Source organism: Treponema denticola (genome assembly GCF_024181405.1).
Lineage (GTDB): Bacteria > Spirochaetota > Spirochaetia > Treponematales > Treponemataceae > Treponema_B > Treponema_B denticola_D.
This window is the reverse complement of the sequence record NZ_CP051302.1, coordinates 1382466-1440136: the sequence shown is the minus strand read 5'-3', so window position 1 is coordinate 1440136 and position 57671 is coordinate 1382466. Positions and strand designations below refer to the sequence as shown.

Annotated in this window: 44 protein-coding genes and 1 tRNA gene (2 of these 45 cut by a window edge); 24 read left to right on the top strand and 21 right to left on the bottom strand. The window is 38.6% G+C overall.

Annotation, left to right across the window (positions count from 1 at the left end; genetic code table 11):
- Positions 1-212, bottom strand: partial view of a TP0584 family protein gene (locus tag HGJ18_RS06895; RefSeq protein ID WP_253695284.1) — the beginning only. 1192 nt of this gene lie to the left of the window's left edge; only the first 212 of its 1404 coding nucleotides appear in the window; the start codon lies at positions 210-212; its stop codon lies off the left edge, out of view.
- 108 nt (positions 213-320) lie between these two features.
- Between HGJ18_RS06895 and HGJ18_RS06890 the strand changes: the two genes are divergently transcribed.
- From HGJ18_RS06890 to HGJ18_RS06835, 12 genes are all read left to right on the top strand, one after another.
- Positions 321-614: a hypothetical protein gene (locus tag HGJ18_RS06890; protein WP_002668328.1), complete on the top strand. Its 294-nt coding sequence runs from the start codon at positions 321-323 to the stop codon at positions 612-614.
- 5 nt (positions 615-619) lie between these two features.
- Positions 620-1742, top strand: a protein-coding gene (gene prfB, locus HGJ18_RS06885; protein WP_253695283.1) for a peptide chain release factor 2 whose coding sequence is annotated in 2 segments (ribosomal slippage) — positions 620-685 and positions 687-1742 — 1122 coding nt in all. Because the reading frame shifts where the segments join, the coding sequence is not laid out codon by codon here.
- Complete coding sequence (locus tag HGJ18_RS06880; RefSeq protein ID WP_253695282.1) at positions 1739-2059, top strand: response regulator transcription factor; 321 nt, start codon at positions 1739-1741, stop codon at positions 2057-2059. Before prfB ends, HGJ18_RS06880 begins: the two co-directional genes overlap by 4 nt.
- Positions 2056-3615 (top strand): DUF8525 domain-containing protein, encoded by a 1560-nt coding sequence (locus HGJ18_RS06875; protein ID WP_366792868.1) that lies wholly within the window; start codon positions 2056-2058, stop codon positions 3613-3615. Before HGJ18_RS06880 ends, HGJ18_RS06875 begins: the two co-directional genes overlap by 4 nt.
- Complete coding sequence (gene ftsY / locus HGJ18_RS06870; protein ID WP_253695280.1) at positions 3605-4483, top strand: signal recognition particle-docking protein FtsY; 879 nt, start codon at positions 3605-3607, stop codon at positions 4481-4483. The genes HGJ18_RS06875 and ftsY overlap by 11 nt, the downstream gene beginning before the upstream one ends.
- Positions 4484-5167 (top strand): hypothetical protein, encoded by a 684-nt coding sequence (locus HGJ18_RS06865; protein WP_253695279.1) that lies wholly within the window; start codon positions 4484-4486, stop codon positions 5165-5167. It abuts the gene before it with no gap.
- Between the two features lies 1 nt (position 5168).
- Complete coding sequence (locus tag HGJ18_RS06860; RefSeq protein WP_253695278.1) at positions 5169-6449, top strand: ABC transporter permease; 1281 nt, start codon at positions 5169-5171, stop codon at positions 6447-6449.
- Positions 6442-7122 carry an ABC transporter ATP-binding protein gene (locus HGJ18_RS06855; protein WP_253695277.1) on the top strand — a complete coding sequence of 227 codons (681 nt, stop codon included), beginning with the start codon at positions 6442-6444 and terminating at the stop codon, positions 7120-7122. Before HGJ18_RS06860 ends, HGJ18_RS06855 begins: the two co-directional genes overlap by 8 nt.
- Positions 7119-8465 carry an ABC transporter permease gene (locus tag HGJ18_RS06850; RefSeq protein ID WP_253695276.1) on the top strand — a complete coding sequence of 449 codons (1347 nt, stop codon included), beginning with the start codon at positions 7119-7121 and terminating at the stop codon, positions 8463-8465. The genes HGJ18_RS06855 and HGJ18_RS06850 overlap by 4 nt, the downstream gene beginning before the upstream one ends.
- Positions 8462-8959 (top strand): UvrB/UvrC motif-containing protein, encoded by a 498-nt coding sequence (locus tag HGJ18_RS06845; RefSeq protein WP_253695275.1) that lies wholly within the window; start codon positions 8462-8464, stop codon positions 8957-8959. Before HGJ18_RS06850 ends, HGJ18_RS06845 begins: the two co-directional genes overlap by 4 nt.
- A complete protein-coding gene (locus tag HGJ18_RS06840) occupies positions 8943-10016 on the top strand; it encodes an ATP--guanido phosphotransferase (protein WP_253695274.1) in 1074 nt (357 codons plus the stop codon). Before HGJ18_RS06845 ends, HGJ18_RS06840 begins: the two co-directional genes overlap by 17 nt.
- A gap of 8 nt (positions 10017-10024) precedes the next feature.
- Entirely contained in the window at positions 10025-12523 is a 2499-nt protein-coding gene (locus HGJ18_RS06835) for an ATP-dependent Clp protease ATP-binding subunit (protein ID WP_253695273.1), read from the top strand.
- A gap of 14 nt (positions 12524-12537) precedes the next feature.
- Here the strand turns inward: HGJ18_RS06835 and HGJ18_RS06830 are convergent, their stop codons facing one another.
- Positions 12538-13812 (bottom strand): glucose-1-phosphate adenylyltransferase, encoded by a 1275-nt coding sequence (locus tag HGJ18_RS06830; protein WP_253695272.1) that lies wholly within the window; start codon positions 13810-13812, stop codon positions 12538-12540.
- Between the two features lie 57 nt (positions 13813-13869).
- Positions 13870-15027, bottom strand: coding sequence for a glycosyltransferase family 4 protein (locus tag HGJ18_RS06825; protein WP_253695271.1), 1158 nt, complete (start codon positions 15025-15027; stop codon positions 13870-13872).
- Positions 15028-15148: 121 nt separating this feature from the next.
- Between HGJ18_RS06825 and HGJ18_RS06820 the strand changes: the two genes are divergently transcribed.
- Positions 15149-16147, top strand: a complete 999-nt coding sequence (locus HGJ18_RS06820) for an omptin family outer membrane protease (protein WP_253695270.1) — start codon at positions 15149-15151, stop codon at positions 16145-16147.
- 81 nt (positions 16148-16228) lie between these two features.
- Here HGJ18_RS06820 and HGJ18_RS06815 read toward each other — a convergent pair whose 3' ends face one another.
- Together HGJ18_RS06815 and HGJ18_RS06810 are read right to left on the bottom strand one after the other, a co-directional pair.
- Positions 16229-17014, bottom strand: coding sequence for a septal ring lytic transglycosylase RlpA family protein (locus tag HGJ18_RS06815; protein WP_253695269.1), 786 nt, complete (start codon positions 17012-17014; stop codon positions 16229-16231).
- Between the two features lie 99 nt (positions 17015-17113).
- Positions 17114-17197 (bottom strand) — tRNA-Leu (locus tag HGJ18_RS06810).
- Between the two features lie 39 nt (positions 17198-17236).
- On the opposite strand from HGJ18_RS06810, the gene HGJ18_RS06805 reads away from it, so the two are divergent.
- Complete coding sequence (locus tag HGJ18_RS06805) at positions 17237-18160, top strand: TatD family hydrolase (protein WP_253695268.1); 924 nt, start codon at positions 17237-17239, stop codon at positions 18158-18160.
- Positions 18161-18254: 94 nt separating this feature from the next.
- On the opposite strand, the gene HGJ18_RS06800 is transcribed toward HGJ18_RS06805, so the two are convergent.
- The gene (locus HGJ18_RS06800; RefSeq protein ID WP_253695267.1) at positions 18255-22361 is read right to left on the bottom strand and encodes a FlgD immunoglobulin-like domain containing protein; all 4107 of its coding nucleotides are present in this window, start codon (positions 22359-22361) and stop codon (positions 18255-18257) included.
- Between the two features lie 382 nt (positions 22362-22743).
- Between HGJ18_RS06800 and HGJ18_RS06795 the strand changes: the two genes are divergently transcribed.
- A complete protein-coding gene (locus tag HGJ18_RS06795; protein WP_253695266.1) occupies positions 22744-23754 on the top strand; it encodes a hypothetical protein in 1011 nt (336 codons plus the stop codon).
- A 537-nt stretch (positions 23755-24291) separates the two neighbouring features.
- Positions 24292-24729 (top strand): hypothetical protein, encoded by a 438-nt coding sequence (locus HGJ18_RS06790; RefSeq protein WP_002675458.1) that lies wholly within the window; start codon positions 24292-24294, stop codon positions 24727-24729.
- A gap of 478 nt (positions 24730-25207) precedes the next feature.
- Here HGJ18_RS06790 and HGJ18_RS06785 read toward each other — a convergent pair whose 3' ends face one another.
- The 6 genes from HGJ18_RS06785 to HGJ18_RS06760 form a co-directional block, all read right to left on the bottom strand.
- Positions 25208-26716 (bottom strand): capsule assembly Wzi family protein, encoded by a 1509-nt coding sequence (locus HGJ18_RS06785; protein ID WP_253695265.1) that lies wholly within the window; start codon positions 26714-26716, stop codon positions 25208-25210.
- Between the two features lie 95 nt (positions 26717-26811).
- Positions 26812-27327 (bottom strand): hypothetical protein, encoded by a 516-nt coding sequence (locus HGJ18_RS06780; RefSeq protein ID WP_253695264.1) that lies wholly within the window; start codon positions 27325-27327, stop codon positions 26812-26814.
- A gap of 150 nt (positions 27328-27477) precedes the next feature.
- Positions 27478-28263, bottom strand: a complete 786-nt coding sequence (locus HGJ18_RS06775; RefSeq protein ID WP_253695263.1) for an outer membrane lipoprotein-sorting protein — start codon at positions 28261-28263, stop codon at positions 27478-27480.
- 95 nt (positions 28264-28358) lie between these two features.
- Positions 28359-30116 (bottom strand): ABC transporter ATP-binding protein, encoded by a 1758-nt coding sequence (locus HGJ18_RS06770; RefSeq protein WP_253695262.1) that lies wholly within the window; start codon positions 30114-30116, stop codon positions 28359-28361.
- A gap of 16 nt (positions 30117-30132) precedes the next feature.
- Positions 30133-31875: an ABC transporter ATP-binding protein gene (locus tag HGJ18_RS06765; RefSeq protein WP_253695261.1), complete on the bottom strand. Its 1743-nt coding sequence runs from the start codon at positions 31873-31875 to the stop codon at positions 30133-30135.
- A gap of 28 nt (positions 31876-31903) precedes the next feature.
- Positions 31904-34273 carry an efflux RND transporter permease subunit gene (locus HGJ18_RS06760; protein ID WP_253695260.1) on the bottom strand — a complete coding sequence of 790 codons (2370 nt, stop codon included), beginning with the start codon at positions 34271-34273 and terminating at the stop codon, positions 31904-31906.
- A gap of 232 nt (positions 34274-34505) precedes the next feature.
- Between HGJ18_RS06760 and HGJ18_RS06755 the strand changes: the two genes are divergently transcribed.
- The 4 genes from HGJ18_RS06755 to HGJ18_RS06740 are packed head-to-tail and all read left to right on the top strand — an operon-like array spanning position 34506 to position 40316.
- Positions 34506-36035 carry a phytoene desaturase family protein gene (locus tag HGJ18_RS06755; protein ID WP_253695259.1) on the top strand — a complete coding sequence of 510 codons (1530 nt, stop codon included), beginning with the start codon at positions 34506-34508 and terminating at the stop codon, positions 36033-36035.
- A gap of 34 nt (positions 36036-36069) precedes the next feature.
- Complete coding sequence (locus HGJ18_RS06750; RefSeq protein ID WP_253695258.1) at positions 36070-36984, top strand: phytoene/squalene synthase family protein; 915 nt, start codon at positions 36070-36072, stop codon at positions 36982-36984.
- Positions 36985-37000: 16 nt separating this feature from the next.
- On the top strand, positions 37001-38467 hold the full coding sequence (locus HGJ18_RS06745; RefSeq protein ID WP_253695257.1) for a DUF92 domain-containing protein: 1467 nt from the start codon (positions 37001-37003) through the stop codon (positions 38465-38467).
- A 55-nt stretch (positions 38468-38522) separates the two neighbouring features.
- Complete coding sequence (locus HGJ18_RS06740) at positions 38523-40316, top strand: M3 family oligoendopeptidase (RefSeq protein WP_253695256.1); 1794 nt, start codon at positions 38523-38525, stop codon at positions 40314-40316.
- 132 nt (positions 40317-40448) lie between these two features.
- On the opposite strand, the gene HGJ18_RS06735 is transcribed toward HGJ18_RS06740, so the two are convergent.
- From HGJ18_RS06735 to HGJ18_RS06710, 6 genes are all read right to left on the bottom strand, one after another.
- Entirely contained in the window at positions 40449-42194 is a 1746-nt protein-coding gene (locus HGJ18_RS06735; RefSeq protein WP_253695255.1) for an ABC transporter ATP-binding protein, read from the bottom strand.
- 28 nt (positions 42195-42222) lie between these two features.
- Positions 42223-42876 (bottom strand): 3'-5' exonuclease, encoded by a 654-nt coding sequence (locus tag HGJ18_RS06730; RefSeq protein WP_002669823.1) that lies wholly within the window; start codon positions 42874-42876, stop codon positions 42223-42225.
- The gene (locus tag HGJ18_RS06725; protein ID WP_253695254.1) at positions 42876-44639 is read right to left on the bottom strand and encodes a phospho-sugar mutase; all 1764 of its coding nucleotides are present in this window, start codon (positions 44637-44639) and stop codon (positions 42876-42878) included. The genes HGJ18_RS06730 and HGJ18_RS06725 overlap by 1 nt, the downstream gene beginning before the upstream one ends.
- A gap of 123 nt (positions 44640-44762) precedes the next feature.
- Positions 44763-45143, bottom strand: a complete 381-nt coding sequence (locus tag HGJ18_RS06720; protein WP_253695253.1) for a hypothetical protein — start codon at positions 45141-45143, stop codon at positions 44763-44765.
- Entirely contained in the window at positions 45136-45696 is a 561-nt protein-coding gene (locus HGJ18_RS06715; protein ID WP_253695252.1) for a Panacea domain-containing protein, read from the bottom strand. Before HGJ18_RS06715 ends, HGJ18_RS06720 begins: the two co-directional genes overlap by 8 nt.
- A gap of 156 nt (positions 45697-45852) precedes the next feature.
- Positions 45853-47565: a YifB family Mg chelatase-like AAA ATPase gene (locus HGJ18_RS06710; RefSeq protein ID WP_253695251.1), complete on the bottom strand. Its 1713-nt coding sequence runs from the start codon at positions 47563-47565 to the stop codon at positions 45853-45855.
- A gap of 257 nt (positions 47566-47822) precedes the next feature.
- Here HGJ18_RS06710 and HGJ18_RS06705 point away from each other — a divergent pair, with 257 nt between their 5' ends.
- Positions 47823-49214 carry an aspartate ammonia-lyase gene (locus HGJ18_RS06705; RefSeq protein ID WP_253695250.1) on the top strand — a complete coding sequence of 464 codons (1392 nt, stop codon included), beginning with the start codon at positions 47823-47825 and terminating at the stop codon, positions 49212-49214.
- 44 nt (positions 49215-49258) lie between these two features.
- On the opposite strand, the gene HGJ18_RS06700 is transcribed toward HGJ18_RS06705, so the two are convergent.
- Positions 49259-50566: an OmpA family protein gene (locus tag HGJ18_RS06700; RefSeq protein WP_253695249.1), complete on the bottom strand. Its 1308-nt coding sequence runs from the start codon at positions 50564-50566 to the stop codon at positions 49259-49261.
- A gap of 152 nt (positions 50567-50718) precedes the next feature.
- Here HGJ18_RS06700 and HGJ18_RS06695 point away from each other — a divergent pair, with 152 nt between their 5' ends.
- The 3 genes from HGJ18_RS06695 to HGJ18_RS06685 all read left to right on the top strand — a co-directional run bounded on the left by HGJ18_RS06695 (position 50719) and on the right by HGJ18_RS06685 (position 54490).
- Positions 50719-51483 carry an Rpn family recombination-promoting nuclease/putative transposase gene (locus HGJ18_RS06695; protein ID WP_002690544.1) on the top strand — a complete coding sequence of 255 codons (765 nt, stop codon included), beginning with the start codon at positions 50719-50721 and terminating at the stop codon, positions 51481-51483.
- Positions 51484-51581: 98 nt separating this feature from the next.
- On the top strand, positions 51582-53711 hold the full coding sequence (locus HGJ18_RS06690; RefSeq protein ID WP_253695248.1) for an ATP-dependent DNA helicase: 2130 nt from the start codon (positions 51582-51584) through the stop codon (positions 53709-53711).
- A gap of 23 nt (positions 53712-53734) precedes the next feature.
- Positions 53735-54490: a lysophospholipid acyltransferase family protein gene (locus HGJ18_RS06685; RefSeq protein WP_253695247.1), complete on the top strand. Its 756-nt coding sequence runs from the start codon at positions 53735-53737 to the stop codon at positions 54488-54490.
- 14 nt (positions 54491-54504) lie between these two features.
- Here the strand turns inward: HGJ18_RS06685 and HGJ18_RS06680 are convergent, their stop codons facing one another.
- Together HGJ18_RS06680 and HGJ18_RS06675 are read right to left on the bottom strand one after the other, a co-directional pair.
- A complete protein-coding gene (locus HGJ18_RS06680; protein WP_253695246.1) occupies positions 54505-57282 on the bottom strand; it encodes a hypothetical protein in 2778 nt (925 codons plus the stop codon).
- Between the two features lie 25 nt (positions 57283-57307).
- A protein-coding gene (locus tag HGJ18_RS06675) for a hypothetical protein (RefSeq protein ID WP_253695245.1) crosses the window boundary here: on the bottom strand, positions 57308-57671 show its 3' portion. It continues 47 nt past the right edge of the window; 364 of the gene's 411 nt are visible here — the last part of the coding sequence; its start codon lies off the right edge, out of view; it ends in the stop codon at positions 57308-57310.

Genomic DNA, 57671 nt, shown 5'->3' with positions numbered 1-57671 from the left:
GGAATTTCAACCTCAGTCATTTTACTGTCATATTTATAAGGATCATCATGGATGACCCGTTTTTTTAAAAGAGTGCTTCTGACTGCGTGAAGGGCACTGCTTTGAATATTGTAGTTTTCCCTCACCTTGGGAAGAATTTGAGAGTTAAACTCATTCCTTTTAGTTTCAAGGATTACCGAAAGTTCCTCAACAAAGTTTTTTCTATTTTCCATACCCCACTTATCGGCATTTTTCCCTTTTTGTATAAGTATATATAAGTAAAGATTTTTACCGGCCTTAGGGGTTTGACAAAGTTCTTCTTTTGTCGTATTCTGTTATACATGTTTGTTTCAGTTGTTATAGATCCGGGTGGAAGGGAATCGGCTTCTCATCTCGCAGAAGTTCTAACGGCCAACGGCTTTGAACGGGTTCAGCATGCCTGTTGGGAATCGGTAACAATAAACGATGAAGGCCTTGTTACATTAAAGCAGGATATAGACCGAGTTACCGACTATTATGATATAGTCCGCCTTTATCAATATCCTATTCAGGATGTGTTCGCCGTAACTACGCTTTATAAAAAAAAGTGGAGGAGGGTGCTTGTACGCCCGCCTGCAAAAAAGTTGGAGAATTAAACCTTATGGAAGACTATAGATCAAATTTAGAAGCCTTAAAAAACGATATCTCTAATATTTGGGGGCGTCTTTGACCCCGAGGCGGTTAAAACAAAAATAGCCGAAAAAGAAGCTATAACCTTAGCTCCCGATTTTTGGAATGACAGTAAAAAAGCCGAAAAAATTATGGGCGAGATAAAGGCCCTTAAAAATAGAATTTATCCTTGGCAGGAGCTAATGGATGAAGTTTCCGATTTGGAAGTTTTGATGGAGCTTTCTGAAGAATCCGGCAATGAAGAACTGTCTGAAGAAATCGGCTCAAATTATAACTCAGTTTACGAAAAATATAAAAAATTAAGTATCTTGAGCTTGCTTTCAGGCGAGGTGGATAAAAACGATGCCTATCTTACAGTCCATGCAGGGGCAGGGGGAACTGAGGCCTGCGATTGGGCCGGTATGCTGGTGCGTATGTATTTGCGCTGGTGCGAGTCCAGAGGCTTTAAAACGGAAACCATAGACGTTGTTGAAGCCGAGGGCGGAATTAAATCTGCAACATTTCAGATTTCAGGCGAGTTTGCCTTCGGTCTTTTAAAAAGCGAAACGGGGATTCATAGGCTTGTGCGTATCAGCCCCTTTGATTCCAACGGCAGGAGGCATACATCTTTTACATCTGTTTTTGCTTTTCCTGTTCTTGACGATACGATAGAAGTCGATATAAGGCCCGAAGACTTGCGTATCGACACATACCGAGCCGGAGGGGCCGGAGGCCAGCACGTAAACAAAACCGACTCGGCCGTACGTATTACCCATATTCCAACCGGAATAGTTGTAGCCTGCCAAACTCAAAGGAGCCAAATCAGTAATAGGGCTACGGCTATGAATGTTCTAAAATCAAGGCTTTATAATTATTATGAAGAACAAAAAGAAAAAGAGAACATGAAGTTTGCAGCCGAAAAAAAAGGTATTTCTTGGGGCAATCAGATAAGGTCCTATGTTTTTCAGCCTTATACAATGGTAAAAGATCACAGGACAAAGTATGAAACGGGAAACATTCAGGCTGTAATGGATGGAGAAATAGACGAATTTATCAACAGCTTTTTAAATACGAAGATTGAAGATATGAGTATTGATGAGGACGATGCTCTATGATATGTATTGTATGCAAATCCGAATTTTTGGCAGCCGATATAAGAGCAATATGTCTTTCTCATGTAAACGAAACAATTAAGATTTTGCCTCAATCTTTGCTTTTGCATACATTAACAAATGAAGATGTCCGCCTCGTTTTTTTTGATTCAAACCTTTTTACGGATACGGCTTCTTTTAGAAAAAAAAGCCCTCATACTCAATTTGTTGTTATTTCTTCTATCGGGGATGAAGGTCTTGCAGAAAAAGCTCTTATCTGCGGCGCCTCGGATTTTTTATTATGCCCATTTACGGAAAAAGGAGTTACAATCTGCTTATGAGGTTCTCCTTCAAATTGAAAAAACTTATTTTTTTATCCGTATTTTTTTTTATAGCTTGTTTTTTATTTTCACAAAAGAATGAAGATGAAAATTCCTATTGGACTATTGCCGTTTCGGAATTTAAAACGGAGGGGCTTCCTTCCTCTTATCAAAGTTATAAAACGATAGTGCCTGAAATGTTTTTAATCTACATGGATACCGGAGCAAAAAGAATAGTCCCCTTTGAAGAAAAAAAAATGAGGGCTGTGATGGAAGCTTCAAATAAAAAGCTGAGGCTTATAAAGGAAAGGGCAAAACTTATAAAAGAAAGGGATGAGCTTTTTTTATCGGTTGAAGACAAAAAAATAAAAGACGAAAAAGAGAAAAAACTTACGGAAGAAATTTTTAAAAAAGAAAAAAGTATTTATGAGGCCGATATAGATATCAAAATTGAAGAAACCCGTTTTTTTAGCTCAAGTCATCCTAAAAATATAAACTTATGGAAGTACGGAGAATCTTTATATACGATGTCTGAAAATGCCGACCTAGGCGAAAACTTAAAAAAAGAAAATATATCGGCTCTTATTTACGGCTCGGTAAAAGATATTTCGGGCTATATGGTTATAACCGCTTATTTGGATATGGGTATTCCCGGAATGAAGATTCACGAATTTTCAGGGGCCGGAAGATATGATGATGTTGAAAAAGTCGTAGAAATGATGGTGCGTCAAATATACACGATTATTCAAAATACAAAAGAGGTAAAGGTATTTTTTGATGTTACTCCTAAAAATGCAAAGGTTTATATTGACGGTGAGTTGATACGGGATTTTTCAAAACCCATAACGCTGCGTGAAGGATTTTATCAAATAGGAGCTTCTGCTCAAGATTATGTTGAAGAAACAAAAAAACTGGAATTAAAAAATAAGGATGCCTATACCTTAAAAATCAATTTAAAAAAAGAAGAATCTATGGCAATCGGTTTTAATCTTAAAAGTGCTTCTCCCAATTTATTTTTTAAATCCCAATACTCTATTCGTATTCCCGGAATTATAACTATACCTAAGATGAAGTCTATTTTTGAATTTGAGGAAAATGGTGTACATACTTTCGGTGTTCTTGAGCCGAAGAATAACACTTTTTCTCCTCAAAATGTTCAGAATATGATTATAAAGTTAAACAAAAAAAATGTAAAAGATTCGATAGAGACTCAACGAAAAATTTTATATTGGTCTTTAGGAGCTTTGTACATAAGCCTGCCTATAACGATGATTTTAAATTCTAAAGTAGATGATCAAGTATACGCTTTTAAAAGCGGTAAACTTCCTTATACACAATCCGAGATTGACCGTATAAACAGACTGGGAATAACTCAAAATGTTTTCCAGGGGATTACGATTGCTTTGGGTATTAATTATTTTGTACAGTTGATAATCTATCTGGTAAAGGCAGATAGAGCCTTACCTCGGAAAATAAAACCTAATTACTCGGACCCTGTTTATCAAGATGTCAAGGTTGATAAACCTATCGGGGATAAACCTATTATTAAAGATGAGGAGAATAAAAATGAAGAATAAAAGTTTTGCTGCCGGATTAAAAAAACTATTCGGTTTATATAAGGGACCGGAAGAATCTTTTTTTGAAGATTTAACCGATACTCTGATAGAAGGAGATATAGGTGCGAAGACGGCCCTTGAAATAGAAGCTTCTTTAAGAGAGTTATGTAAAAAGGACAAGCTTGTTTCTGAAGATGATGTTTTAAACGGTCTTTATAATATTTTATTACCCTATGTAAAGGTAACTTCTTTAATTCCGGAGAAAGACAAGGTTTCTATTTATCTTGTCTTAGGGGTAAACGGAGTCGGCAAAACAACTTCAATAGGAAAGATGGCTCATTATTATAAACAAAAATACGGCACGCCCATCATTTTGGCCGCCGGAGACACCTTTAGAGCCGCTGCAATTGAACAGTTGAAATTTCACGGTGAAAAAAATGATGTGAGGGTTGTCGCTCATCAGCATGGGGGAGACCCGGGGGCGGTCATCTTTGATGCCGGCGATGCAATGGCTTCATCAGGCGGCGGCCTTGTTCTTGCAGATACGGCAGGACGGCTTCACAATAAAGAAAATTTGGTAAGGGAGCTTCAAAAAATCGACAGGATTGCAAAAACAAAGGCTTCTGAAGGCTGCTATAAAAAGATATTGGTATTGGATGCAACTACAGGTCAAAACGGTCTAAGGCAGGCCGAAGTTTTCCATGAAGCTATAGGAGTCGATGCGGTCTTTTTAACAAAGTATGATTCTACGGCGAAGGGCGGCGTTGCCGTTACGGCAGGAAAAGAGCTTAACCTTCCCATGCTTTTTGTCGGAACCGGAGAAAAATATGAAAACATATCTCCTTTTTCGGCTGAAAACTATGTAAAGGAATTTATCGGAAAAATATAAATGAGTTTAAAAAAAATATTATGTTTTGTTTTTATTTTATACTCTCTTTTTATTTTTGCAGACGGATCGGAAAATTCTGATGTTCAATCCCCTCCTGTTAAAGAAACCGAAGATCAAAATTTGCCTGCAAACGAAAATAAAAATTTATCCGAAAACGAAAAAGATCCGGAAGAATCCGATAAGGGATTTTATTCCATTCAAAGCTCCGGGCTTACGGCCTGTTTTGGAGACAGGTGGTTTTTTGAACAACCGGATGATAAGGGCAGGCCTCTTATTTCCGTCTTATATGAAAAAGATAAACTTATAGAAAAAAAAACATATACCTACAAAGACGGTTATCCTGAATCTTGCGAAGTCGTTTTATCGGATAAACTTATCAAAATAAAATATAATCAAAAAAGAATGGAAACCGAAAAAATCGTTTACGATGCGGAAGGCAAAAACGAACTCGAAAAAAATATTTATACTTATAATGAAAATAATTTATTGATAGAATCGTTTTTAAAAAAAGAAGGAACCGAATATATTTCAAAGTATGAATACGGACCTGAAAATAAAACAAAATCCAAAACCGACTTTGTAAACGGAAATAAAATTTCTTACACGGAATATATGACGGATAAAAAGATAGTTCATTTATTCGAATACGGAAAAGAAGTCGGTGTGATAGAGGAAGAAATGTAAAATGAAAAAGAATAATTATAGATGGATTTTTTTTGTTTTAAATAGATTTAATTCCGCAGATACAAAGGGGCGTTCTTCAATCTCGACTCTTTTTTCCATATTGGGAATTGCCTTCGGTGTAATGGTCTTGACCGTGATTCTCTCGATAATGAACGGTCTTCAAATGGGATACATAGATACAATCCTGCAAGTTAGTTCGGGTCATATAAGGTTGTACGGCGAAAAAGAAGATCTAAAAGAAGCCGAAAATTTAAACCTCCATAAGGCTTTTTTTATTTTTCAGGAATCTCAAACATTGATGCAGGGAAATTACAGCAAGCAGCACGGCGTTTTAATACGTTCGGTGGAAGAAGATATAATGCAAAAAGACAAAGGGCTTGCCTCTGCCTTAAAAATAACTTCCGGTTCTTTTAATATCTTGGAAAAAGATTCTGTAATTTTGGGTTACGAGTTGGCCCGCCAGCTCGGTGTAAAGGTTGGCGATAATGTAGATATTATAGCCGTTTCAGGCTCATCCGAAACAAGTCTTTTTCCTGAAAATCAAGACTTAATTGTTACGGGTATTTTTAAAACGGGATATTATGAGGTTGATTCTTCCTTTGCTTTTATGTCTTTGGAAAACGGAGAAAACTTATTCGGAAAAGAATCAAGGCTATATGCTTCCGTCAAGCTACAAAACCAAAACAATGATGCTGCCTATATATCTTCCTTAAATGCTTCATCCATTAATTTAAAAGCGGAATCATGGCGTACTTATAATCATGCTTTTTTCGGAGCTCTCAGAATAGAAAAAAATATGATGATGCTTTTGGTGATTTTAATTTTTTTGGTTGTGTCGGTTAATATTTATAACGGAATGAGGCGTTCAATTTATGAGAGGCGGGAAGAAATTTCCGTTCTCGCTTCTCTTGGGGCTTACTCCAAACATATACAGGCTCTTTTTATTGCAAACGGTTTTACGATAGGTTTGATAGGTGCAAGTGCCGGTCTTTTATTGGGGCTTTTGCTCTCGGTTCAAATAAATTCTATTTTTAATTTAATAGAAAATATAGTAAATTCGGTTTTAAGTTTTGTATCCATATTGTTTCAAAATTCATCCGATGCTGATTTTTCCGTTTTTAGTCCTGTCTATTTTTATATGGAAACCGTTCCGGTTAGAATATTTTTTAATGAAATTTTATTGATTTTTTTGTTCGGCATTTTTTCCTCATCCGCTGCGGCCATGATAGCTGCGAGACGGATACTAAAATTAAAGCCGGCGGAGGTATTACGCTATGAGTAAGGATATAGTTTTAATTTCCGGTTTAACCAAAACATTTTCCTCGGCAAGTGAAAAACTTGTAATATTCGATAAACTGAATTTTTCCATTGAAGAAGGGAAAAAGATTTCGATTACCGGAGAATCCGGTTCGGGTAAAAGTACCTTTTTAAATATGCTGGGCGGTCTTGAATCGGCTGACAGCGGCGAGATTATTGCAGGTTCTTATAAGGTTCATTCGCTTGATGAAAAATCTCTCACGGAATATCGAAGCTCCTTTTTGGGTTTGGTTTTTCAATTTCATTATTTGTTAAAAGATTTTACAGCTCTTGAAAACGTAATGCTTCCTGCCCTTATTGCAGGAAGATCAAAAAAAGAAATAAAGGAAAAGGCTCTCTCTCTTTTGGAGGATGTAAAATTAGCCGAACGCAAAAATCATTTTCCGTCTCAGCTGTCGGGAGGCGAAAGACAGAGGGTTGCTGTTGCCCGCTCCTTGATAAACAGCCCCTCACTCATTCTTGCTGATGAGCCTACGGGAAACTTAGACCCTGCCAATGCCGAGACTGTTCAAAACCTTTTATTTTCTGTAGTAGATAAACATAAAAAAACCTTGGTTCTTGTTACCCATGATCAAAATATCGCATCAATGACGGATATTTCTTATAAACTTTATAAGGGCAATCTGGAAGAAGTATGAAAAATTTAGTCTTTATAAAAATGGCATTTAGATTTTTAGGTATAGGTTCGGGAAAGACGGTTTCCAATGCCCGTAAAAGTTTATTCGGTGCCGTTTTAGGTATAGGCATAAGTATAATTCCCCTTATTGTTGTTTTGGTTGTATCTGACGGTATGATTCAAGGAATAACTTCCCGTACAATCGAGCTTGGAACGGGACATCTGCAAGTTATAAATATGAGGCCCGAATCAAGCTATAAAAATGCCGAAACCGAAAAAAATATCCGCTCTTTAATTCTTGAGTTTGATAATGGAAACTTTGTTGAAAACGCTTGGATTGAGAGGCAGGGAAACGGTTTGGTTATAGGTAAAAACGGAAGAAGCGGCGGAAGCATCCGTGCAGTAGAGCCCGAATGCTTTACTCAAAATATCAGGGCTCTTAATCTTATAAAAGTCATATCAGGTTCTCTTGAATTTGAAAATAATAAGTCTGCAATTTTGGGAACAGCCATAGCCGAAAAGCTCGGCTTAAAAGTAGGGGATACATGCAGAATCATAACCATATCTAAAAACGAAAAAGGTAAAACAATTCCCCGCGTAAGTTCATTTAAAATTTCAGGCCTTATATCTTCAGGCTATCAAGAGCTGGATGCTTTGTGGGTTTTTATTCCTTTGGAGGAGGGCTTGAAGATTATGCCGATGAGTTCTTCATTAACCTCAATAGTGGTTTCGACCAATGATCCCTTTGATGAAGATAAGATGCAGGCTCTTCAATTAAAATTGAGCTCGATATTACCCGAAACTTTTTCCATCTATTCTTGGGCCGACTTAAACCGCTCTGCCTTTACTTCTTTTAAGACCACAAAGAATATTTTACTTTTTATCATGTTTTTGATAGTCTTGGTTGCTTCTGCCAATATTTCGTCGGCTATTGTTATGCTTGTAATGGAAAGAAGGCGGGAAATTGCCATACTAAAAGCAGCCGGCGCCCACCCCTCGTCTATAAGCCTTGCTTTTTTGCTTGCCGGTCTTTTAACAAGCTTAGGCGGAATTATTTTGGGAATGCCTCTAGGAATTTTAGCCGCCATACATATAAACGAAATCTTTGCTTATGCGGAGAAAATTTTAAACCATTTTCAAAACTTTTTTTATACCTTACTTTATGGGACCGGCGGGACAGGAAAACCTCTTGAAATTCATCTTTTAGACCCTGCCTATTATTTGGAGCATATTCCCGTAAAATTAAATCTTTTTGACCTTTACACAATAGCCGTTTCTATGTTAATATTATCGGTAGTAGTGTGTTTGATTCCTGCAGTACGGGCAGGAAAAGAAAAGCCGATAGAAATTATGAGGAAATTATGATTTGTGATATGTGTAAGTTGAACGAGGCTAAAATTTCTGTGGAACAAGTTGCAGACGGTGTAACTAAAAATATTTATCTGTGTCCGGCTTGTTCGCAAAGGCTCGGATTTGGTATGTTTTCTAAAACTATCGATATTTCCATAACAAAAATACTTGGATCTAATGATAATGATGGCGGCAGAAAATCGGATCAATGCCCTATATGCGGATTAAGTTTTAGAGAAATCGAATCTAAAAAAATGATAGGGTGTTCAGACTGTTTTTCGTTTTTTAAAACCGAAATTATGGAAATATTGGGAAAGAAGAAGAAAAATCTAAAGTATTCCGGCTCTATCACGGATGACCATGCCCACCAAACCTTTTTTGAAACTCATACTTCTGAAGAATTACATGAAGAACTAAAAAAAGCTGTCGAAACCGAAGATTATGAAAGAGCTGCTGCTTTAAGGGATGAGATAAAAGCTTTGGAGAAAAACCATGATATCAAAATTTGACGGCTGGTATATGGAAAGCGGTCCCGATACCGATGTAGTCCTATACAGCCGTTGTGATATAGCCCGCAATATATCGGGTTTTTTGTTTCCAAATAAAATTAATCTTTCCGACTCTGTTGACGTTGTTTCCCTTGTTTTTTCTTTTTTTTGCACTTTGGGAGATTCCGCTTATTTTAAAAAGTTACAACTTAGAGCAATAGATCCGCTTTCAATTAAGCTGCTTGAAGAAAGAGGGATTATTCTCCCTGATATGCCTGAAAAAATAGAAAAGGCCGTTTTGGTGCACGAAAACGGCTCTCTTTATATAGGTTTGAACCTTGAAGATCATATAAACATAAGTTCTTTTGCAGCCGGAATGGATCCTGAAGAGGCCTATGCAAGGGCCTCCTTTATGGAAGTTAAAATGAGAGAAAAAATTAAATTTGCCGAAGATAAGGACTTGGGTTTTTTAACTTCCAATCTTATGGGAATCGGTACGGGGCTGAAATTCTCGGTTTTATGTTCTCTTCCGGGAATCCTTTATTCCAACTGTTTAGGTTCAGTCTTGGAATTAACAAAACAAAACAATCTTAATGTTGCCGGTTACTACTCGCCGAATTCCAAAAGTTCCATAGGGGCTCTTTTTTTGATTTCAAATGCCGTATCTGCAGGCGATAATGAAGAGATTCAGACTGCGGATTTTATTTCCTGTGTAAATTCCATAATTGAAATTGAAAGAGAGAAGAGAAAAACTTTTCTAAATGAAAATACATTGAAGGTTGAAGATATGCTTAGAAGAGTTCTCGCTGTAGCTCAAAGTGCAAAACTTATGGATTTTAAGGAAGCTGCCGATATAGTTTTTAAAATAAAGTTCGGCTTAAATATGGGCTTAATTACCGGTATTACCAATGAAGAATGCAACTCGATGATTTTTAAGTCCCAAATGGGTCATCTTGCTTTTTTATTGTTAAACAGTCATACAGGCTTATCCGATAGAAATTTAAACGATTTTTCTATAGAAGAATATAGGGCTCGTACCATTCAAGAACTTTGTTCAAAAGTCCGAATTATAATGTGAGGTGTTATATGTGTCAAGGTCTTTCACAAGATGCTCATAAGCTGCTTACTCTTTTTGGTCAGCAGGAAGCCAGGCGGGTTAATGCGGATCTGTTTCAACCCGAGCATATTTTATCTGCTTTGATCCGCAATAAGGTAGGCAGGGGTTATATAATTCTTCAAAAATTAAATATTGATATTCTCAATTTACAGTTGTTTATAGAACAGAACACTCCTATCCGTACAGGGGATAGAATCATAGGTGAAATTCCTCCTTCTCGAAGAATAAAGACTTTGGTCGATATTGCAACAATAGAAGCAAGGACTATGAGGCAAAGTGTTGTCGGTACCGAGCATCTTCTTGTAGCCCTTGTCAGAGAAGAAAATTCCATAATATCCGATTTTTTTATGCGGTATAATATCGTCACTGAAGACATAAGGATGATAATATTAAAAATAACCGATCAGATGGATTCTGCCCGAACCGCTAAAGCAGCCGACGTGTCTAAGTCAAAATCATCGGCTCTTTCCGAATTTGGACGCAACCTGACGGATATTGTAAGTTCCGGCAGTCTTGACCCAATTATAGGCCGCGAAAAAGAAATCAGAAGGCTCATCCAAATCCTTTCCCGCAGAACAAAAAATAATCCCATCCTTGTAGGAGAGCCCGGAATAGGAAAGACCTCCATTGTTGAAGGCTTGGCCTTCGCCATAATAAACGAAAACGTGCCTCACGATTTATTGAATAAAAGTATTGTTTCTTTGGATTTAGGTTCCGTAATTGCAGGAACAAAGTATAGGGGGCAGTTTGAAGAAAGGCTGAAGCAAATTATAAATGAAATAAAAGAGAATAAAAATATAATTTTGTTTATAGATGAAATTCATACCCTCATAGGTACCGGCGGCTCTCAGGGAGCTATGGACGCTGCCAATATTTTAAAGCCTGCCCTAGCCAGAGGCGAAATACAATGTATTGGGGCTACAACAGTTGATGAATACCGAAGGTATTTTAAAAACGATTTGGCCCTTGAGCGGCGCTTTCAGTTGATTCAAGTTAAAGAACCGAATCCTGAAGAGACCTTTGATATACTATGCGGTATAAAACATAAATATGAAGAACATCACAACGTGATCTACGAACCTCAGACTGTAACCAAGATAATTGAATATTCAAAACGGTATATTACGGATAGATTTTTTCCGGATAAAGCTATTGATGTATTGGATGAAGCAGGGGCAATGAAAAAAACTATTCTTGACAAAAAACCCGGCGAACTTTTTGAAATTGAAGACAAGATAAAGGTTTTGATGCTTGAAAAAGCCGAGATGGTTGAGATGCAAAATTATGAAAAAGCAGCCTTAATCAGAGACGAAGTTCTTGAGCTAAAAAACGATATATATCAAATTAAAAATAAGTGGATGACTTCTTATCAGCATCCTATTTCCTATGTTGACGAAAACGATATAGCAGAAGTTGTTGCAATGATGACGGATATCCCCGTAAATAAATTGAGCCAAGATGAGGCCGAAAGGATGCTTCATATTGAAGATGAATTAAAAAAATCGGTGATAGGGCAAGATGAACCCATATCGATTTTGTCCAATTCAATTAGAAGGTCCCGTGCAGGTATTTCGTCTCCAGACAGACCCATAGGTTCATTTTTGTTTTTAGGCCCTACCGGTGTCGGGAAAACCCTTCTTGCAAAAACTCTCGCCGAATTTTTATTCGGTACAAAGGAAGCCTTAATCAGGGTCGATATGAGCGACTATATGGAAAAACATAATGCTGCAAAACTTATCGGAGCTCCTCCCGGATATGTCGGCTTTGATTCCGGCGGATTTTTAACCGAAAAAATAAGACGAAATCCGTATTCTGTTTTGCTTTTGGATGAGGTAGAAAAAGCTCATCCCGATGTCTTTAATATTTTGTTACAAATTTTAGAAGAGGGTGAGCTTAGAGACAGCAGCGGACGCATCGTCAATTTTAAAAATACGGTTATTATTATGACCAGTAATGCAGGCTCCAAGTCCATCATAAAAGAAAATCAGTTAGGCTTTAATCCTTCTGGAGACGGCGTAATGGCCTATTCCGAAATAAGAGCAAGTGCTCTTAACGAAATAAAAAAATTCTTATCGCCGGAATTTATAAATAGAATTGATGAGCTGCTTGTTTTTAAGCCATTGGATAAGGATGACATCAAACGGATATTAAAACTTGAGCTTAAAAAATTTGAAGATAGAATTGCAAAACTGGATTTATATATTGAGCTTTCAAAAGAAGCCGAAGATTTCTTTGCAGATAAAGGATATGACCCTGCCTACGGTGCACGTCCTATGAGAAGACTTCTTCAAAATAAGATAGAAGATGTCCTGTCCCTTAAAATAATAAGCGGCGAGTTTTCAAAGGGTAAGACTGCCCTTGTAGATTTTTCGGCTTCAGAGAATGATATAATAATCAGCATTAAAGAAAATCCGAATTACGAAGGTGCTTACAGCGCACCGGTTAAATGTGAGGTCGAATCCAACTGATGCGCCGATACTTTTTATATTGAAGTATTATCAGGTATTACGGAATTTTTTACTATAACGTATATTCCATCGACAACATGATAGAAACCGTAGTCGCCGTCGGGAGGTGTTTGGTCCATACCTATGGATACGTTATTTCCTATACGCACATTTTTGTCTATTATTGCAGAACGTATGCGGCAATGATTTCCTATACCTAAGCCGGGGCTTCCTTCTTTTAATCGGGTTTCCTTTTCCTCATGTGTTTCGTAATAGTCCGCCCCCATGCAGATAGAATCTTCTACAAAGCTGCCTGTTTCTATGATTGACCTGACCCCTATTACGGAGTGATTTATTGTGGAATTCGTTATGACACAGCCTTCGCTGCAGATAGATCTGCTCAAGTGTGCATAGTTTACCTTTGATGGAGGTAGATTTCTGTTATGGGTGTATATTGGCCTTTCAGCATCATAAAAGTCGAATTTAGGTGTTATTTCCGTCAGATCAAGAGTTGCATCATAGAAAGACTTGATGGTTCCTATGTCGGACCAATATCCGTTATGAGGGAAGGCAGAAACCTTATATTTTCCGTTTATGGCGGCAGGAATTACTTCTTTTCCGAAATCGGTATGATCACTGTCCAAACATTCTTCCATAATTTTCGCACTGAAAATATAAATACCCATGGAAGCCAGATATTGTTTATTGGGATCATTTGGTTTGATAAGGGAGTTTTCGGGAATTTTCCAATCATCTATGTTTTTGTCGGCTCCCGGTTTTTCCATAAATTCGGTAATTAAAGAATCCGAATTAACCTTCATAATACCGAAACCTGATGCATCCTCCCGTGTGACCGGAGTACAGGCTACGGTAATATCGGATTCCGATTCTTTATGAAAATTTAAAAACTTTTTTAAATCCATGCGGTAGAGTTGATCGCCTGCAAGGATTAGATAGTGAGATGGATTTTGATGTCTAAAATGATGAAGGTTTTTTCTTATGGAGTCGGCCGTGCCTTCATACCAGCCCGTATTGTCGAAAGTTTGCTCAGCTGCAAGAATTTCTACAAATCCGTTTGAAAACGTATCAAAAGTGTAGGCTTTTGCAATGTGAATATGCAAAGATGCCGAGTTAAATTGTGTTACAATATAAATATTCCTAAAGCCGGAATTTATACAATTGGAAAGAGGTATATCGATAATTCGATGCTTGCCTCCGAAAGGAACAGCCGGTTTAGATCTATGCATGGTAAGCGGATAAAGACGTGTTCCTTTTCCGCCTCCCAATATTATGGAAAGAACTTTTGACATAGGCATCCCTCCTTGCCTAATATTATATAATGCTTTTTAAAATTTTACCAGACTAATCTATTGATTTATTAATTCTTTATAAATTTTTTCTACTTTTTTTGCAAAATTGGCAGACGAAAAGTCCTCGGCTATCTTAAATGCTTCTTTTGCATAACTTTGAATTTCTTCTTTGTTGTTTAATGCGAATTTAATGTTGTCCAAAAGTTCATCGTTTTCCTTAAATAATAAGCCTGTCTTTTTGTGCAAGACGAGTCCTTTGATATTTGTGTCGTCATATACCAAAACGGGAACTCCTGCGGCCATTGCTTCTAGAATAGTCAGGCCCTGTGTTTCAGTTTTTGATGGGCTTATAAATAAATCGGCAGCTTTGTAATATATAGGAACCTTGTCGTTTGGGATTCTATTTGTAAATATTACATTATCTTGTAAATCTAAGTATCTTACCCTTTCTTCAAGCTCTAACCTATCAGGCCCGTCACCTACAATGATAAGTTGGATATTGTTATTTTCGCTTACTATTTTCGGCATTATATTAATTAAAGTTTCAATATTTTTTTCTTTTGATATTCTACCTAAAAATATAAGTTTAAATGAATCTTTTTTTATGTTAAAAGATTTTAGTAAGCTATTCGTTTCGGCATCGGGAATATCTTTTTTAAATTTCTCAAGATTTATTCCTGTAGGTACTACATAAATTTTATTCTTTACTCCATAACTTATGAGAAGGTCCCTTGTTTTTTCTGTGGGTGCTATAACTCCTGAAAAATGGGCAATATAACGTTTTGAGAGCTTTCTTACTACTTTTTTTAAAGGGCTTTTGCCGAAATTGGAAATATAGTGGGTATATTCTTCATAGACAGTATGATATGTGTGTATGCAGGGAATATTTAGATCTTTTGCAATGAAAGTACCGAAGTTGCCCATAGAAAATTCCGTTTGAGTATGTACTATATCGAAATTTAAAGCCTTTACTTTATTGTATGCCTTTGTATGTTTTAAAAATAATCCTATTCTGAATTCGGACCATTTAAAGAAAGGGATTGAAGGAATACGGATAATATGTTTTTCATCCTCATCCTTAAAATTGGGAAATGTGGTTGTGATTATATAAACTTCATGGTTAAGCTTTTCCAGCTCTTTTTGTAAGTTCATCGTAGAGGTTACAACTCCGTTTATTTGAGGATAATAACAATCGGTAAAAATTCCAATTTTCATTTTATATAGCTCCAATCAAAATTTATCATATGCAATTTTATTTTATCACAAATATTTTTCTTTGCCAACAGCTTTAGCAATACTTGACATAAACTTTAAGACCAACTAAACTAATCTTAGTATGAGCGGTTTTGATAGGCGGATCATTATCCTTATTTTTCTTTTTATAAGTGCTCACTCTATCTCATCCGAAGAAGGAAAAACTTCATTTAGTTTTTCTGTTTCTCCGTCGCTTATAGCAGGTTCGGGATTCGAGTATGTCTTTAGCACTGACTCACATATTAGAAGCAAGCTTGATTGGCCTCTTTTGCCTGCCGGAGGCCTTACTGCCGATACCGAGTTTAAGCTTAAAAACGGATTGTACTTTTCTTTTATTTCTTCATTTATAATCCCCGCATATTCGGGACAAATTTTTGATTATGACTATCTTAATCCCTATGATTCTTCAATGCTGACCCATTTTTCGGAGCATAAGGCCTATGTTAAAAAGGGCTTGGATTTAAATCTAAATATCGGCTTTATGAAACTTCTTGTTGAGTATAAAACCCCTTCGGATAAAAAAATAAGAGTCTCTTGTGCTCCATCCATAGGAATAAGGTATATTTTAAATGCGTGGGATGCCATGGACGGTTACATCAAGTATCCTCCCGATACAAATCCTCCAAGTCCTGTTTTACCGGATACTCCTACTATTCCTGTTGCAGGACTCGGAATAAGTTATAAACAAAGCTTTATTTTGCCAAGTGTAGGAGTTCTATTTAGATTTGAGCTTCCAAGGGATTGGAAGATTGATTTATCTACTCAGCTTTGCCCGAGTGCTATTGGGTTTGCAGAGGATTTCCATTATAAAAGAGAGGATGGCGGCTTAAAATTTGTAGATGTTTTTAAAAAGAAAAATCTGTCTTTTTATTTATACCTTTCGGCTGAAAAAAGACTTTCAAAGCATTTTTCTTTTTTTTCTTCCATTGATTACACCTCTATTACGGCCTACCATGGAAAGCTTTTTACTTATTATTTAAAATCAGGAATATTGAAAAGCAGCTCATCTACCGGTGCGGTTGGTGCTGCCTTATATTCTACCCGTATCAATTTAGGCTTTATATTTCATATAGTAAAATAGATTTTTCAGATAATTTTAAATAAAAAACCCAAGCTCCCCCTATGGAAGCTTGGGAAAAATTATTTTAGGAGGTTCTATGTTTTACCAACTTTCTTGGCGTAAGACATAATCATTAAAAGAGTTTAACTCAAGAACCCTTTTTACTTTTTCAAGTTCATGAGGTCTAATACCGTATAAAACAACTCTTGTAGTGGTTTCCGTTTTTTCATAGGCGGGTTCAAAACCTATCTTTCTTAATTTTATGACAAGCCTTAGGGCATTTTCTTCACGCTTAAATGAACCCAGCTGAATTCTCCATAAAACACCCTCTGTTTCCGAAGCCTTGGCAGGCGTATAAACAAGGCTTTTATTTTTTGTGCTGTCGGTTAAAGCTTGGAAATCCTGCTCTTTTGTTTTTACCAAGTCCTTTGCTCTGCTGCTTGTTTCTTCCGTTTTTACGGGAGTCTTTTCCTGATTGACAGGCCTTTCTGACGTTTCGGTACTTGTAAAAGAACCCATATTGTTAGGATCTATCCTTCTTAGGCTTACCCTTACAACTCCATAGGATAGCATATCCAAGGCAGCGGCGGCAGCCTTCGAAACATCTATTTCGCGGTTACCGACAAAGGGGCCTCTATCATTTATTCTTACGATGACCTTTCTTCCGTTCTCTAGGTTGGTAACTTCAACAAGAGTTCCGAACGGAAGAGTTTTATGAGCCGCAGTGTAAGCATTCATATCGAATATTTCTCCGTTTGCGGTCGGCCTTCCGTTAAAGGCTTCCCCGTAGTACGAAGCATAAGTTTCCTCGCTTATAATTTCTCCCTGTGCAGCTAAAAAGTGCATAAAGGATAAGGACAAAATTAACATAAGGATTGCTTTTTTCATTTAATTCCTCCCGAATTAAAATCTTATATATTCAGTATCGGAATAAAAAAAAAGAAGATTAGAAAAAAAGCCTTAAACCGATTAAGTTTAAGGCTTTTGTGCTGAAGACGGGAATTGAACCCGTACGGCATTACTGCCAAGGGATTTTAAGTCCCTAGTGTCTACCTATTCCACCACTTCAGCGGATGTGGTATACTATCATAAATTTTAAAGGTGGTCAAGATGTTTTCCGATTCTCATGCACATTTTTTTATGATTTTTAAACGAAATGAAGGCGATGCTTCATTTTTACATACAATGATGGAACGTAAATTCAGGTTTGCCATGGATATAGGTACTCAACCCGGAGATTTAAAAGAAAGACAAAAATTTATTTCGGATGTTTTTGAAGAAAAAATGGAAGGTCAAAAGCCAGGACTTTTAGCCTTGCCCGATTTTATGCATTTTGCGGCGGGTCTTTGGCCCCATGCCGAAAGCATTGCCGAGCCCGAAAAGGCTCTTGCTGCCCTAAAAACCGATATCGATACTCTTTTTTTACAAAAAGCCGAAGCGGAAAAGACTAATCCGGGTAAGCCCTGTTATTGCGGCCTTGGGGAATGCGGGCTTGACCGTTATTGGAACGGCCCTGCTGCCGAAAAAAGGGGCGGGGATTTAAATTCCGAAGAAAAAGGCACAAGCGATATAGAAGGGGAGGAGATTCTTTTTAAAGAGCAGTTAAAAATTGCAAAAGAAAAAAATCTTTCCGTAATCGTTCATTCAAGGGATGCTTATGAAGATACCCTAAAATGTATTGATGAGGTAGGCTATCACAAGGGGATAATCCACTGCTATTCTTACGGGCTTAAAGAGGCATATTCCTTTTTGGAAAGGGGCTGGTATATTTCCTTTCCCGGAAACATAACCTATGCTAAAAAGCAGGCCGATAAGGATAGGATCGCAGAGCTTGTGAGAGCTGTGCCTGCCGATAAGCTCCTGCTTGAAACGGATGCCCCCTATTTAGCCCCCGTTCCTTTTAGAGGAAAGATAAATACTCCTCTTTTAATAGAATACACCTATGCCGCCGTTTCCGAAATTTTAGATAAATCCATGGAAGCTTTGGCGGAACAAATTTATCAAAACTGCTGTTCTTGTTTTTTGGTAAAATAGTGTAGTTTTTTTAAAAAATTTTTGCACTAAAAAAGGCTGTCCGCCCTTATGGGAGCCCCTTGTGGGATTCCGTATGGGGAACAGCCTTATTGTTTTACTGCTTAATCAAAATAAATTCTACTCGGCGGTTTTTCCACCAATTGTCCCTGTCGTTAAAGGAGGCAACGGGCTTGGAGCTTCCCATTCCGACCGAAGAAAGACGCGTACTTCTAACGCCTTCCTTTATAAGGAATTGGCGGACTGCCTCTGCCCTTTGTTTTGATAAGGGGAGGAGGGCTGTTGTTTCTTCTTTTTCGGTACCTGTCGTAGTATTGGCATGTCCTTCTACCTGAACCTGATATTCCGGGAATTTATTTAGGATAACGGCTATACGCTTTAAGATGTTATTGTTCTTATCGACTATGGGCTGATCTAACCCATTAAAGTCTGCTGCATTTGCCCTAAAAATAATCGAAGGTACGGCTATTTTAAGTTTATCCCCGTCCCTGATGACAAGAATATCTACCGGGATGTAGCCCCTGTAAACCGAGGTGAGGCCTACCTTGTCGGTGACCGTAAAGGTAAAAGGATAATCCGTTGCCGACTGTACCGTTTCTCCTGAAAGAGAGCGGCCGTCCCAGATAAGTTCATTAGTTATTTTTTCTTTTCCGCCGGTTTTCCAGAAAAGCTTTCCGCCGTTTTCTTCCGGTTCGGTGATTTCAAACTTCCAGTTGTCGATGCCGGCCTTTGAATCGGCTTTTAGGCTTATGTAGAGGTCATCATCGGTTCCGTCATTATCGGGGCTGAAATATTTAGGCTTTGTGCTTACGCCGATCTTAGGCGCCTGAGTTGAAAGGATGAAATCTTCCGTAAAAGCCGTTACTATATCGCCTTTTTTATACTCGATGTACATAGTTGCCATATACCTGCCGTCGGGAGCCTTTGAGTTTCCGCTCTTGCCGTCCCATACAAGTTTTTTAGGCAGATTTCCGTCCTTTTTGGAAGTCCATTCGGCAAAAACCTTGCCGCTTTCCACATCCGAAATCTGAATATTCCAGTTGTCTATTTCGGCATCAATGTTTGTAAGCACCGAAATATTTTGAACATCCTTTATTCCGTTACCTGTAGGAGAAAATACCTTGTGTTCGGTGGTTATATAGCCCTTGGCTTGACGGCGGTCTACGATTATGCCTTCAAGTTTTTGGACGGTTTTGTTTCCTGCTTCGTCTTCAGCCTCTACGACATAGGTATATTTTTCATCAGAGGCCTTATTGCCCGTATCGTCATCTGCTGCCCAGATAAACTTATCGGCCTTATCTTTCCATTTTAAGGTTTTTACCGTTTTGTTTTTGGAATCGACAAAGCGTCCCACCCATTCTTTTTCGGAAGAAGATATTTGATCTATGGGAAGGTTCGGCTTGTTGTTTCCTTCAACAGGAGAAAAGGCCAGATATGGAGCGGAAATTTGAATTTCAGGATAAACGGTGTCTATCGTTATCGATGAAATAACGGATTTTGCCTTGTTTTTGTTTGCAAGCTCTACTTCAAATTCTGCAGAGTATATTCCGTCAGGAACGCCGTCAGGAGCCGTTCCATTTTTTTCTGAAGATGAAATTTTATCAAGTTCTCCATCCCAAGTTATTTTCTTTGGAGGAGTATTGCCCTTGTAGGCCTTAACAAGCTTGCCCTTTGAGTCCTTAATGTTAAGAGTAAATGAGCTGACAGCCGTTTTTGATTTTACTACAGGATAGAATTCCATGCTGTCCTTTACCCCGTCATTATTGGGAGAAAAGGCCGTATAATTTGATTGGAGAATGATATCCGCTTTTTCGGTATTGAGCTCTACAAGCACGGTATTCGAGAGAGCTTCGTTTTGAGCCTCATCAATTCCCCTTAATACATAGATGTACTTACCGTCTTCGGCAAAACTGCCGTCGGACTTTCTTCCGTTCCATTCAAATTGAGGCGGCAGCTTGTCCCCAAGGCTGCTTGTAAAAATAGGTGTTCCGCTGATTGTATTTCCGCTTGAGGCCTTATAGATTTCCGCCGTCCATCTGCCGGGTTTTTCTTCCTTGTGAGTAAAGATAATGCTGTCCAGTTCTCCGTCGCCGTCGGGAGAAAATAGTTTTTGGTTCGTACTTGCTTCAGCCTTGGGCGGTGTAATGTCCAAGTTAAAAGAGGGCGTTTGAGTTGAAGGCTTATGTCCGTTTATATACCTTGCGGAAATAAAGGCCTTGTATGTACCCTCAGGCAAGAGCTTTCCTGCTTCGTCCTTTCCGTCAAAACTTTTGGTTTCTATCTTTGATGGGCTTCCCGTATATGTTTTTACGGTTGCACCTGTTTGATTTTTTACTTCAATCTTCCATTCTTCAAGCCCCTTGGTAATCGGAATTGAAGGAATAAAGTTTATCTTATTGTTTGAGCTGTTGATCGGTGAAAAGGCGTTTTTATCTATATTTATGTTGATCGAGGGCTTGTAGGTATCTACAATGATGTTTGAAAGGCTTGATACTGTTTTATTTTTTGCCCTGTCGATAGACTCGATTTTATAGCTGTAAACTCCGTCAGGTACAAAAATACCAGAATCGTCTTTTCCGTCCCAGCTTAAAGGAGAAAGTTCATTATTTTTAACCTCTATTTTTTTTACGGCCTTGCCTTGGGCATCGCTTATGCTTGCCGTCCAAAGGTCTTCATTTGAACCCGTGTTGTCGAAAACAAAGACGTCTTTGTTTCCGTCCCCGTCAGGACTGAAGATGAGGGCTTCTTGGTTTTGAGGTTTATTAAATGTAAGAGCGGGAGGAGTTTTATCCACATAGGCTGTGTAAACTTGAGATTCCGATTTATTTTTGTTGTCGTCTTCGGCTCTTATTATAAAGCCGTATTTTCCGTCGGGGGCTATTTCTCCCGAATCGGTGCGTCCATCCCAGCGGAGGGTATCGGGCACTTCAACTCCTTCTTTGGATTTTCCTAAGAGTTTAAAAAATGAGGCTGCGTCTTTCATTTCGCGTAAAGGAGTTTTGTTAGAAATTGTGCGGACAGTGTTTCCTTTTTCATCCTTTATTTCGCAGCTCCAAGCCGTTATATATCTTTTGTCGGTAATTTTTAAGGGGATTTCCATTGCATCGTTTTCTCCGTCATTATTGGGAGAAAAGTACAGCGTACCGTTTTCGGGCATTCCGGCTTGGATTTTAGGCCCTTCGTTGTCTTTTAAACCGAAGTGAACATTTACGCCTCCGCCGAATGCCCAAATTCCGTTATGGAATGGTTTTGCTGCAAACTCGGGACGGATTTCGTTTTCTTCCCAGCCGTTTTTCTTTAAAAATGAATCGTTTGATCCTTTAGATTTAATCTTTATATTTACTCCTATGTTGAAGGAGGGGATAAATGTCTGTTTTTTATGAATTGCTTCGACCGTGTTGATGGCAAAGCCTGTTTTAAAGGATATCATATCTGCCATGAGCATGTGAAGTCCCGTATTAAAAATAAGATTTTGGAAAAAGGGAGCCGAGAGGTCTGCGTGCATTCCGAGTTGGAAGCCGTCAATATCTACCAAGGTTGAAGCAAAGCCTACCCTCGGAGTGAGTATTGCAGGGCTGCCGCTTGAAGAACCGCCCTTTATGCCTGTTGACTTTGGGTTATAGGTTTTGCCTAGTCCCGTTATCGAAACGCCCAGCTTAGAGTTCTTTAAAAATCCGAGGTCTCCGAACATATAAAGAGCCCCGATATCGAGCCCGAGTCCCCAGTCCTTTCCAAAGTCGGCATAGGCTCCGGCTCCTACTAAAAGTTTATCGGTTAAATCCTTTGAATATGAAAAGCGTAAGCCTCCCATTGTTCCAAGTTTTAAGGAATCAAATTCCGAATTTAAAAAGTGAAGGCTTCCTGCAAGGTTTCCCCATCTAAAGGGGTAGAGGACTCCTGCATTGGCTGCATGCCCCAAGCCTTTTTCTTCGCTAAGGCCTGCAAGTAAAAAGTAGGAAACATCGAGAATAGGCCTTTGTTCGGCCCCGCCTAAAGCAGGGTTTACGGCAAGGCTGCCCGGCACCGTGTCCCCGAAAGGGCCGCCTGTAACAGAGGCCTGTCCTCCGGCAACCGAGGGGGATTGCAGCGCCGGCTTTTCTTCCCCTCCGGGCATGGGATCATAGGCAAAAACCGCCGATCCTATCATAAAAAAGCATAAAACAAAAAAAACTTTCGCTTTTAAACCGAATTTAAAAAAAATCATATTGAGCTCCTTTAAAAGCAAATATAACTGCCCAGTAAAACATTTTTATAGGTAAAGTGTTACTTAAATTAGCTTTTAGGCAAATTAAAATCAAGAAAGACCTAAAAAAGCTGAAGTTTTTCGAGGTCTCTTTATTCCTTATATATCGGCAAAAACTTATTTTTTTTATGGATATATGAGTCAAAAACTGTTATAATAATTAATGGAATATGTTGTACCGCATATAGGAGAGAAAATTATGGATGGTTGGAAAAATTTTGTTGTTATGCTTACCGGGGTTTTAGTTGCTGTAATTTTAAGTATATACCTAAGTAAATAATTATGGTATAATATTGCTATATATATGGTGGGCTGCCAATAAAAGTAGAGAGGTTGGAATAATATGATCTATGAAAAATTTAAAGAGAGAAAAAAATATATTTTTTTAATTACAGTTTATTTAGTGTTTAATTTTGTTATTATGCTTATAGTGTTTTTACGTATTTTACCAGGATACTCAGGTAAGTTATATATTCCTGTAAATGACAGTGATATATCCATATTGAAAATAGAGCCTGTTCTTCAAATGCTTGGAAAGTATGATAAAAATTATACTTTAAGTATTAATGGTTCAGAATTTGAATTTGGTTTGAATATGAAAAAAGTAAGAAAAATTCTTATGGCAACTTTAATAGTGTTTTTTATCCCTAATTTTACTTTTTTTGTTTTTTTACTATATACTTATATAAATAAAATAAAAGATTTTACTCGAAAGCAAAAAATAAAAATTATTTTTATTATAACTATTTATGTCATAATGAATATTATACTTTTTTTGTGGATAGATTCGTATTTTAATAAGCCAAAAAACTCGATAAGTTTTGTACCATTGAAGAAAGAAGCAGTTGTTATAGATTCAGTTCCCACTGAGATCACTGAAAGAGGCTGGTACAATTCACAATTAGCACAAACGATTTCAGGTGCTGAATATTATATTGCAATTAAGTTAATACGCGTGAAAGAAGTTATTTTAATATTTTTAAAAAGGTTTTATATATATAATTACATATATACAATTCTTTTAATTATATATATGGGATATGTCATTAACTTAAACAAAGAAAAAAAATACATGAATATGAAAATAACAGATGTCTTTTTTTACATTGGTTGTGTTCTTCTTTGTGTTTCACCTATGATAGTAAAAATAGGCAAAGAAGATGTTTTTTTATATACTATTTTTATCGAAACTCTTGGTATAGGCTGTATGCTTCCAAAAGTTTACTTAGACTGGAGATATGCTTATTATCTGGGAAAAAAGTCGACTTGGTTTTTTGTGAAATTATTCGTTTTATCCCTTATATTTATAGCAGGTATACTAATGTTTACTAGAACTTTATTGAGTGGATTTTAAAAATTTTATGTGTTTAATTAAACTTGAATTTCTATCAGATTGGTTTAGAATATGAAACCAAAACTTTACTTTTATTCACAACCTAACTATTTCAAGCTGCAGCGGAGCCCTGAAAACTGAGATGCCGATACTTGCTTATTTGTATATTTTGTGCAATAATAAAAATTATAAGAAAGCTTCAAAATTATTAAGGGTAAGATACAGCTAGTGCAGTTTCAAACTCTATAATCCGGTGAAGTATGTGGATCCCTGATGGTAGATCTACATGGATAGACCAAGATGGCCTAGTTAAAAACGTGATTAATGATGTAACATTACGAGACACTAGTAATATTTTAGCAGGAATGAATGCTGCTTTTTTAGTATAGAATTTGACGATTTTCAAAAAGGTGCTGTGGCATTATATGCTAAGGGTATTTGGGGGGCTGTATAACGTTTTTGGTCAGGTTCCTATGTATGGAGAAAATAAATATCGGTATACGCGAAGTTTATATGGATATAGTATTATCCTAAAGTCAAAATGAAAAGAGGTGAGTAATGAAGAAGAATATTTTTTTATTTATTATAAGTGTACTTTTATTTTTTATATTTATAGCATATTGTATATATACAAAAAATATTTTTGATTCTGCAAGACAGGTAGTCTTATTTAATCATAATAAAAATATTCTTGTACTGTCTTACCAAGAACCTCTTTTATATTATGGCTCAGGAAATAAAATTTTATATATTTATAATAATTTTTATATATTGATAGACAAATGCCGGTATGGAGAATTTCCATTAAAAATAGGAGATATAAATAATAATGATATTGAGCTTCTGATCGAAATACCGTTTTCTAGTGCTTCCTGGGGTTCATATAAAGAATATACAATTGATTTTATTAAAAAAAATAAAAAAATAGGAAAGTATGATATTAATTATAAAATTATTACTAAAGATGAGGTCATATATATCAAAAATGGAGATTAGTTATTGTCGTGTACAGCCTAACCATCTCACTTCTCGGACAGCGATTGAAGTGTTACATGCAGTGAGGCAAAGCCGAACTTCCAGCCAAATTCTTTTTGCGGTGTGTTTAAGCAAATGCGGTTTTTGGAGCGGCAGCGTAAACGCTTGCATAAAAATACTGCCTGAAAAAGCTCCGAGCAGCAAAAAGATTGGAGTGGTATTGGTGCCGCAAGCCTATAGGCGCAGCTTCGAAGCAAGCGCGGTGCTCAATTTTGTTTTCTTCATAATGCTAAAAAACAAAATTGAGCAGTCCGCCGCTCAAAGCTGCTTAGGCAAAAAGCTATCACTATCTGAAATCCCCACTGACAGGACTTTTGAAAATAGGTGGAGCAGATACAAGGAGTTAGGCAAAAAAGTACCGCAGGCGTATCGGGTATACGTCGAGGACAGTTTTTTGCCGTGCGACGCAGGAGATGCCCGCATATTTTCAAAAGAAATATTACCAGTTAAATCGTCCCTTAACCCATATAGAACTTATCTTGTTTAATTGTGCAAAGTCTCCTTTACCGTCATAACCTTTGGTGTAAAGGTCTCCTCCTAAAATTACATGCATGTTGTCGGTAAGGGAATAGTCAACCGAATAAGTGCTTGATGTGCTGCCGTAGTTTATATCGACTGCTCCGCTTGTCGAAACTTTGAGCGTGTCCCGCAAAAACGTTTTGCTTATATTGAGGCTGACAAAACCCCTGTGCATCGGTCTTTCTATATCATCCTTATGATCGAGGATGAGGTCTTCAAAATATTGTGCGCTGAGCGTCCAAGAATTCTTAATCCAGTCAAGTCCTGCGAGCGCCAATAGCTGGTGTTTTTTAATTGCTGAATTAAACTGTAGATGCATCGCGTTCTCTGTAAATGTAATGCCTTTTATTAAATTTTCTTGTTTTGGTTCAAACTTACGGTTTCCCATCCAAGCAGCTTCTAAGCGTACTGTTACATCACCTGCGGGGATTGCCGCATCGATACCAACCATCGATATACGGTTATAACAAGTGTTTAGCGTAATCTCGGCTTTTTTATTTGCAGGGATGAACTTATTAACTATAGGATGAAAAGGCTGTGAAGGATTAGCTAATTTCCCTTCCCATTCTCCTTGTTTGATAAACTCAGGGTTTTTATCCCAGCCGTAAAAACCTGAAACCGAAAAATCTATGCCGGGTAAAAAGAAGGAGAAGCGGGCGGCAGCTTCCGTGTCGGTAAACATCTTTGGCTTTGTTTCAGTCTTCGTGTACTTAATTGGAATTGAGCCGAGAGGTGTCTTGGTATCGTAAGTGTCCGGCGTATCGATATAGTATAGGTCGCTCTTTGCACCGTCTTCAAAGCCGAAACGCGGCAGTTTGTTGGGTGTAAAAAACGGAACGGCGACCGCTTCAAATGTAAAAATATCGTGAAAAAATCTTAAGCGGATACTGTCCGACGCGAGTTTTGTATCATCGGAAGAAAGAGCTAAAAAGGCGGAAGAATCTTTTGCACTCAGCACATTGGTAAGGGAAAAGCCGTCTGCCTGTCCCCAGTTGATGAGCTGTCTTCCGAAACTTAAATCCCAAATCTCACCCGAATAGCGGAAATAGGCTTCATTAAGTTTAAAGCCCGTGCGTGCGGGGTTGCGGTAATTGTATTCTGCCGAGGCTGAAAGAAAGGCATAGGTCGAACCTGCAAGGACTTCTCCTTTTATTTGAGCAATAGAACGGGACAGACTGTACTCGGCTCCTTTGTTCCATCTAAGACCGTGGGCTGTTTCCAGTTTTCCGCCCACCGTAAATACCGGTTTTGCGCTGTCATCTTCCGAATCGTCAGTAAATTTTTCATCATCTGAATTATCGGCTGCTTGATATTCGGATAATGTTCCTCCTGCTTCCTGCGCACCGCATGGAAATGTTAATGCAAAAAATAACATACAGAATGTAGTACTTAACAAGAACGCTTGTCTGTATTTTCGTATTGTTTTCATATCTTTATACCTCCCATAAAAACTTTTTGCAAAAAGTTTTTTCGATACAGCTTACCGTAAGAAATCGTTTTCTGCTGTATACTTTTATTTAAGCCTTAGAAGGAAAACAGAAATTGTATTAGCATTACAATGCCTGTTTGAACCAGAGAAAAAAACGGCACTATTATAAACGGCCACAACAAAAAATGCTCCGGTATTCCTATAACCTTCATCCAATTTTTTGTTTGATAGATTGGGTTATCTTCTGTTCCCGGAATGACAATCAACTTAGTCCACTTTTGGAATAAAAGACAATCCAACAAGAAAAAATCTCCGAAATTCACGATAATCCAATGAATATATGCGGTACAAAATAGTAGCCTAAATGTATGAATTCCGCCATATAATGTACTGCTTACTCCATAAAGCCAGCACGCTCCCATTACTATAACCGTAAGTATTTTATTTACCCGTTTTTCTTTTTTACTCATCGGTTCAGGTGCCGCTTTTTGAATCCCCTTAGGATATGAATCCATTAAATATCTTGGGTTAGCTATTACAAGAGCCGCCGCCGAACCGTTAAATATGGCCGCCATCGCTATGCCGTCCAATATTGCCCTGATTATATCCATATTAACACATCCTTTTTAAAAGAAGCCTTTTGCAAATAGGCGAGGTAGATGCTAGGAGCGTACAAAAAACACCCGCAGGCGTACTTATTGTACGTCGAGGACTGTTTTTTGTTAAGCGACAACGCAGATGCCCGCATATTTGCAAAAGTTCTACCTAATCTTCCCTTCCTCAAGAGAATTGACTCTAAAATAAGAATCGGGTATCTCTTTGTTAAATTCATGTTTTAAAATTTCAATTAAGGTTTTATGTTTTTTTTGCAAGTTGTTCATTTCCATTTTATTGCCTGTCCAAAAACCGTCTTTTTTTTCGATACCGCTGACGGTAAGTACCTTTAAAATAGATCCTTGCTCATCATAGAATTCCGCCTTTATGTTTAAAAGGGATTCCTTGTCTATCCATGAAACATATTTTGAGTACATGGATTTTTTTACCGGAACGGATTCGATTTTCCAGCAGTCCTTGGAATCGATTTTTTCTTCGCCTAAAAGAGTATGTTTATAATCGTCCACCTTGCGGCCGCTCATGTCATCATAGGTAAAATCCGTTCCCATAAAGTAGTCTTGGCTTGATGAACCGCTTATACGCTTAGCTTTTTTTAATGCAGGCATATAAAGCCAGCGGTCATCGCTTTTTGATTCATCATCATATGAGTATGAAAGATAGCCGACTCCTTTTACATCTGCAGGAAGTAAAAACACCATGACTGTTTTTTCTTCTTTTCCATAATCTTTTGAATAGGCTGAAACTTCCCTCACTCGTTTTTTTCCGCTTGAGTTTATAAGGGTCATCCTCATCTTAAAAGAATCGGTTACGGCCTTTTCCCTGCTACTTGCTTTTTGCATTATTTCTCTTCCCGTCAATTCCTGTGCAAACGCAAAGCTCACTGCTGCTGCCGCAAACACGGTCAGCACAATCAAATGTTTTATCCTTTTCATATCAACCTCCAAATAATTTATAATTGCTAATTATTGAAATCACTCTACTTTAAACCGAATTATCCTCTCAGGCTTATTGCCTCTGTATATTTTATCTACACCTGCCACGATGCAGCTTTTTCGCGCATACCGACAAAGTGAGCATAAATACCGTCCTGCTGTACGAGCTCGGAGTGTTTGCCGTGCTGTACGATATTTCCTTTATCCATAACAAATATTTGATCGGCGTTTTTGATAGTTGAAAGTCTATGCGCAATGATGATTGCGGTTTTGTTTTTTAAAAGCTCATCGAGGGCACTCATCAATTTCTCTTCGTTTTCGGGGTCTACACTTGAAGTTGCTTCATCGAGGATAACAATGGAGCTCGGTTTGAGCATTGCCCTCGCAATGGAAATACGCTGGCGCTCTCCGCCTGAAAGATTGCTTCCACCTTCTTGCAGCACGGTATTATAACCATCCGGCAGCTCCATGATAAAATCGTGGCATTGAGCGGCTTTTGCCGCAGCGATAATTTCTTCATCGCTTGCATCCGGTTTTCCGAATTTGATGTTGTTTTTTATCGTGTCTTCAAAGAGGTACACATCCTGAAATACAAAAGTAAAGTTCGATAAAAATGTATCGTATGCAAAATCTTTTATATTGGTATCGCCGAGCCTTATTTCACCTGCATCGACATCCCAAAAACGGGCAATCAGCTGGCAAAGGCTTGTCTTCCCCGAACCTGAATAGCCGACCAATGCGGTTACGCTGTTTTTCGGAATATACACATCCAAGTTGCGGAAGAGCTTTTCCTCAGTGTTCTTTTTTCCACCGTATCCGAAGGTGATATTCTTGACGGTAATATCGTCATTTCCATGGGGCCGGAGCGAACCTTCCGGTAAGGCTTGAATATTTTTAACCTTAAAGAGCGTATCCAAGTTCTGCACCGCAACACCGCGCATTCTCTGCATTGTACCGGCTATTTCAAAACCGCCGAATACCACAAAGCTCGCGACAATCAGCATCAGCGTTTTTTCAATATCTATAGTCCCAATCGAATAGCGGTATAAGGCGCTCACGATAATTGCGGTTGTTCCTAATTTTAGCAGCAAAGAAAAAACCAGCAATGAAGGAGTCAGAGTCTTTTCTACGGCAAAGAAACCTGTTTTGCTTTTTTTAATACTTTCTGTCACATTTTTGAGCGCTTCGCTTGTTCTGCCGAACGCCTTTACCACACCGATTCCTTGCACATACTCCAAAATATCGGTACGCAGTTGCAGCTTAAGCTCAGTCAGTTTTGCCGTTACCGCATCGGTCTTTTTTTGGAACAGATTATTGAATACAATCGCTACTGCAAGGGTAACAAAAATGATGCAGCCTGTTACCATATCAAAGGGGAATACGAACAGTGCCATGATAACCGTTTGAATGCTTCCTGCAAACATCATTTCGAGAATCATCATGTCGATTGTTTCAACATCTGTGATAACCGTTGTTAATGCGCCGGAAATATCTCCGAGTCTGCTTTCGGAAAAATATCCCATGTGCACGTTTTTCAGCTTATCTCCGATGACGAGCCGATTTTCAGCTCCCATCGTATACGATGCGATATTTTTATTCCGGTCGGAAATATACCCAAAGATAATCTTCCCTATTATGCCGATAAGCATAATACAGAACACCGTAATGCTGTTGTTTTTTGTAACCGGCTGTGCCTGAAACACTGCACGGCTCAGAGTCAGCAAAAAATATCCGAGTCCGCCGAGAGTGAATCCTTCGAATATGCTTTTGAGCATGTCGCAGATAAACATCGTTGTTATGCGCTTTGATTGCTTTCCCGCAATCGTGTATATCTTTTTCAATAAATCAAACATTTTAGCATTCCTCCAATTATCCGTTATCCCTGCCGCTGATATGGGACTGCCACATTTTTTGATAGAGCGGCGAATCTTGTAACAGTTCGGTGTGCGTTCCCTCTGCGGCAATCCTGCCCTTATCCAGCACGATGATTTTATCGGCATTGACAATAGTGGAAAGCCTGTGTGCAATCATAATGACGGTTTTATCCTTTACGAGGTTGTCGATGGACTGTTGAATAACGGCTTCGTTTTCAGGATCGGAATAGGCGGTGGCCTCATCGAGTACGACAATGGGACTATCCTTGAGCAGCGCACGGGCAATGGTAAGCCGCTGACGTTCACCGCCTGAAAACTTACTGCCTGCGTTTCCCGCATTAGTGTCATACCCGTTGGGCAGGCTTTTGATAAAGTCGTGGATGCTTGCTTTTGTACAGGCTGTTTCGATTTCCTCGTCCGTTGCATTCTCTTTTGCCATCCTGAGATTTTCCCGAATGCTCTTGTTGAATAAAAAATTCTCCTGCGACACATATGTAACCAGCTGCATGTTCCGTTCCAAACTCATGCTGCCGATGTCGGCACCGCCGATGCTGATGTGTCCGCTATCGATATTCCAAAAGCCTGCCAGCAGTTTTGCGATGGTAGACTTGCCGCTGCCGGAAGAACCGACAATCGCAGTCAGCTGGCCCTCTTTGGCGGTAAAGTTCAATCCATCGAACACCTTTGTACCGTTCTTGGCAGCTGCACCGTCCGTTTCGCACAGTGTTCCGCCGTAGCCGAATACCACATTTTCAAAGCGCACATCAAAGCCTTGCGGATCGGGAGCCGTATCGTGCCGTATCAGTTCCGGTAAATCGAGCACCGATTTTATTTCACCGAATACGACACGCACATTTGCCATAGCATCCGTATAGGCCATCGCTTTTAAAAGCGGTTTGTACGACGCATACGAAAGCAAAATGCACATAATCAGCGTAGGAATTGTAATCCCTCCGGTCATAAAGAGGTAAAGCCCTACCGGTAATACGATAAGGAGCGTAGACGGTAGAACCTCCATCGCAGCTATCATGGCAAAACATACGCTTAAATACCAGTCGAGCATAGAGTCCCGATTGTCCTCCACTGCTTTTTGAAATTTATCATAGGATGAAGCCGACTTATTAAAAGCCTTGATAACTTTGATGCCCTGAATATATTCGACGGCAGCGGCATTCATTTTTTTTGACGCTTCAATGTACCGCTTGGACTTTGCTTCGTAATCCTTCATCATCAGCATCGAAAAAAGTATACCGAGCGGCAGTGTTACAAGGTTTGCAAGACCGATCTTCCAATTTAATATAAAAATGATAACGACAATGACAACCGGAATGAGCACATTCGCCAATACTTCAGGGATTACATGTGCAATCGGTTTTTCCATCTTATCAAGCGTTTCTACCACAAATTGAGACCACTTGCCGCTGCTTTTTTCTTCTATCGTGCCCATTGAAAGGCGGCTCAGTTTTTCCACAACCTTTTTCCGCGTATCTTCGATGACACTGAACGCAAGATTATGGGAACCGATTGTCGATATAGAATGCCCGATAAGCGCCCCTGCAAATCCGGCAAGGATAAGTCCGGCATAAGGCAAGAAAACGCGGTAATCCGTGACACCGTTTATCAGCTGTGTTACAATAGATGCAACAGCAAAGTATGGAACAATGCCGCAGGCAACACCGATAATTGCGAAAACCACTGGAACGATGATTGCGCCGATATGTTTTTTTAAGATATCCATAATAACTCCATGTGTAAGTAGTTCATAATTATTTTTTCTCTTTTCCGAAAGGCTTTGAAATATAAATCAATACGGGCGTCATCAGATAGTCGGCAATGAGGGCCGAAAAGAGACCTACTGACGCTAAGATTCCCAATCGCAGGAATGCATCTATTTTGCTCGCCATGTACATTAAAAAAGTAACCGACAAAATTATCGTAGTCATGGCAAGTGTCTTTCCTATGGAATAAAAAGAACCGACAATTGCTTTATCATAAGATCCTTCTTTTTCAAATAGGTACTTTGTATGGTTGGTAAAATGGATTGTGTCATCTACCGCTATACCGAGGACCATTGGCATAAGTGCCATTGTTACCATGTCAAGAGGAACATGGAAGTAGCCCATAATTGCTCCTGTCGTAATAATGGGCATAATGTTAGGTATAAGACCTATGAGTCCCATTTTAATACTTCCGAATACAATCATCATTAAAACACCGATTGCTGCAAGAGATGTAAAAAAAGAATTTATTTCCCCATATACTATTTTGTTATTCATCTCTGCGGCATGGGCTGCAGCTCCTGTTAAAAAGGTTTCGGCATCGGGGAAAAGTTCCGCACATTTTTTATACACGCTTTCCAAATTGGCGGCAAGTTCATTTCCGTCAAAGGCGGCAACATCTACGTTCATACGGAGAGTTCTGAATTCGTCATCAACCCAGTGGGAAGTTTCTCCACCCGATATTTCGTATAAAAATAAAAGTTGAGTTAAGAGGTCTTCATCTTCAGGTATGGTATAGAAGCTCGGATCGTCGGCATGCATGGTCTGATTCATGTCTTTTACAACATCTAAAATTGAAAATATTTTCGGCACTCCGTTATTCAGCTTTGTCAATTTAAAGCCTGATATGAGGCGGCTTAACTCCTCCAGCTTTTTTAAATTCTCCGGTTTTTTTACTGCGTCTGCTTCTTTAAATGTCAACATTACATTGTAGTTAAAATAGGCTCCCAATTGAGAATGTGTAATTTCATAAATGCGTTTTACATAAGGAATTCTTGTTCCCATAAAGTTAAAGCTGTCCATGTTTACGGTTATCATAAAAATACCGGGAAGACAAAGGACTGTTACAAGTGCAAAAACAATTAAAATCGGTTTTCGTTTTTTTAATACGGACCTTCCGAACTTTTCAAAAAAAGAATCCAGCTTTTTATATCTTATTGCACTCTTATTTTGTTCAGGAGGACAGTCCTTTCCGAAACTCATCAAAATAGGAATTAAGATGCTCACATAGACATAAACCGCAAAAACCATAGCGGCGCTTGCAAGCCCCATCCAATGCATCGGCTCGAGGTCAACCGTTAAAAACGATAAAACGGAAGCAACTGTCGTAACAACCGTAAAAAATAAAGGCCAGCCCGTATTTTCTATTGAATCGATAACGGCTTCTTTACGTTTTCCTATTGCGTAAAAGCTGTTTCTAAAAGAATTTACAAGGTGAATTGAGTAGCCTACCGAAAGAGCCATTGCAAGAATTATTGGAACGGAAAGCATTTCGGAACTTCCTTCAATATTTAAATGCCCCATAAAACCTAAAACTGAAACTATTGCACCTGTGGTGGCTATGATAGGTACTATCGTACCTCTTAGCGAGCGTGCAAAAATAACGAGAAGAATTATCATACACATAAAACTAAGGCTTACGCATTTTTTTATGTCTGCGTTCATAACAATCTTTTCTTCCGTTTCAGTGTAGGGGAGACCTGCAGGTTTTATTGTGTAGGCAGAGCTTTTGTATTTGGGATTTGTTACGATATCGATAGCGGTTTCTCCCATGATATACATAAGCTCCTTATCCGAAGTTTTCATCCATTCTTCTCTACTCGGGGTTGCTTTAAGCGAAAGAACAAGCCAGGTTTCTTTTGCATCGCTTGAAACAAGTTTATTTACGATGGATTTTCTGGATAGGATAAAATCCTTTGCTTTTTTAAGTTCGGCAGGATCTTCAGGGATACCGTCTTTAAAGGGATTTTTTATCTCGATTCCTTCTTCCGTTCCGACGCTTATATCGATATCGGTGATAGAAGTAACCGAATCGGCGTACGGAATTTTTTCCAAAAGTTCGCTTCCGATTTCTTTAATCATTTTTAAAACCTCAGGCTTAAAAACATCATCGGATTCTATAAGCAAAACTATGGTGTCATTGCTTCCGAAAAGCTCTTTAAATCTGTCTTCATTTTTTTTCATATTCTCCGTAATGTTTACAAAAACTTCTTCGGTCATTGACGTGGCTCTAAATTTTTTTAAGCCCATTGCGGCAAATACAGTTATAGCTGCCAATAAGATGATTAAAAGCCAACGGTATTTTAATTGAAACTCACCGATCTTTTTAAAAAATATATGCAAACTTTCAAGTTTCATTTTTCAGACTCCTTATAATATTTTGATAAAAAATCTTGCTGTAAGTATATGCTAACATAAAGAACTTGTCAATCATGTAAAAGGGATAGTTTTAATTTTTTGCACTATTGTGCTTATTTTTTATTTATGATATAATGTCATTCGTTAGATAAAGACTATGATAATTATTCGGCCTATCTTTTAGAAAAACTGTTTTAATCCCATCGTATTTTTTAACTAAAAGGAGTTTTATATGAGTAAACGTGTATTGGTAGTGGGTGCCGGTATAGCAGGGCTTTCGGCCGCTATTCGATTACGGCATGCGGGATATGATGTGGAAATTTTCGAACAGGGAAATATGCCGGGCGGAAAGATGCACAGGATTGAGGCCGATGGCCATAGTTTCGATGTAGGGCCGACCCTTGTTATGATGCCCTCTGTTTATAGGGAAATTTTCGAGCTTGCCGGAAGGAATGCCGATGACTACATCCCTATGATAAGGCTTGATCCCATGTATGAGGTCTATTTTAAAGATAAAGACAGGTCTAAAGAGTACAGGCATTATGTGCTGAACTCGGATCTTATCGACTTAATGAAGATTACCGAAAAAAAAGGAGCTGAAAATGCACGCGGTTTTCTTTCGTATATTTCTGAAATTTATAAAAGATATCAAATTGCCTTGGAGTATTTTATAACGAGACCATTTAGAAAATGGTCCGATATATATAATCCATTTATGATCCTTCAAGCCCTTAAGTTAAAGACTTTTGATAGTGCAGACAAGATGATGGCTTCCTTTATGCCTGACCACGACTTGCACAGCATGTTCAGCTTTCAAACCCTATACATAGGAGTATCTCCTAAAAAAGGTCCTTCTCTTTATAATATAATTCCTTTAATAGAACTTCTGTACGGAGTTTGGTTTATCAAGGGCGGAATGCATACTATGGCTTCTCAGATGGCAAGACTTTTTGAAGAGCTCGGAGGTAAGATAAATTATAATTCTAAGGTCGATAAAATATTAACCGAGGGAAAAACCGTCAAGGGCCTTTTGGTAGGCGGAGAAAAAATTGAAGCTCCATACGTTGTGTGCAATGCAGACTTTCCCTATGCTATGACAGATTTGATTGACGATGAAAAGTTGAGAGGAAAATACAGTCCCGAAAAAATAAACAAGATGGACTATTCTTGTTCATGTCTCGTTTTTTATTGGGGTGTAGAGGGAACCTATCCTGAGCTCCCAGCCCATGCATTTGTAGTATCCGAAGACCTTGACGACAATCTTAAAAGCATTTTTGACGGAAGAAAAATAAAAGATCCGTCCGTTTATCTTCATATTCCGTCAAATGTAGATTCTTCAATGGCTCCCAAAGGTAAGTCAAGCTTTTATCTTTTAATTCCTGTTTCTGAGATTGTAACTTCTCAATATGACTGGAACGAAGAGACTATAGACTATTACAAGCAAAAAGCTCTTGAATCCCTTTCAAAGCTGCCCGGACTTGCAAACTTAAAAAATTCAATCTCCGTCGAAAAAGTTTTTACTCCCAAAGATTTTGAAAAAAACTTTAATGCCTATAGGGGTGCGACCTTCGGGCTTCAGCCGACATTAACTCAAAGCAATCATTTAAGACCGCAGGCAAAGGCAAAAAACTGTGAGGGCCTTTATTTTTGCGGAAGCAGCACTCATCCCGGGGCCGGCGTTCCGATTGTGATGCAAAGCGGTAAGATCTGTGCAGAAGAGTTACGCAGGGATAACCCTGAGGACAATTTTAGTGATAAGTAACTTAAAAAAGAAATTCCGTTTAAAGAAGTCTTATATGAAGGCGGAAAAGATTATGAAAGAAAAGGCCGTAACTTTTTATCAGGCCTTTTCAAATCTTCCGCCTGAAAGGTTTAAGGGTGTTACTGCCGTCTACGCTTTTTGCCGATATGCAGATGACCTTGTCGATAAGCATATGATAGACCGTGACGAGAAAACAATATTGAAAAGTTTGTTCGATCTTGAAAATGCCGTTAAATTCATTTATTCCAACGAAAAAGGCTCTTACAGTGATAAAAATCCTGTTCTGCAAGAAGACTGGTGGCCTGCCTTTGAACACACGGTAAAAAAAATCAATATTTCTTCAAAGGGATTTTTCATGCAAATAAATGGACAACGTATGGATCTTTCCTCTAATGACATTAAAACCTTTGATGAGTTTATAGAATACTGCCGTCTTGTTGCAGGTTCGGTAGGCCTTATGATGATTCCCTTTTTGGTACGTTCAGAGAAAGATATGGATGAAGATTTTGTTAAGTCTTGTGAAGAGCTTGGAATAGCAATGCAGATTACAAATATTTTGCGGGATGTGGGGGAGGATTTGCGAGAAAAAAATAAGGTTTATCTTCCGGCTTCCTTGCTGGAAAAATACGGCATTACGAGAAAGGAACTCGAAACTCTTTCCAAGTATAGTAGTGAAGAAAGAATTGAAGATCTTATCCCCAAAAAGTTTATTTCACTTTGGGAAAAGCTTGCTTCTATTGCCGACGGCTACTATGCTTCATTTGAAAAAAAACTTTCTTACTTTCATCCTGATTGTGCCGCAATTGTTTTTGCCGCAGCAATGATGTATCGAGGAATTGCTGATGCAGTAAGAGAAGCTTCATATAATTGCTTTACAAAAAGATGCTATACACCTGAACATATAAGAAAAGCAGTCATAGTTGAGGCAAAGTTAATCAACCATATTTAATTTTGGAGGATTTGAAATGAAAAATATTTGGTTAATTTTAATTTCATTTTTGTATATTTTTTTTGTTTTATTTTTATCGGCATTGGTGTCAAAGTTTACAAGAAAAGATTCCGAGGTACCAAGAAAACTTATTCATATTTTGGTTGGTAACTGGGTCTTTTTAACGCCTATGCATACCGAACTTTGGGCTGTGCTCTTTGTTCCCTTTACCTTTATCATTATTAACAGCCTGAACTTAAAGTATAAGTTTCTTTCTTCGATGGAAAGGAGCGATACCAATCCGGGAACCGTGTACTATGCTGTAAGTTTATTCTTGCTATCGGGAGCAAGTTTTATTTTGGGATGGAAAAGTCTTTCATTTATCGGGATTCTTATCATGGCTTACGGCGACGGTCTTGCTGCCCTTACAGGGAAAAAATGGGGTGCAATAAAACCTTTTTCGTTTGCAGTGGAGAAAAGTCTTGTAGGTTTTATTACTGTGCTTATGTTTTCTTTTGCAATTACCGCAGGCTGTCTTTATGTTTTTGCCCCTTCTGAAATAGGCCGGGAATTGAGCTTTTTTAGTATTATGCTTATTTCATTGTCCACTGCCTTATTTTCAGCCTTTGTAGAAATTACAGGAAAAAACGGTGCCGATAACTTATCCCTTCCTATAGGTTCCGCCTTGTTTGCTTCTCTTTTAATGCACTACGGCAATTTAGGATTTTATATTTATATCCTTGTTTCAGTCCTAATTCTGTATGCAGCTTATAAGTTACGTGCAATAAGGCCTGACGGAATTGTAGCTGCTCTTATAACTGCAATGACCCTCTATGCCTTAGGCGGGACTTGGATGGGCTTGAGCTTAATAGGCTTTTTTGTTGCAGGAAGTTTTGTAAGCTTTTTAAAAAATCAAACCAAACGTAAGGCTGAAAAATTACAGGAGGATAACGGAGCCAGGTCATGGAAGCAGGTTTTATGTAACTCGCTTCCGGCCTGCATATTGCTTTGGCTTTTTTATTTTTTCCCCGAAAAAAAAGTTTTCTTACTTTTAGCATTTGCGGTTTTTTCTGCCGCTAATGCCGATACCTTTTCTTCCGAGTTAGGAATGCTTTGGAAAGGAAAGGTGTTTAACATCTTAAATGGGAAAAAACTGGAGAGAGGACTTTCGGGCGGTGTTTCTTGGGCAGGATTTTGTGCCGGTCTTTTGGGCAGCGTACTTCTTTCTCTTTTTGCCCTTCCTCAGTTCGGTCTCTGCGGAATGATTTTTATAGCCGTTTTAGGCTTTACCGGCTCTTTGATAGATAGTTATTTAGGTGCTGCCTTTCAACGCAAATATAAAACTCCGGATGGTATTATTTGGGACAAAAACATCGGCCCTTCAGCAGTTCTTGCAGGAGGTTATAAGCTGATAAGCAACAACATGGTAAATTTTTTTACGTTAATTTCTGTTTCGGTTTTAGGATATATAGGTGCCCATTATTTTTGCAGACTATGCTTTTAATATTGACATAAATAGTTTTAAGCGCTAAAATTATGATTGACTTAAGGAGATACTAATGCAAAACAAAACTGCACCGAGATGGGATTTAAAAAATATTTATCCCGATTTTAAATCAAAAGAATATGCGGAATCAAAAAAGAGAATTCCTGCATTGACTTCCAAGTTTGAAAAACACTTAAAGGCTTTTTCGGATAAGGACTTAAAAAAATGGCTGGTAAAAGCTTTGGATATTTTAAACGAGTTTAATGCCGAATCCGAAACTCTTTATGCCTATGCTTCGGCCGTGTATACAACCGATACCGAAAATAAAGAAGCTTTGTCTGAGCTTAACTCTATATCGGCTATCCTTGTTCCGTTTACGCCCCTTGGAGTTCGCTTTTCCAATATCTTGGCTTCCGTTTCCAAAGAGGTAAAGGACTTGATTAAAAACGACAAGGATTTACGATACGCTTCTTTCTATTTGGAAGATACCTTGTTTTGGCAAAAAAAACAGATGAGCGAAGAAGAGGAATCCTTGGCTGCCGATCTAGCCCGCTCCGGTGCTTCGGCTTGGAGCAAATTACAGAGCACGATGACTTCAACAGCTTCATGTATTTGGGATGAAAAAACTAAGGAAGAAAAAACCTTGGTTCAGCTTAGAGCGATGGCCTATGATAAGGATGAGGCTGTCCGCGAAAAGGCTTTTAAAAAAGAACTTGAGCTTTGCAAGTCCATCGAAAAGCCCGTTGCCGCAGCCTTAAACGGCGTAAAGGGAACTTCTATCACCTTAAATAAAAGGCGTAACTGGAAGGGCGGCACAATCGAAAAATCTGTAAAGCAGGCAAATATAACTCAAAAAACTCTTGACTCCTTAATTTCCGCCATCAAAGATTCTCTTCCTTCATGGAGAAAATATTTAAAGGCTAAGGCTATGCTCTTAGGCAAAAAGGAATTGCCCTTTTATGACCTCTTTGCTCCGGTTTCAAAATCATTTCCGACATATACTTGGGAAGAAGCAAAGGCATTGGTAATCGAAAACTTTTCTTCATTTTCAAAGAACATGGGAGACTTTGCAAAAAAGGCCTTTGCCTCCAACTGGATAGACGGTGAGGTACGCAACGGCAAGGTCGGCGGAGCCTACTGTACTCATTTTCCCGTAACAAAGGAACCCAGAGTTCTTTGCAACTTTGACGGCTCTTTTTCTTCGGTAAGTACCTTAGCACACGAGTTGGGACACGCCTTCCACTTTAATGTTATAAAGGATATGCCCGTAATAAATCAAAACTATCCTATGACCCTTGCCGAAACAGCTTCTATTTTTGCAGAAACCATTTTGTTTGAAAGTGAAATTAAAAAAATGAATGAAGAGCAAAAGACTGCTCTATTGGAAATTCACCTTCAAGACGGTTGTCAGGTATTGATCGATATTCTTTCGCGTTTTTATTTTGAACGCTCCTTTATGGAAGAAAGGGAAAAGCATGAACTTACAGCTGAAGACTGCTGCCGTCTGATGCTTGACGCTCAAAAGAAAAGCTATGGAAACGGGCTTGACTCTAACTTGCTTCATCCCTATATGTGGCTTGTTAAGGGACATTATTATTCTGCCGGCTTGGGCTTTTATAACTTCCCCTATGCCTTCGGCCAGCTTTTTGCTCTCGGCCTTTATAACCGCTATAAAAAGGAAGGAGAAAAGTTTACTTCTGTTTACGAGGATATTTTAAGAAAGACCGGTATGATGGATGCCGTTAAGGTAACAAGGAGTGCAGGCTTTAATATCGAAACTCCGGACTTCTGGAAAGAAGGCATAAAGATTTTTACGGATCAGATAAGCGAATTTGAAAAGCTCGTAAAAAAAGCAAAGAAAAAATAAGCCTTATTGTTTTGATAAAATATTTATAAGCCTCGACTGATTTTAGGGCGTATATAAAAAACTTGTTGGATTTTTGTATATGCCCGTCGAGTTTTTCATAAGTCTTTATATATTTTTTTATTATAGAAAATTTCAAAATGCACTTGCCTGCATAGTATAAAGCTCGGCATAATACTTGTTGGTTTGCATTAAATTTTCGTGGCTGTCAAAGCCTACAATTTCACCGTTTTGCAAAACTAAAACTTTATTAGCTTTTTTTACAGTCGATAAACGGTGCGTAACAAAGAAAACGGTTTTACCCTTTGTCAGCTCCAAGAACTTTTCATAAATGATAAATTCGGAGCGAGGGTCAAGAGATGCAGTCGGTTCATCCAAAATAAGAATTTCAAAATTGCCGAAAAACGCACGGGCTATCGCAAGCTTTTGCCATTGACCGCCCGATAAATCCCGCCCGTCTTCAAATTGAGTTCCTAACAGCTGTTCTAAATTTTCGGTTTCATCAAAACCGGATTTTTTTAAAGCAAGCAAAATTTCGTCATCGTCTGTAATTTTTCTTAAATCGGAAAGAGCCGTATTTTCACGAACCGTTAAATCAAACTTTGCGTAGTCTTGAAAAACAGCACCGATAATTTTTCTATACTCAATAACATCATAGTCTTCAATTGAAGTTTCATCAAATTTTATTGCACCTGAAGAAGGTTTATAGAATTTACAAAGCAATTTCATCATCGTGGTTTTACCGCTTCCGTTTTCACCTACGATTGCAATTTTTTCACCATTAGTAATTGAAAAAGAAATATTTTGTAAAGCAAAATTTTCATTCGATTGATACTTAAATGAAACATCATCAAAAATAATTTTATTAAAGTTTGAATTAATTATTTTATTTTCCCCTTTGCAGTTCGGCGGTAAATTGATAAAATCAAAATACTTTTGCATATATAAAAGCGTGTCATACAATAAACTTGAATCTTCTACCAAACGGGAAATGCTTTGCGTTGTATATAAGATACTTGACGAAAAAATTAAAATACTTCCGACTAAAAAAGCTCCGGAAAATGTGCCTTTTATAATCGTATTAAAGACGAATACGCTGATTGCCGTACTCACAATTAAAAATGAAACGGAAGCTGCAAGTTTTTTAACACGGTTTAACTTTATTCCCTTATTTATTCTTTTAAATGTGTCTTTGTATTTATCGATGAAAAAATCATAGAGACCGTATAACTGTACATCTTTTATATTCTCTTTTGAAAGTAATGAACTTGAGTAATAACTTAGCTTTCTTGAATCCGGTGTATTTGATACTAACACTTCAAAGGCTTCTTTCTGTATCCTATAAAAAACAATGCTTTGAGGAATAATTGCGATAAACATTAAAAGTGAAATAAATGGACTGAAATCGGCAAGTAAAACAAGCATAGAAACTGCCGTTATGATACAGCTTATTATGCTTGCACCGAAAACAAGTAAGTTTACGGGGCGCCAGCTTGCCTCTTGGCATAAAATATCAATGTCATCGTAAAACGAGCTGTCTTCAAAAACCGTAAGCTCCGATATTGCTCTCGATTTATTCATAAGCGAAGTATTTAAATACAGTGTAAGTTTGTCGGTTAAAAAGCCTTGTATGGTGGTATATACGGGCTGTAAAATATTTGATAACAAAAAAGCGGCAGCCCACACAATTAAAATGAAGATAACTCCATTTATGTTTTTTTCCGCTACGGCATTTATGATTTTGTTTGCCGAATAAATAAGAAGCGAAGGCATAAGTGCTTGAAGCGGAATTACCGCCAAAAGCAAAACGGAATGAAACTTATCGGCTTTAAACACAACCGACAAACTCTTAAAGTAAAGACGAAAAAAGTTTTTAATCATAAATACACATACCATCCTCTTAGTTTAATTAAAATAAATTTTGAACTAATTTTCCGCCGTCAGTTTCAGGGTCCTTGGTGCTCAAATATTCGGAAATATCGACATCTTTTTTATAATAGTCAAGCATATCCTTGTTTTTTTCAAAGAAATGACTTACGGCTATTTTGAAGAATTCCATACAGACTCTGGCATCGTCCTCGGCACGGTGGGCATTTACGGCTTGAACGCCGAACTGTGTTGCAAGGTTTTGCAGGGCGTAGCTTTGTAAGCCCGGCAGGGTTTCGCGTGCAAATGTTAGGGTGTCAAAGACCTTGTTTGTAAGCTTTGTTTTGCCGCACCTTTCAAGCTCGCAGTTTATAAAGTTTATATCGAAGCTTGCATTATGGGCAACCAAAACCGTGTTGCGGATAAAGTCTAAAAAGTCGGGCAAAACTTCTGCGAATTTAGGCTGGCCTGCAAGCATCTCATCGGTTATCTGATTTACCTTGCCCGCTTCGGGAGGCATGGGTTTTTCAGGGTCAATCAAAACATTGTAGCGGGCGATAACTCCGCGAATGTCGAATTTTACGCAGCCGATTTCGACGACTCTTTCTGCCTTGGCCTCCGTGCCCGTTGTTTCGGTATCGAAGGCCGTAAAAACCGCTTTATCATAGACGGCACTGATCCAATCGTAAGAGCTCATTATGTGTTTAGTACCCCGTTAAATTCTTTTTCGAATTCGGCAATCTTTTTATCCGATTGTTTTTTAGCTTCTTCAACCGATGAAACAACCTTTTCGGAATGGATTATGTAGATCTTTATCTTGGGTTCGGTACCGCTGGGCCTTATGCATATTATGGAGCCGTCTTCCAAATAATATTGAAGAACATTGCTTTTAGGCAGAGTAACTGTAGTTTTTTTTGTCGGCTCTAAAGGAGAATATTCCGTGCTTTCTTGAATGTCCCTAATGGTTTTTACCTTCACGCCGGCAATTTCGCTTAAATTTCTTTCCCGAACTCTTACCATCATGTCCTGCATAATCTTTAAGCCTTCTGCTCCCGGGTATACCATGTTGATGGTCTTTTCTCCGTAAAAGGCAAATTTAGAAAAGATTTCGTTTAGCCTGTCTAAAAGGCTCTTTCCTTTGCTTCTCCAATAGAGGGTCATCTCGGCACAAATTGCAGAAGAGGCAATTCCGTCCTTATCTCTTACCTCGGTTCCGAAGTTGTAGCCGAAGCTTTCTTCATAACCGTAAAGATAGGAGTGAGAGCCCGTGCTTACCATCCTTTCGGCAACGCCGCATATCCACTTAAAGCCGGTAAGACATTCTTCGCTTTGCACATTGTAAGAGGCAGCAATCAAATCGCTTAAGGGAGAGGTTACTATAGAGCGTACTATTGCGGCATTTTGAGGCAGTTTATTTTGTTCTTTTAATGTAAGACAGATATAATCCGCAAAGAGGGCTCCCATCTGGTTGCCGCTTATAAGCTGCATTTCGCCTGCATCGTTTTTTACCGCACAGGCAAAGCGGTCGGCATCGGGATCGGTGGCCATCAAAATATCGGCTCCTTCCTTTATAGCCAAATCCATGGCCATCTTTAAGGCTTTCGGGTCTTCGGGATTGGGATAGCTTACCGTCGGGAAATTTCCGTCAGGTTCACGCTGTTCGGGAACGCTTATAACATTAAAGCCCATTTCTCCCAGTACCTTTTCTACATGCATAGCTCCCGTTCCGTGAAGGGGAGTGTAAACTATCTTTACCTTGGAAGCCATATTTTTAATAATTTCTTGACGGCTGATTTTCTTTTTAAGCATAGCCCAGTATTTTTCATCGATTTCTTTATCGATTATTACGAGCTTTCCGTTTTTAAGAGCTTCTTCTTCGCTCATCATTTTGATTGAAGAAACCTCGCCTACCTTTTTAATGATGCCCGAATCATGGGGTGGGGTAATCTGGGCTCCGTCCGACCAGTAGGCCTTGTAGCCATTGTATTCCGGAGGATTGTGCGAGGCTGTTACTACAATTCCCGTATCGCAGCCGAGTTCCCTTATGGCATAAGAAAGTTCCGGCGTAGGCCTGAGGCTCGAAAAAAGGTAACAGCGGATATTGTTTGCCGCAAAAATCAGAGCAGCCGTTTTTGCAAAAACATCCGAAAAGCGTCTTGAGTCGTAGGCAATTACGGCACTTAAAGAACCGGCCTTAGCCTTGTCAGGCTTTGCTTCAATCAGATAATCCGCAAGTCCTTGGGTTGCATTTTTTATTACTAAAGGATTCATGCGGTTTGTGCCGCCTCCTATGATTCCCCTTAAACCTGCCGTTCCGAATTCCAAATCCCTATAAAAGCGGTCATATAATTCTTTTTCATCGTTTTTTTCGATTAAAGCCTTAACCTCTTCTGAGAATTTTACTTCCTTTTCTTCGGAAACATATTTTTTTGCTCTATTTAATATTTCATTTTTATCCATAAAAAGTCCTCCGTTTATAACTTTATAATTATATCACAGTTCAGAGGTTTCCTGCAAGGGTATGAAAAGTCTTGACAAGCTTATAATAAGTACCTCAGTAAATCTGCTTTATTACTTGGATTGTTACAGATACGGAAAAAGAGATTTAACCTCGGCAGATATAAATTTAGATTGCTTTAAGGCGCTTTGTATTCTTTTTAGAAGCGTATCGGATATATCCTCTTTTTTTATGAGCCAGCCTTTATTGATACCGTTTATAATATCTATTGTAGACATAATCTTTGTACGTTTAAAGTCTACAATAGATTTATGTTTTATAAAAGGATGTTCGCCGGGGTGTATTATACAGCTTTTATCCTGATTGTCAAATTTTAAAGAGGTAACAGATGCTACTATTTGCTCGTTATTTTTATCGGAATCGGAGACTATAATACGCAAGTGCCGAAATTCTTGGCCCGATTTAGATTTTTCAGGTTTGCTTAAAAAGGTTGTTTTTTTAGGCATTTAATTCGGATAGTTGAGCAAGGGCGGCTTCTTCTTGAGCAAAAGACTGTTCCTCTTCAATAATAAAGGCGATCTCATCGGGGCTTTTGCCTAGGGCTTGTAGGATAGATTCAATACTTATCGGCAGGGCTGAATCTTTAGGATCAGTCCATTCCGGGCAGTTTGCATGAGTATAGTCGATAAGGTCTGTAAAGGTGTAATCATGAAATTTAGAGTCGATACCGTCTAAAACTTCTTTTTCGTAGTCGGATAAAGTGTTACATGGTATCTTATCTGTTAAAGCAACAAGATCGAAACCGTCTTTTAAAAAGCGGCTATTCCATAGGCTCTGGTCGTTTTGATTGCCTTTATTACGGATAAGATTATATGTATTTGATAATATAGGGCCCGCTTTTAAGGCTGCGTAGGTATCGCCAGTAATGGGAGAACCGATATCATAGTAAGATTGACGATCGGCGAGGTAGAGCATTTTAAGAAGTTTTGTATAATTGAGCCGATACTCATATTTTTTGAGCATATAATTTACAACTTCAATGAGTTTATGTATATTCATAAAATACCCCCTTAGTTTTAATCTAGCACCTAGGCTCCCCTTTGTCAATACTTTTTTTACAATTTTTACTTTTTTTACGATATAAAAATTCAGCGTATTTCTTCAAGGGTGCAAAAAAAACGTAACAAATCAAAAAAATTCCGGAACTAAAACCGTCTATAAAAAATCCGGAAGATACTTTATCCACTGCCTCAAGGCTGCCGCTTCTTCGATATGGGCTAAGGAAATATTTTCGCTTGACTCTATGTCGGCGATTGTGCGGGATATTTTTAAGAGGGCGTGGCTTCCTCTTCCCGAAAGTTTTTTTGAGTCAACAATTACGGAAAAAAATCTTTCCGCCTCGCCACTCATTTTGCAAACTTCAGCCGTTTCTTGGGGTGAAAGTTTTGCGTTTTCATAAATTATGTTTTGCACTTTTTTCTCCTTATTTGTAAATTTTAATCTTTCCCATTGAATGAGCCTTGCGTTTTTTATTTTTTCTCTCATCGTTTGGGTAGAATATTTTGCCTCCGCCAAAATGTTTTCAGGCTTGGGCGGCATTACCGGAACCCTTATATCGATTCTGTCCAAGAGGGGGGCCGTAAGTTTTTTCCAATATTTTTCGATTTCATAGGGGAGACAGGTGCAGACTTTTCCGGGGCTCCCGAAGTTCCCGCAGGGGCATGGGTTAATCGCAAGTAGAAGCTGAAAGCGGGCAGGGAAGGTGCTGCTTCTTCCGGCACGGCTCAAGGTTACGCTCCCCGTTTCTAAAGGAGCACGGAGACTTTGCAAAACGCTTGCCTTAAATTGAGCCGCTTCATCCAAAAAAAGAACGCCCCCGTGAGCGAGGGAAACTTCGCCCGGCATACATTTTCCGGCTCCTCCTATTATGCCTTCCATGCTTGCATTTTGAGATGGCATTCTAAAGGGCGGTCTTTTTAAAAGACGGGGGCTCGATTGAGGCAAAAGGCCTGCGATGCTGTAAATGCGGGTTGTTTCCATTGCCGTTTTTTCGTCCATGTCTGGGAGGAGTAGGTGGAAGCGGCTTAAAGAAAGGGTTTTTCCGCACCCGGGAGGTCCGTAGGATATCAGGTTATGGCCGCCTGCTGCCGCTATTTCTAAAGCCCGTATAAGGCCGTCCTGTCCTCGGATATCTTCAAAGCCTTTTACCAAGCCGAGCCCGCTTTTTGAGTTTTTTTGAAAATCGAAATTTTCCGTTTCTTCCGTATCGCTCCATACAAAAAGGTGTGCTGCTTCCTTATCGAGGGCGGTTCCCTTATCGGAAAAGTTTTCTTTTTTACGGCCTTTTGGCTCTGTGTAAAGTTTTCCGTTTTCTATTTGGTAGAAAAATTCCAGAGCTTCGATTAAATCGGATACTCCGAATACGTTGATGCCGTCTTCGATGAGGGCCTCGGCTTCGTTTTCTTTTGGAACTATAAAGTATTTAATGCCCTGAGAACGGGCTGCCGAGATAGCTCCTATTAGCCCGCGCACAGGTCTTACCCTGCCTGAAAGCTCAAGCTCGCCCATTATCATCACGGATTCTTCCGCCCTGCCTTCATCTCGAGGAATTATAGTTTGGGCTTTTGTTTTAACCTCTGCCGAATTTTTCTCCGCCTCTTTTGCCGTTAGGACGGCGATGGCAATAGGAAGATCAAAACCGCTTCCTTCTTTTTTTTGATCGGCAGGGCTTAAATTTATCAGTATCCTGCTTACGGGAAATTCAAGCCCCGAATTCCTGATAGCTGCCCTCATCCTATCCCTTGCTTCCTTTACCGCAGAACCCGGGAGTCCCACTATGTCGATAACCGGCAAGCCCCGCCTTAAATCTGCTTCAACCTTAATCAATTCTCCTTCATACCCAAATGACGAAAAACTTAAAATTTCCATTATATACTCCTGTCTTCAATAATAATTTTTTTTACCATCTAAAAATTTGCGATGTTTGCCCTTGGGCAAACTCGAAGATAAACATGTAGGCTTGTATTTCAAGCCGAAATGTTTATCATTCCTCTCTACTATTATTGTAGAAAAAAAATTATTTATATAGTAAAATTTTGGGAGAAAATTGAAATATTCTTTGCCCCTTGCCCCTTTTTTGTTTTAGTACTATAATGCTTGTAATTATCAATAAAATAGGAGTTTTTATGCGAAGGGAACATGACTTACTCGGAGAATTGGATATTCCGGAAGATGCTTATTATGGAATTCAAACTTTCAGAAGTGTTGAAAATTTTCAAATTACAGGATTAAGGCTCTGTGATTTTCCTGATTTTATTAAAGGCCTTGCTTATACAAAGCAGGCTGCAGCCGAAGCCAACCATGAACTCGGCTATTTAAGCGATGAAGTTTACAAGGCTATGATTCAGGCTTGTAAAGAAGTTGCCGAAGGCAAATTCGATAAGGAATTTGTAGTCGATATGATTCAGGGCGGAGCAGGAACTTCTACCAATATGAATGCAAATGAAGTTATCGCTAACCGCGCAAACGAAATTTTAGGAAAGGCTAAGGGGACTTATTCGCCATGCCATCCCAATAATCACGTAAACTTTGCTCAATCTACAAACGACGCTTATCCTACAGCTGCAAAGCTCGGTATCTCGTTAAATACACCGGCTCTTATAGATGAGCTAAAATCCCTTGTTGCTTCTTTTAGAAAAAAGGCCCAAGAACTTGGCGACAATATCAAGATGGGAAGAACCCAGCTTCAAGATGCCGTACCCATGACCCTCGGCCAAGAATTTGAATCCTATGCCGCTTCTTTGGAAAACGAAATTCCTCAGATTCAGTTTGCAAGGGAAAATCTTCACACCATAAACATGGGAGCTACCGCAATCGGAACCGGTATCAACTCGGATCCTAACTATACACCGAAAGTAACCTCTCATTTGGCAAAGATTTCGGGGCTTGATCTAAAGGCTGCAAAGAACATGATAGCTGCCACGAACGATACCTCCGACTTTGTAACATATTCTTCACAATTAAAGCGCCTTTCTGCAAAGCTTTCAAAGATATGCAGCGATTTACGCCTTCTTTCTTCGGGCCCCCGAACAGGACTTTACGATATAAGCCTTCCTCCGATGCAGCCCGGTTCTTCTATCATGCCCGGAAAGGTAAACCCCGTTATTCCTGAGGTTGTCAATCAGGTTTGCTACAGGGTTATCGGAAACGATACGGCTGTTATCTTGGCTGCAGAATCAGGCCAGCTTGAACTCAACGTTTTTGAACCCGTTATGATTTATTCTATCTTTGAGTCGATTAAGCTTCTTATAAATGCAATGAGGACTTTGAGAGAAAGATGTGTTACGGGTATTGTAGGAAACTATGAACATTGTAAGGAGAGCGTTCACCGAAGCATCGGTTTGGTTACAGCCTTAAATCCCGTCATCGGTTATGAGGCTTCCTCAGACATTGCAAAGACGGCCTTGCGCGATAACCGCAGTGTCTACGAGCTCGTTTTGGAAAGAGGACTTCTTTCAAAAGAAAAATTGGATGAGGTTTTAAAACCCGAAAACATGACAAAGCCCAGAAAGCTTTAGCTGATATAAAACCTCTAAAAACTTCAGCTTTTTAGAGGTTTTCCTTAGCCTATAATAGTAATCTCGACGCGTCTATTTTGGGCGCGTCCTTCTTCGGTGCCGTTTGGGGCAATGGGCTTTATTCCGCCGGCACCTTGATAAATAAACTTTTCGGCCGGTATGCCCCTCTTTACAAGTTTTTCGATGACGGTCTTAGCCCTTTCTTGGGATAGAATTTTTTCTTCTTCCGGCTTACCGACATCGGCTGTATGACCTTCCACAAAAAAGAATTCGCTTTCCGATTTTTTTAAAATCTTTGCTATCTCATCAAGCTTTGCTTCTTCTCCTTTTAAAAGAACAGCCTTATCAGGTTCAAATTGAAGATTTTTAAGCCTCAGCATTGTACCCCGTTTTGTTTTAGCTACTTCAAAATCTTTATTGGGTTTGATTTCGGTTTTTTCTTTTTGCAAAGGATTTTCTTGTGAGGGTGTTTTTTTTGAGGCAGCTTCTTGTGAAGGGCCGCCTTGTGCAAGGGCTCTTCCCGTGTAAGAATAAAAATGAAGCAAAAAACCTCGGTGTTTTATTTTTTTTCCGTCTGCATAAAAAAACTCTTCATCTATTTTTTCGCGTATTAAAACGGGTCTATTTATATCATCAAGGTAGATGTCTGTTTTTCTTCCTCCTTCCGAGCTCATAAGTTCATCATCGCCCATCATGTCCGAGTGTTTGTAGCGGAGTCCGAAGGCTGCTTCTACATGATGAACGCTTTGACCGTTTAAACTGGTTTTTCCCTTATATTTAAAACCTGCATTCACCGGAATCCTTACAGCGGTTTTTTCAGGCTTGGGTCTTACTACTACGGTACATTTTCCTTCCCAAGTTTTTCCTATGTCAGCGGGGGTAAACTCTGTTTCAGGCAAAATCGGAAAATTTCTTAAAAGAGGGTAACCCGAATCTTCATCGAAAATTTGAGGTTGGTAAGGATTTTCAATATCTTCTTCATCTTGTTCCGGAATAAATTTAAATGAAATGGGTAAGATCGAATCTATCGGTAAAGCGGCTTTAAGCCCGTCTTTCCTGGTTTTTTGAAGCACAAAGGCTTCTCCCTCGTAAAGATAGGCTTCCTCATTGCCGAGCCTTGTTTCGCTAATATAAAGGCGGGTTTCTCTGGAAGTAAGCCTTGCATATCTTCCGTCAATGTAGACAGAGTAATCGGCTCTTTCCGTAATGAGTATTTTGCCGTGGGATAAATCTTCTTGCCCTAAAATAAGATTTAAACAAAAATTAAAGAGAATGCAGATTAAAAAAAGTTTTTTTCCAAAGGTGCGGTTTTTTGGTTTATAGTAATTTTTAGCTGTCTGAATATTTATCATACTAATAGTTATACCACAAGAGAGCACATTGTTCAATTAAGGAATGCCGGAGTTATGTTTGTGTTAATATCAGAATAATTTACTATTTTTTTTAAATATTTTCTATAAATATAATGAGGAGGAAAAAAATATTAAAAATTTAGGAGAAAAAAATGGTAAAAAGATTTGAAGATTTGACGTTTACGGACGATTTTATGTTTTGTAAAGTTATGCAAAATCCGGATTTATGCAAAAGACTCATTGAGATGATACTGGCCGATACAATAGGTAAAATTGCATATATTTCGATACAGCATAATCTTAAAAACTATGAACAGGCAAAGTCGGTGAGATTTGATGTTTTAGTGCAGACAGAAAACGGTAATTTATACGATGTTGAAATGCAGGTAAGCAATGAGAAGAATATACCTAAAAGAATGAGGTTTTACCAAGCAGCTATAGACATTTCGTTCTTGGATAAAGGGAATTTCTATAACGATTTAAATGACAGCTTTATAATTTTTATCTGTTTATTTGATGTTATCGGTAAAAATAGACCTGTTTATACTTTTGAAAATATTTGTATAGAAGATAAAAATATATCTTTACAAGACGGAACAAAAAAGGTTATAATAAATTCAGAGGCTTTTAAAAATACCGAAGATAAAGATTTAAAAGAATTTTTAGAATATCTTAAAACAGGTAAGCCAAATAATGAATTTACAAGGAGGATAGAAGAAGTGATACAAACAATAAAAGAAAACGAACAAGCAAGACAAGAATATAGATTAATGTCTACTTTTGAGATGGACGCTAGGTATAAAGGTTTTTCAGAAGGCTTAAAGCAAACGGCTAAAAATATGAAAATGGAAAAGCTGGATATATCTTTAATTAAAAAAATAACCGGTCTTTCCGAATCCGAAATAGAAAAACTGTAAGTTTATCAAGATACTTTGCAATAAATAGTAAAATTCTGCCCTTGAAATCGGCCGGAAAATATGATAAAATCGCCGTCTTGAGTGATAGGTCTTAAAGCATGGAATACTTTGATGATGATTATTTTGACGACGAAAAAATATACCCCCTGGACCCTAAAAAGGTTTCTTCTCTTTTGGAGGAGGACGGACCCCTTGCTTCATTTTTTGAAAAATACGAGGCCCGTGAGCCGCAGCTTGATTTAACAAAATCGATTTGCCGCTGTTTTAATGAAGAGGCTATAGGCGTCTTTGAGGCCGGTACAGGAGTAGGGAAGAGCCTTGCCTATCTTTTGCCTGCGATGATGTGGGCAAAACAAAATAAAAAACGCGTTGTAATTTCGACAGGGACTATAAATTTGCAGCAGCAGCTCATCGAAAAGGATGTTCTTACTGCAAAGAAAATTTTGGGAAAGGGTTTTCAGGATATGAAGGCTTGCCTTGTAAAGGGGCGGCATAATTTTTTATGCTTACGCCGGATGAGTCAGGCATTAAGGGAGAACGATTTTTTTACTGAGAGCCAGGAGGAGCTTGATAAGATAAAAGAATGGGCAACCGAAACAAAGGACGGCAGCCGCTCTGACCTTGATTTTATGCCGACGGAAAAAGTTTGGTCTACTGTTTGCTCCGAGCCCGACAACTGCCCGATGAACAAGTGCCCTTATTTTTCGGGCTGCTTTGTGATGAAGCTGAAAAGAGAAGCGGAAAACTCCTCCATACTGGTTGCTAATCATCACATCTTATTTGCAGACCTTTCAGTTAGGGCAGAAGGCTTCGGCTATCAGGGAACGGCAGTTCTTCCTTCTTACGACAATATAATAATCGATGAAGCTCACGGAATTGAAGACGCTGCACAAAGTTTTTTTTCGAGCGATATTTCCCGATTTGCCTTACACAAGCAAATCAACTTACTTTACCGATTTAGGCGGGGAAAGCAGGCAGGCATTTTAAGCGGCATAGTTTCAATATCCAAAAAGGCGGAACTCTTTACCGAAATCATAAATCTTCTCGAAGTTGCTGCAGCTTCTTTTAATATTCTTGAAGAACAAGCCTTGCAGGTTCTGCAAACCTATCAGTCAAAAAGCCTTGCACAAACTTCAAGCGATGAAAAAGAAAAACTCTTATCTTGTGTAGACAATTTTTTTAAAAACATAAACAACCTAAACATAAAACTTGAAAACCTTATCAATGCAGCTGATGGAGAAGAAGATGAAGAAGGCTATATAAGAGACGGTCTTGTAGTCTTGCGCCGCTTAAAAAAAATGGCTTCCGTAATGGAAAACTTTTTAAACAGCAGCGAATTCCCAAACGATGTTTTTTGGTTTGAAAAAATAAAAACCTCTCAAGGGGAGGCTGTCCGCTTTATTCAGACACCGTTAAATTTGGCCCCGATAATGCGGCGCTCGGTTTTTATGCCCATGGCAACCGTCATCTGTGTTTCCGCTACCTTAAAAATCGGAGACGATTTTAACTTTTGGCTTAACAGAAACGGCCTTTATAATTTTACCGAAAAGAAAATCATAAAAGATTTTTTCCCTTCTCCTTTTCCGTACGAAAAAAATGTTGTCTTTAATATTCCGACAGATATTCCCATGCCTGATGAAAACAATTTTCAAGATGCCGTAAACGAAACCGTCCTCGCCTTATTGGAAATAACTCAAGGCAAGACCCTTATTTTGTTTACGTCTTATGATTCTCTTCAAAAAACTTGCGAATATGTAAGAGAGCATATTGATGAAAAAATAAAGATTTTAAAACAGGGCGAGGCGGATAGAATGCAGCTTTTATATGAATTTAAAGATGATGTTACAAGCTGCCTTTTTGCTACTTCGTCTTTTTGGGCAGGGGTGGATGTGCCGGGAGAATCCCTTTCCCATGTAATTTTGGTAAAACTTCCATTTGCGGTTCCGACCGAACCCATATTTAAGGCAAGGGCTGATCTTATCGAAAAATCGGGCGGAAATTCCTTTATGCAGTTGAGCGTTCCCGAAGCTGTTGTACAATTTAGGCAGGGTTTTGGAAGGCTCATGCGTTCCAATACCGACAGGGGCATAGTTACCGTCCTGGATAAAAGAATTTTAGTAAAGCGTTACGGTTCAATATTTATTCAAAGCATTCCGCAAACAATTCAATGTTTTTCGGAAACAAAAGCCGTATTGAATAAAATAGAAGATTTTTTGTATAATAACTAGATTCAGTTTCATAGGAGAAGAAGATGGGTGCTCTTATTGCGATTTTATGTTGTTTGGTAGCCTTGTCATGGAGGGCTGCATTGATAGGTGTATGTCATTCCGTTTACAGACGCGGCTGTGATTGGGTTAATAGCGAAGTAATTGTAGGACCTGCTCCGCGCTTATTGTTTGCGATTTTTAAACAATATATCGGTTTTAGGTTTGAAGGAGATTATACTCTTACGGATCAGCTTCCTGAGCAGTATCTGGTTATATCCAATCATCAAAGCCTTTTAGACATAGTGGTTCACATGAACTATTATAACGGAACGCGTCTCCGTTTCGTTGCAAAAGAAGAACTCGGACATAATGTTCCCCTTGTTTCTCCTATGCTTAAAAGCGGAAAACATTGTTTGGTAAAAAGAACAGGAAGTCCGACGCAGGCTATGAAGGCTGTCGATAAATTTGCAGACCATGTTGTAAAAAACAATCTTATTCCCGTTATCTTCCCCGAAGGTTCCCGCTCAAAGGATGGTAATTTAAAAACTTTTCATGCGGCCGGGTTCCGCCGGTTTTTAAATGCGGCTCCAATGCCTGTAGCAGTCTGTGCCGTTGACGGAGGCTGGAAAATATCATCGCTGACCCGTATGGCAAAAAACCTAAAAGGCGGCGCATACAGGATTAAACTTTTAAAAATTTATGATGCTCCTCAAACAAAGGAAGAACAGATTAAGATTCTTGAAGAAGGAAAAACCCTCATTCAGGCCCAGCTTGATGAATGGCGTAAAGCCGATAAATAGCGATAAACCTTAACTTAGAATTTTATTTGTATAATAGCTTTAAATTTTCCTATCTTTATATTTTCAAGAGGATGAGCGTATTCAATACCAATATTTGCGGCTGTGCTTATGGTCATATAAAGTTTTCCGTAAACCGATTGGTAAATATCGGCCGTATTTTTTCCTGCGTCTAAAAAGTTAAAGATTGCCCTGTAGCCAGTTGTAATATTTAGCCTGTTAAAAAATATGGGAAGCCATGAACTTCCTGTTTGAATATCGTAACTTAAAAGATTTACTTCTCCTTCAAAACCTAATCCATAGTTTAATTTTCCCGGACGGATAAGTTTTTTTACGTTTTCATATTCGCTCATATTCGGAAGATAAGAGGCCATGCCCATCAAAGCCGTGCTGTTAAAAAATCCGTAGCTGCCGGTGTGCGGAAGAGCAAAGGCATTGTACCCGAAATATGAGCTTAAGTTTAATTTAATCGGAACTATAGGCGGCCTAAAGGCTGCATAGGCTTGAACGGCAAGAGCATTTGTTTTTGAAGGAAAATGGACGCCGTGTTTTAATCCGGCTGCCGCTTGAAGCATTATAAAATCTTTTGTAAAAAAATTCGTGTTTAACTTTTGAGCCGATTTTTGATAGGTATAAACTGCGGATAATTCTTCGGATAGGACGGGATTTCCTAATTTCTGTTCGTAAAGAGTTTTTGCACTTTTATAGGAAGAGCCGAAAAAGCTGAACCCTTCAATAGATAAACCGGCTTTTCCCGAAACATTATGATAAAAAGAATTTAAGGGTAAGAGCAATTCGCTTTCTATGTTGCTTCCGATTTTTCTATATTTAAAGGATTTATTTTCATCATAAAATTTAATCCGGATATCGGCAGGCCTTGTTGCTGCTTTAAATAAAATTGAAGTTTCATAAAAAAAAGGCTTAAAATAAAAAAGAGAAAGAGTTTCAAAATATAAAAAATTTGTAGGATCATTCCAATATAATTTTATACCGATTGGTACGGTTTTGTTTTCTCCTAAAAGTCCCGAAAAATCAATGATGGGCAGGGGAAAGGGTTTATGTATCCACGAAAAATAATTATACTTATCCTTTGTTAAAATCTCGGTATTAGGAATTTTTGTTTTTATTTCTTGAGCCGAAATATCAAACGGTTTTAACGATGCCTTTCTTTCAGTAAAAAGTGAAGAATCTATTTTATAAAGCGAGTTGTATTTTGTAAAAACTCCGGCATAGATAATTTCATATTCTTTAGTATCTTTTTTTTGCCTTACAACAGGAAAAAAAGTACCGCCGGAAATGTCTTTTTCCAAAACCTTTAACTCATTGGTTTTTAAATTAAAAAAAGCCGACCTGTAAAGGTTATCTTTACCGGCCCACGAAAAACTTAAAACAGGTTCTTTTTCCGAATTGTTGCTTTGCAAATATCTTATTGCGGGGAGAGGATTTTCGAATTCAAGTTTTTGTATTTTTTTTGAAACCGTATCGAGTATCAGAATGTCGCGGTTTATTCCGTTGGCGGCAATGATGGCGATTTTGTTTTTGCCTGCAAATACGGGATTGTAAATGGCCGAATAGGGAAGCCCCGGCCCTGCCTTTAAAAGACCGGTCTTTCCAAGACCGCTCTTGGAAAAACCTTCTTTTTTTTCAAAAGATTCTTGATCGATTAAAACAAGTTCGGAAAACTGACCTTTTATTTCGATTCCGCAAAGCGCTTCCCCACAAAAGGACGCATACCTTAAAGACGGAAATTCTTTACTTAAAAACTTTTTTTTCTGCATGTCAAAGATGGTTGCCCTATTGTGTTCGCCGCGAGGGGTGTTCACCAAATCGCTTACCAAAAGAAATTTTCCGTCTTGCGAAAAACTTAAAAAAGAAAGGGTTGGGTTTGCCGTAAAAAGTTTTTCTTCTTTTCCCGAATCGTCAAAAAATATTACGTTTTTTGTTGTAAAATCAAAACAGGCAAAGCCGTCTTTAGAGCTTGCAATAAGACTAAAACCTCCGGCTTCCTTAATCGGATTTTGAGGACTGAGAGCCTTTTCGGGAAAGTGAATAGATTCCAAAAAATTATTCCAAAGCTTATCGAGCTCTTTATTAAAAATCTTTTTTGTTTTTCCCTGAGGAAAAGAGGAAAGAGGATTAGCCCAGTATTTTACATAGGTTTCCATTCCGTAAATTTTTTGAAGATATTGGGCAAAGGCTCCGCCGTAAACATAAGGCCAAAGTCCGCCGGGGTAAATATCTCTGGCTCCTGCCGCCTGTTTCCATGAAGGACTTGCATTTTCAAGCCTCCCCTGCATTAGGTGGTGCATTATCAGGGGATCGTTTAGTCTGCCCTGATCGTCTTCCGCACTTTCGTACGAAACGGCAACACCCTCGGTAAAGGACATGGGGAGGAGGGGCAAAAAATATGTGAGCGAAATTGCATGGGTTAATTCATGATAGAGGACTTTTAAGATTATATCGCTTAAATTGCTTAGCTGACCTTCTTCCGGCAAGGTATCAAAAAGAACAATCCGGCGGTAGGGAAAAAAGGTATAATAGCCGTTTAAGGCTTCCTTTCCGCCTTCGATATAGATAGGCATTCTTTTTGGAATTTTACGGTTTAGTTTTTGAGAGATTTCTTCGGCATAATTGTCCGCATGTTCCGAAATCAAGGCTGCCGTCTTTTCCGATACCGGAGAATAAATTATATCGAAATACTTGGTTTTTTGAACAAAAAGATTTTGAGCATTTAGCTGTATAAGTGCACAGGTTAAAAAGGAAATAAAAAAGATGAATTTTGGTTTGCATTGCATATTCTGCAATTATGCGTAAAAAAACTTAGGCTGTCAAGTCGAGTACAGCTGCAGGAAGAGGAGAGCCTCCGTATCCTATGTTTTCGGTTTGTATCATCGTGTTTTTGATTTGATTGTGGTAGTAATCCAAAAGCCCGTCTATTTGATTTTCGCTTATTTCCGATTCGAGTTGAGCTGCTGCAGATTCCGTAAGTTTTGCTTTTTGAGCTTCATTGGTTTTCATGGATACAAGTTGGTCGATTATTGAGTTTAAGATTCTGAGCTTGTCGATACTCATGCCCGATTGACCCTGAGCTTGAGCAAAACCTGAAACATATTTAAAATGGGCGTAGAGGACTTGGCTTGCCTTGACGGGCACAAAGGCTCTTCCGCCTGCCGAAATCTTAGGC

Coding starts and splice junctions, on each gene's coding strand:
- HGJ18_RS06855 (WP_253695277.1), top strand. CDS start 6,442: ATGAGTAAGGATATAGTTTTAATTTCCGGTTTAACCAAAACATTTTCC.
- HGJ18_RS06840 (WP_253695274.1), top strand. CDS start 8,943: ATGATATCAAAATTTGACGGCTGGTATATGGAAAGCGGTCCCGATACC.
- HGJ18_RS06850 (WP_253695276.1), top strand. CDS start 7,119: ATGAAAAATTTAGTCTTTATAAAAATGGCATTTAGATTTTTAGGTATA.
- HGJ18_RS06800 (WP_253695267.1), bottom strand. CDS start 22,361: ATGATTTTTTTTAAATTCGGTTTAAAAGCGAAAGTTTTTTTTGTTTTA.
- HGJ18_RS06835 (WP_253695273.1), top strand. CDS start 10,025: ATGTGTCAAGGTCTTTCACAAGATGCTCATAAGCTGCTTACTCTTTTT.
- HGJ18_RS06830 (WP_253695272.1), bottom strand. CDS start 13,812: ATGTCAAAAGTTCTTTCCATAATATTGGGAGGCGGAAAAGGAACACGT.
- HGJ18_RS06775 (WP_253695263.1), bottom strand. CDS start 28,263: ATGAAAAGGATAAAACATTTGATTGTGCTGACCGTGTTTGCGGCAGCA.
- HGJ18_RS06700 (WP_253695249.1), bottom strand. CDS start 50,566: ATGATAAATATTCAGACAGCTAAAAATTACTATAAACCAAAAAACCGC.
- HGJ18_RS06845 (WP_253695275.1), top strand. CDS start 8,462: ATGATTTGTGATATGTGTAAGTTGAACGAGGCTAAAATTTCTGTGGAA.
- HGJ18_RS06745 (WP_253695257.1), top strand. CDS start 37,001: ATGAAAAATATTTGGTTAATTTTAATTTCATTTTTGTATATTTTTTTT.
- HGJ18_RS06765 (WP_253695261.1), bottom strand. CDS start 31,875: ATGGATATCTTAAAAAAACATATCGGCGCAATCATCGTTCCAGTGGTT.
- HGJ18_RS06805 (WP_253695268.1), top strand. CDS start 17,237: ATGTTTTCCGATTCTCATGCACATTTTTTTATGATTTTTAAACGAAAT.
- HGJ18_RS06690 (WP_253695248.1), top strand. CDS start 51,582: ATGGAATACTTTGATGATGATTATTTTGACGACGAAAAAATATACCCC.
- HGJ18_RS06790 (WP_002675458.1), top strand. CDS start 24,292: ATGAAGAAGAATATTTTTTTATTTATTATAAGTGTACTTTTATTTTTT.
- HGJ18_RS06705 (WP_253695250.1), top strand. CDS start 47,823: ATGCGAAGGGAACATGACTTACTCGGAGAATTGGATATTCCGGAAGAT.
- HGJ18_RS06685 (WP_253695247.1), top strand. CDS start 53,735: ATGGGTGCTCTTATTGCGATTTTATGTTGTTTGGTAGCCTTGTCATGG.
- HGJ18_RS06750 (WP_253695258.1), top strand. CDS start 36,070: ATGAAGGCGGAAAAGATTATGAAAGAAAAGGCCGTAACTTTTTATCAG.
- ftsY (WP_253695280.1), top strand. CDS start 3,605: ATGAAGAATAAAAGTTTTGCTGCCGGATTAAAAAAACTATTCGGTTTA.
- HGJ18_RS06820 (WP_253695270.1), top strand. CDS start 15,149: ATGAGCGGTTTTGATAGGCGGATCATTATCCTTATTTTTCTTTTTATA.
- HGJ18_RS06865 (WP_253695279.1), top strand. CDS start 4,484: ATGAGTTTAAAAAAAATATTATGTTTTGTTTTTATTTTATACTCTCTT.
- HGJ18_RS06720 (WP_253695253.1), bottom strand. CDS start 45,143: ATGCCTAAAAAAACAACCTTTTTAAGCAAACCTGAAAAATCTAAATCG.
- HGJ18_RS06795 (WP_253695266.1), top strand. CDS start 22,744: ATGATCTATGAAAAATTTAAAGAGAGAAAAAAATATATTTTTTTAATT.
- HGJ18_RS06875 (WP_366792868.1), top strand. CDS start 2,056: ATGAGGTTCTCCTTCAAATTGAAAAAACTTATTTTTTTATCCGTATTT.
- HGJ18_RS06695 (WP_002690544.1), top strand. CDS start 50,719: ATGGTAAAAAGATTTGAAGATTTGACGTTTACGGACGATTTTATGTTT.
- HGJ18_RS06780 (WP_253695264.1), bottom strand. CDS start 27,327: ATGGATATAATCAGGGCAATATTGGACGGCATAGCGATGGCGGCCATA.
- HGJ18_RS06785 (WP_253695265.1), bottom strand. CDS start 26,716: ATGAAAACAATACGAAAATACAGACAAGCGTTCTTGTTAAGTACTACA.
- HGJ18_RS06680 (WP_253695246.1), bottom strand. CDS start 57,282: ATGCAATGCAAACCAAAATTCATCTTTTTTATTTCCTTTTTAACCTGT.
- HGJ18_RS06825 (WP_253695271.1), bottom strand. CDS start 15,027: ATGAAAATTGGAATTTTTACCGATTGTTATTATCCTCAAATAAACGGA.
- HGJ18_RS06755 (WP_253695259.1), top strand. CDS start 34,506: ATGAGTAAACGTGTATTGGTAGTGGGTGCCGGTATAGCAGGGCTTTCG.
- HGJ18_RS06890 (WP_002668328.1), top strand. CDS start 321: ATGTTTGTTTCAGTTGTTATAGATCCGGGTGGAAGGGAATCGGCTTCT.
- HGJ18_RS06725 (WP_253695254.1), bottom strand. CDS start 44,639: ATGGATAAAAATGAAATATTAAATAGAGCAAAAAAATATGTTTCCGAA.
- HGJ18_RS06710 (WP_253695251.1), bottom strand. CDS start 47,565: ATGGAAATTTTAAGTTTTTCGTCATTTGGGTATGAAGGAGAATTGATT.
- HGJ18_RS06740 (WP_253695256.1), top strand. CDS start 38,523: ATGCAAAACAAAACTGCACCGAGATGGGATTTAAAAAATATTTATCCC.
- HGJ18_RS06760 (WP_253695260.1), bottom strand. CDS start 34,273: ATGAAACTTGAAAGTTTGCATATATTTTTTAAAAAGATCGGTGAGTTT.
- HGJ18_RS06735 (WP_253695255.1), bottom strand. CDS start 42,194: ATGATTAAAAACTTTTTTCGTCTTTACTTTAAGAGTTTGTCGGTTGTG.
- HGJ18_RS06815 (WP_253695269.1), bottom strand. CDS start 17,014: ATGAAAAAAGCAATCCTTATGTTAATTTTGTCCTTATCCTTTATGCAC.
- HGJ18_RS06770 (WP_253695262.1), bottom strand. CDS start 30,116: ATGTTTGATTTATTGAAAAAGATATACACGATTGCGGGAAAGCAATCA.
- HGJ18_RS06730 (WP_002669823.1), bottom strand. CDS start 42,876: ATGAGCTCTTACGATTGGATCAGTGCCGTCTATGATAAAGCGGTTTTT.
- HGJ18_RS06880 (WP_253695282.1), top strand. CDS start 1,739: ATGATATGTATTGTATGCAAATCCGAATTTTTGGCAGCCGATATAAGA.
- HGJ18_RS06715 (WP_253695252.1), bottom strand. CDS start 45,696: ATGAATATACATAAACTCATTGAAGTTGTAAATTATATGCTCAAAAAA.
- HGJ18_RS06860 (WP_253695278.1), top strand. CDS start 5,169: ATGAAAAAGAATAATTATAGATGGATTTTTTTTGTTTTAAATAGATTT.